The organism is Parabacteroides sp. CH2-D42-20, from assembly GCF_003670185.1.
GTDB lineage: Bacteria > Bacteroidota > Bacteroidia > Bacteroidales > Tannerellaceae > Parabacteroides > Parabacteroides distasonis.
This window is the reverse complement of sequence record NZ_RAYG01000034.1, coordinates 1-57,671: the sequence shown is the minus strand read 5'-3', so window position 1 is coordinate 57,671 and position 57,671 is coordinate 1. Positions and strand designations below refer to the sequence as shown.

44 protein-coding genes (1 of these 44 running past the window's edge) are annotated in these 57,671 nt (G+C 45.0%); 12 read left to right on the top strand and 32 right to left on the bottom strand.

What is annotated here, in order from left to right:
- Both D7V92_RS18445 and D7V92_RS18440 read right to left on the bottom strand, forming a co-directional pair.
- Positions 1-2,462, bottom strand: the 5' portion of a protein-coding gene (locus tag D7V92_RS18445) for a TonB-dependent receptor (protein ID WP_121773473.1). It extends 976 nt beyond the left edge of the window; only the first 2,462 of its 3,438 coding nucleotides appear in the window; its start codon is at positions 2,460-2,462; its stop codon lies off the left edge, out of view.
- 184 nt (positions 2,463-2,646) lie between these two features.
- Positions 2,647-3,705: a FecR family protein gene (locus tag D7V92_RS18440; protein ID WP_121773472.1), complete on the bottom strand. Its 1,059-nt coding sequence runs from the start codon at positions 3,703-3,705 to the stop codon at positions 2,647-2,649.
- A 323-nt stretch (positions 3,706-4,028) separates the two neighbouring features.
- Here D7V92_RS18440 and D7V92_RS18435 point away from each other — a divergent pair, with 323 nt between their 5' ends.
- The 4 genes from D7V92_RS18435 (at position 4,029) to D7V92_RS18420 (ending at position 10,088) form a co-directional block, all read left to right on the top strand.
- The gene (locus tag D7V92_RS18435) at positions 4,029-4,580 is read left to right on the top strand and encodes an RNA polymerase sigma-70 factor (protein ID WP_008773829.1); all 552 of its coding nucleotides are present in this window, start codon (positions 4,029-4,031) and stop codon (positions 4,578-4,580) included.
- A gap of 130 nt (positions 4,581-4,710) precedes the next feature.
- Positions 4,711-7,530, top strand: a complete 2,820-nt coding sequence (locus tag D7V92_RS18430) for a TonB-dependent receptor (protein ID WP_121773471.1) — start codon at positions 4,711-4,713, stop codon at positions 7,528-7,530.
- 264 nt (positions 7,531-7,794) lie between these two features.
- Positions 7,795-9,354 (top strand): sensor histidine kinase KdpD, encoded by a 1,560-nt coding sequence (locus D7V92_RS18425; protein WP_005861390.1) that lies wholly within the window; start codon positions 7,795-7,797, stop codon positions 9,352-9,354.
- Positions 9,355-9,356: 2 nt separating this feature from the next.
- Positions 9,357-10,088 carry a response regulator transcription factor gene (locus D7V92_RS18420; RefSeq protein ID WP_005861388.1) on the top strand — a complete coding sequence of 244 codons (732 nt, stop codon included), beginning with the start codon at positions 9,357-9,359 and terminating at the stop codon, positions 10,086-10,088.
- Between the two features lie 53 nt (positions 10,089-10,141).
- On the opposite strand, the gene D7V92_RS18415 is transcribed toward D7V92_RS18420, so the two are convergent.
- From D7V92_RS18415 to rsmH, 14 genes are all read right to left on the bottom strand, one after another.
- Positions 10,142-11,551 (bottom strand): carbon starvation protein A, encoded by a 1,410-nt coding sequence (locus D7V92_RS18415; RefSeq protein ID WP_008773831.1) that lies wholly within the window; start codon positions 11,549-11,551, stop codon positions 10,142-10,144.
- 115 nt (positions 11,552-11,666) lie between these two features.
- Positions 11,667-12,116, bottom strand: a complete 450-nt coding sequence (locus tag D7V92_RS18410) for a GatB/YqeY domain-containing protein (RefSeq protein WP_005861384.1) — start codon at positions 12,114-12,116, stop codon at positions 11,667-11,669.
- Between the two features lie 19 nt (positions 12,117-12,135).
- A complete protein-coding gene (ftsZ, locus tag D7V92_RS18405; protein WP_009276488.1) occupies positions 12,136-13,500 on the bottom strand; it encodes a cell division protein FtsZ in 1,365 nt (454 codons plus the stop codon).
- Between the two features lie 33 nt (positions 13,501-13,533).
- Positions 13,534-14,892 carry a cell division protein FtsA gene (gene ftsA / locus D7V92_RS18400; RefSeq protein WP_121773470.1) on the bottom strand — a complete coding sequence of 453 codons (1,359 nt, stop codon included), beginning with the start codon at positions 14,890-14,892 and terminating at the stop codon, positions 13,534-13,536.
- A gap of 5 nt (positions 14,893-14,897) precedes the next feature.
- Positions 14,898-15,626 (bottom strand): cell division protein FtsQ/DivIB, encoded by a 729-nt coding sequence (locus D7V92_RS18395; RefSeq protein WP_005861378.1) that lies wholly within the window; start codon positions 15,624-15,626, stop codon positions 14,898-14,900.
- Positions 15,623-17,011, bottom strand: coding sequence for a UDP-N-acetylmuramate--L-alanine ligase (gene murC / locus D7V92_RS18390; protein WP_005861375.1), 1,389 nt, complete (start codon positions 17,009-17,011; stop codon positions 15,623-15,625). The genes D7V92_RS18395 and murC overlap by 4 nt, the downstream gene beginning before the upstream one ends.
- Before the next feature lie 5 nt (positions 17,012-17,016).
- On the bottom strand, positions 17,017-18,123 hold the full coding sequence (murG, locus tag D7V92_RS18385; protein WP_008773833.1) for an undecaprenyldiphospho-muramoylpentapeptide beta-N-acetylglucosaminyltransferase: 1,107 nt from the start codon (positions 18,121-18,123) through the stop codon (positions 17,017-17,019).
- Positions 18,120-19,427: an FtsW/RodA/SpoVE family cell cycle protein gene (locus D7V92_RS18380; RefSeq protein ID WP_009276485.1), complete on the bottom strand. Its 1,308-nt coding sequence runs from the start codon at positions 19,425-19,427 to the stop codon at positions 18,120-18,122. The genes murG and D7V92_RS18380 overlap by 4 nt, the downstream gene beginning before the upstream one ends.
- An 11-nt stretch (positions 19,428-19,438) precedes the next feature.
- Positions 19,439-20,776, bottom strand: coding sequence for a UDP-N-acetylmuramoyl-L-alanine--D-glutamate ligase (murD, locus tag D7V92_RS18375; protein WP_121773469.1), 1,338 nt, complete (start codon positions 20,774-20,776; stop codon positions 19,439-19,441).
- A gap of 3 nt (positions 20,777-20,779) precedes the next feature.
- Complete coding sequence (gene mraY, locus D7V92_RS18370; RefSeq protein WP_005861367.1) at positions 20,780-22,039, bottom strand: phospho-N-acetylmuramoyl-pentapeptide-transferase; 1,260 nt, start codon at positions 22,037-22,039, stop codon at positions 20,780-20,782.
- 13 nt (positions 22,040-22,052) lie between these two features.
- Entirely contained in the window at positions 22,053-23,513 is a 1,461-nt protein-coding gene (locus tag D7V92_RS18365) for a UDP-N-acetylmuramoyl-L-alanyl-D-glutamate--2,6-diaminopimelate ligase (RefSeq protein ID WP_121773468.1), read from the bottom strand.
- Between the two features lie 2 nt (positions 23,514-23,515).
- Complete coding sequence (locus tag D7V92_RS18360) at positions 23,516-25,711, bottom strand: penicillin-binding protein (protein ID WP_121773467.1); 2,196 nt, start codon at positions 25,709-25,711, stop codon at positions 23,516-23,518.
- Positions 25,712-25,729: 18 nt separating this feature from the next.
- On the bottom strand, positions 25,730-26,083 hold the full coding sequence (locus D7V92_RS18355; RefSeq protein ID WP_005861360.1) for an FtsL-like putative cell division protein: 354 nt from the start codon (positions 26,081-26,083) through the stop codon (positions 25,730-25,732).
- Positions 26,084-26,095: 12 nt separating this feature from the next.
- Positions 26,096-27,013: a 16S rRNA (cytosine(1402)-N(4))-methyltransferase RsmH gene (rsmH, locus tag D7V92_RS18350; protein WP_005861358.1), complete on the bottom strand. Its 918-nt coding sequence runs from the start codon at positions 27,011-27,013 to the stop codon at positions 26,096-26,098.
- Positions 27,014-27,489: 476 nt separating this feature from the next.
- Here rsmH and D7V92_RS18345 point away from each other — a divergent pair, with 476 nt between their 5' ends.
- Entirely contained in the window at positions 27,490-28,314 is an 825-nt protein-coding gene (locus D7V92_RS18345) for a 1-acyl-sn-glycerol-3-phosphate acyltransferase (protein WP_005866963.1), read from the top strand.
- A 12-nt stretch (positions 28,315-28,326) separates the two neighbouring features.
- Positions 28,327-29,301, top strand: a complete 975-nt coding sequence (locus D7V92_RS18340; protein WP_005866962.1) for a GNAT family N-acetyltransferase — start codon at positions 28,327-28,329, stop codon at positions 29,299-29,301.
- Positions 29,302-29,405: 104 nt separating this feature from the next.
- Here the strand turns inward: D7V92_RS18340 and D7V92_RS18335 are convergent, their stop codons facing one another.
- From D7V92_RS18335 to D7V92_RS18325, 3 genes are all read right to left on the bottom strand, one after another.
- Positions 29,406-30,137 carry a YjbH domain-containing protein gene (locus D7V92_RS18335; RefSeq protein WP_121773466.1) on the bottom strand — a complete coding sequence of 244 codons (732 nt, stop codon included), beginning with the start codon at positions 30,135-30,137 and terminating at the stop codon, positions 29,406-29,408.
- A gap of 64 nt (positions 30,138-30,201) precedes the next feature.
- Positions 30,202-32,532 carry a carboxypeptidase-like regulatory domain-containing protein gene (locus D7V92_RS18330; protein WP_008773840.1) on the bottom strand — a complete coding sequence of 777 codons (2,331 nt, stop codon included), beginning with the start codon at positions 32,530-32,532 and terminating at the stop codon, positions 30,202-30,204.
- An 11-nt stretch (positions 32,533-32,543) separates the two neighbouring features.
- Positions 32,544-33,794, bottom strand: coding sequence for a hypothetical protein (locus D7V92_RS18325; protein ID WP_121773465.1), 1,251 nt, complete (start codon positions 33,792-33,794; stop codon positions 32,544-32,546).
- A 597-nt stretch (positions 33,795-34,391) separates the two neighbouring features.
- Between D7V92_RS18325 and cls the strand changes: the two genes are divergently transcribed.
- A complete protein-coding gene (gene cls / locus D7V92_RS18320; protein ID WP_121773464.1) occupies positions 34,392-35,828 on the top strand; it encodes a cardiolipin synthase in 1,437 nt (478 codons plus the stop codon).
- Here the strand turns inward: cls and D7V92_RS18315 are convergent.
- Genes D7V92_RS18315 through D7V92_RS18305 form a run of 3 tightly spaced genes read right to left on the bottom strand, consistent with a single transcriptional unit; the run spans position 35,800 to position 37,820 of the window.
- On the bottom strand, positions 35,800-36,357 hold the full coding sequence (locus D7V92_RS18315) for an RsmD family RNA methyltransferase (RefSeq protein WP_005861342.1): 558 nt from the start codon (positions 36,355-36,357) through the stop codon (positions 35,800-35,802). The two genes, cls and D7V92_RS18315, sit on opposite strands and share 29 nt — an antisense overlap.
- Entirely contained in the window at positions 36,348-37,172 is an 825-nt protein-coding gene (locus D7V92_RS18310) for a DUF3822 family protein (protein WP_009018318.1), read from the bottom strand. Before D7V92_RS18310 ends, D7V92_RS18315 begins: the two co-directional genes overlap by 10 nt.
- Before the next feature lie 12 nt (positions 37,173-37,184).
- Entirely contained in the window at positions 37,185-37,820 is a 636-nt protein-coding gene (locus tag D7V92_RS18305; protein ID WP_005861338.1) for a hypothetical protein, read from the bottom strand.
- 93 nt (positions 37,821-37,913) lie between these two features.
- Here D7V92_RS18305 and D7V92_RS18300 point away from each other — a divergent pair, with 93 nt between their 5' ends.
- The 5 genes from D7V92_RS18300 (at position 37,914) to D7V92_RS18280 (ending at position 42,432) form a co-directional block, all read left to right on the top strand.
- Positions 37,914-39,329 carry an ATP-dependent RecD-like DNA helicase gene (locus D7V92_RS18300; RefSeq protein WP_005861336.1) on the top strand — a complete coding sequence of 472 codons (1,416 nt, stop codon included), beginning with the start codon at positions 37,914-37,916 and terminating at the stop codon, positions 39,327-39,329.
- 109 nt (positions 39,330-39,438) lie between these two features.
- A complete protein-coding gene (locus tag D7V92_RS18295) occupies positions 39,439-40,134 on the top strand; it encodes a hypothetical protein (RefSeq protein WP_121773463.1) in 696 nt (231 codons plus the stop codon).
- Positions 40,135-40,143: 9 nt separating this feature from the next.
- Positions 40,144-40,848: a 16S rRNA (cytidine(1402)-2'-O)-methyltransferase gene (rsmI, locus tag D7V92_RS18290; RefSeq protein WP_121773462.1), complete on the top strand. Its 705-nt coding sequence runs from the start codon at positions 40,144-40,146 to the stop codon at positions 40,846-40,848.
- Between the two features lie 19 nt (positions 40,849-40,867).
- On the top strand, positions 40,868-41,740 hold the full coding sequence (locus D7V92_RS18285; protein WP_057328114.1) for a hypothetical protein: 873 nt from the start codon (positions 40,868-40,870) through the stop codon (positions 41,738-41,740).
- Positions 41,740-42,432 carry a YjjG family noncanonical pyrimidine nucleotidase gene (locus D7V92_RS18280; RefSeq protein WP_005866942.1) on the top strand — a complete coding sequence of 231 codons (693 nt, stop codon included), beginning with the start codon at positions 41,740-41,742 and terminating at the stop codon, positions 42,430-42,432. Before D7V92_RS18285 ends, D7V92_RS18280 begins: the two co-directional genes overlap by 1 nt.
- 131 nt (positions 42,433-42,563) lie before the next feature.
- Here the strand turns inward: D7V92_RS18280 and D7V92_RS18275 are convergent, their stop codons facing one another.
- From D7V92_RS18275 to D7V92_RS18230, 10 genes are all read right to left on the bottom strand, one after another.
- Positions 42,564-43,571, bottom strand: coding sequence for an FAD:protein FMN transferase (locus D7V92_RS18275; RefSeq protein ID WP_121773461.1), 1,008 nt, complete (start codon positions 43,569-43,571; stop codon positions 42,564-42,566).
- A 1-nt stretch (position 43,572) separates the two neighbouring features.
- On the bottom strand, positions 43,573-45,153 hold the full coding sequence (locus D7V92_RS18270; RefSeq protein WP_121773460.1) for a peptide chain release factor 3: 1,581 nt from the start codon (positions 45,151-45,153) through the stop codon (positions 43,573-43,575).
- A 29-nt stretch (positions 45,154-45,182) separates the two neighbouring features.
- Entirely contained in the window at positions 45,183-46,046 is an 864-nt protein-coding gene (rfbD, locus tag D7V92_RS18265; protein ID WP_121773459.1) for a dTDP-4-dehydrorhamnose reductase, read from the bottom strand.
- 14 nt (positions 46,047-46,060) lie between these two features.
- Complete coding sequence (locus D7V92_RS18260; protein WP_005861320.1) at positions 46,061-46,609, bottom strand: DUF4924 family protein; 549 nt, start codon at positions 46,607-46,609, stop codon at positions 46,061-46,063.
- Positions 46,606-47,532 (bottom strand): Mur ligase family protein, encoded by a 927-nt coding sequence (locus tag D7V92_RS18255; protein WP_005861318.1) that lies wholly within the window; start codon positions 47,530-47,532, stop codon positions 46,606-46,608. Before D7V92_RS18255 ends, D7V92_RS18260 begins: the two co-directional genes overlap by 4 nt.
- A 63-nt stretch (positions 47,533-47,595) precedes the next feature.
- The gene (locus D7V92_RS18250) at positions 47,596-49,065 is read right to left on the bottom strand and encodes a PD40 domain-containing protein (RefSeq protein WP_121773458.1); all 1,470 of its coding nucleotides are present in this window, start codon (positions 49,063-49,065) and stop codon (positions 47,596-47,598) included.
- On the bottom strand, positions 49,062-50,837 hold the full coding sequence (locus tag D7V92_RS18245; protein ID WP_121773457.1) for a DUF6057 family protein: 1,776 nt from the start codon (positions 50,835-50,837) through the stop codon (positions 49,062-49,064). The genes D7V92_RS18250 and D7V92_RS18245 overlap by 4 nt, the downstream gene beginning before the upstream one ends.
- A 15-nt stretch (positions 50,838-50,852) precedes the next feature.
- Positions 50,853-52,421, bottom strand: a complete 1,569-nt coding sequence (locus D7V92_RS18240; protein ID WP_008780705.1) for an ATP-binding protein — start codon at positions 52,419-52,421, stop codon at positions 50,853-50,855.
- A 351-nt stretch (positions 52,422-52,772) separates the two neighbouring features.
- Complete coding sequence (locus D7V92_RS18235) at positions 52,773-54,479, bottom strand: RagB/SusD family nutrient uptake outer membrane protein (protein ID WP_005866928.1); 1,707 nt, start codon at positions 54,477-54,479, stop codon at positions 52,773-52,775.
- Between the two features lie 16 nt (positions 54,480-54,495).
- Positions 54,496-57,558, bottom strand: coding sequence for a SusC/RagA family TonB-linked outer membrane protein (locus tag D7V92_RS18230; protein WP_121773456.1), 3,063 nt, complete (start codon positions 57,556-57,558; stop codon positions 54,496-54,498).
- Positions 57,559-57,671 lie beyond the last annotated feature (113 nt).

The following is a 57,671-nucleotide window of genomic DNA, read 5'->3' as shown; positions in this document are numbered from 1 at the left end:
TGTATACGGCTTTTCAAAATACCCCAATCCAATCCCACATTAAATTGTTGTGTTCTTTCCCATTTCAAATCAGGATTAGTTATATTAGAAGGATAATATGAGGTTGTCAAATTATTCCCAAAAGCGATCTTAGCCTGTTTCAATTTTGCGATCCAAACATAATCATCGAAATTATCATTTCCTGTCAATCCATAACTAGTACGTAACTTAAGCATATTAATCCAGTCTACTTTCTTCATAAAATCTTCCTCAGAAACTAACCAACCTAAAGAAACAGAGGGAAAATTACCCCATTTATTATTAGGGGCAAAACGGGATGATCCATCTCGCCGAAATGCTACAGAAAGCATATATCTGCCTTTATAGTTATAGTTTATTCTTGCGAAATAAGATATCAATGTATTCTTGGTAATTACATCACTAGATGACAATATTGTTTTTCCCGCACTTAACGCATGCAATAAATCATTATCATAATCTCTTCTTGCTTGACTTGTTTGATAATAATCATTCTTATTATATTCAAACCCCAACAAAAATGATAATTCATGATCCTTCCATGATTTATCATACGTCATCAAATTTTGAAATGTATAATTCCATTTTCTAGACTGATCAACCGTCATTTGACCGGGAGTATAATAAGCCTCTCCTAAATCATGATCCTTCGCCTCATAATTACTATAGTCAATTCTTTTCAAATAATAATTAAATGACGATTTAAACTTCAATCCTGGCAATATATTTAATGAAACATAGGCACTTCCTATCGTATTCAATGTATATCGATTTGCGTCATTATTCTGCATATACAAAGGATGTCCCATATTAGGTCTAAAAAGGATCGTATTATAATTCTCAAATCCAGGAAGATATGAATTACAGCCAAGAAAGCCATCTTTCGTATATACAGGGAATATTGAAGGATATTGAACTGCCCACTCTGCGGTTCGCCAGTAAACCTCTTTTTCATCGCCATAATTAAGGCTCATGCTACCGCCTACATCTAAATACTTATTTATATGAGTGTTTAGCTTCAAGCTCAAAGAATACTTCCTATAATCTGAATCCAACATAATTCCTGCTTGATTAACATAGCCCGCCGATATCAAGTAATCCGACTTCTCGGATTTTCCAGAAATATTCGCATCTAGCTTATGCATTGGAGCCGCATCAAACACTACATCCTGCCAATCTGTATCATACAATGTTTCAGGGTGCTCAAATGCTTCAGGCCATGTATATTTATATTCTTTACGTGCTTCTATAGTATTAGGAGCATTTGGATCTCCCCCTTTATCAACCCATCCATTCTGCGCCGCATCCATATAAGCTTGAGCGTATTCCGCACTGTTCATCACATCTATTTTTTTCATCAGCTTCTGAACACCAAATAAGTAATTAATATTAACTTTGGGCTTCTCCGTTTTTCCACTTTTAGTTGTGATCAAGACTACGCCATTTGCTCCACGAGATCCATAAATCGCAGAGGACGAAGCATCTTTTAATATCTCAATAGATTCTATATCCGCATTGTTTATCAAATTCATATCATAATCCGGTACAGCGACTCCATCTATCACCACCAGTGGCGAACTGCTAGCAGAGATCGAATTAATTCCTCTAATTTGTATGGAAGATGAACTTCCAGGTTGCCCAGAACCTCCTATTACCTGCACACCCGCAATTTTTCCATATAAGGACTGTCCAACTTCTACTGATGGACGCCCCACTACATCTTCATCCATTTTAATAGAACCCACAGAACCGGTTAAATGAGATTTCTTACTAACTCCATAACCTACGACCACAATCTCTTCCAAGGCTTGAGTATCTTCTTTCAATGTAATGGTCTGATTTAATTCATCTCCAACCAAAACATCTTGCGCATTAAAACCAATAAAAGAAACGACCAACACTGCATTTTCTCCCAAACTTATAGAAAACTTTCCATCTATATCGGTGATAGTCCCATTCGTAGTCCCTTTTTCCACAACATTCGCTCCAATAATCGGTAGGCCTTTTTCATCTACAACCGTACCAATGATCGTCTTTTTATCTTGTCCTGATTCTTGCCCTGTTCCCTTTACAGACAGGATAATATCCTTTCCTACAACCTTATATTTTATATTTGAATTCTTAAATATATGATCTAGCGTAGTAAAGACATCTTTTTCCTTTACATCAACAGAGATCAATTGATTGACATCAACTAATTTACCGTTGTAAAAGAAATGGAGATCTGTTCGACTTTCAATCTCTTCCAAGACTTCTTTTATTGATTGATCAAGCATTTTCAATGAAAGAGAAGCATTTTGAGCATTTGTTGTCATAGCAAATGACATACTAATTGATAAACATACAAGAAATAAGGTCAACTTCATAATTCTTGATATTTTAGATACCAACCTGACAAACGCTGATTTATCTCCATCAAGTTGGAAATATAAATTATTCATCATATTTTTGTAATTGATTTAAGATTAAAAAATAAATTTCTTAGTCGGTTTAAAGACCTTCTATCAAATTGTTTCATATGGGAAGATGCTGGTAACATTTTCCCGTATGTTTTTTAGATAGACCAAGTCTACTTTCTTGTTCTTTTATTCCATAGGCCCATATTATTTAATTGTTATACATTTTTCTTTATTTTCCTTTCCAAAGTATAACTCGAGTACGGTTAGTACCTTTGCTGTCATCTGTCTTCATATCTTCTATACGATAATCAATATTTGAAGATATTCTCAAATAGTCTAGTGTCTGAGATAGCAGCCTATTATCTAAAATACCGGTTAAACAATAGCTTTTAATCTCCGCATCCTGAATCACAAATTCAACATTATAGTAATATGACAATTTTTTCAAAGCCTCAGGTAAAGGCGTATCCTTGAACATCAGTTTGCCATCCATCCATGCGGTTTCATAGATCGTATTTATTTTCATCACAGAAATTTCTTCTTTATCCAAGTTGCAAATCGCTTTTTCGGATGGTAGTAACGTCCTATGACTCACATTCCCTGATTTATTCTTCACCTCGAGATTTACGGAGCCCGTCACTAAAGTAGTCGAAATTATATTCTCATCCCCATAAGCTTGTATATTAAACTCCGTGCCTAAAACTCTAACCCTATGCTGATCTCCTGAAGTACTGACAATAAAAGGTTGTTTTTCGTTGTGAGTGACTTTAAAATAGGCTTCTCCTGATAAACATACTTTTCTTTCTTTTTGGTCATAAGACATCGGATAGGATAAAACACTACCCGAATTTAGATAAACAACAGTACCATCCGGTAAATTAAAGCGTGTACGGACTCCCGCATTTGCCTGAAGTGTTATAATTTGAGGATCTCCAAATTCAGAATCAACCTTTCTATGGGAAAATAAGGTTGATAGCCCAATGATAGCAATTATACAAGCCGCAGCGGCAGAGAACCTCTTCAACCAATATAAACGGGTCCGTTTTGCTAATCGTTGTTCCAACTTTTCGTAGGCAATCAATGGATTTCGGCTAGCGATCCGTTCCATCGCATTATTCGCATAATATATACGGGCGGTCTGCAATAAGATCCTCTTATTATTTTCATCCGCTTCCAGCCAAGCTTCAATATAAGATTTTTCCTCATTGGAAGCTGTGTCCTTTATATACCGTAAAAGCATCATACCTTCCGGCTCTTGGAAATTAATATGTCTATTTTCAGTTTTCATTCTTACCTGTTTCTATAACTAAGACAATCCTGAAAGAACACACCCTTAACTAAAAAGCAATTTTTTTCAACTTTCTCATTTTTAGTCCAAGGTAACCGCATCAATTTTTTTTACGGAAGACCGTTAGACTTTTACTACTTACTTTCCCATAGGATATATACTTTATCAGTAAAGTAAGTAGTACTTCATCGGTAAAGTAAGTATATCTTGCGATAAGGATGTCCTAAAAGTGATATTTCGATGCGGTTACCCTAATTTTAATCTTGAATATCCAAGATAAAATATATCTTTGCTTACAGAAAAGAAAGGATGAAGAAGGTGCTATGGATGATTCTACTTTAATTGAACAAATACAATTAGGAAGTAAAGACGCTTTTAAACAGATGTTTATCAAATTTTATTCGCCGCTATGCGAATATGCTTCCCAATATGTTTCTGATGAGGATGCCGAAGAACTTATTCAGGAGCTAATGTTATTTATATGGGAAAACCGAAATTCCTTATTTGTAGAGATATCCCTAAAATCCTATCTTTTTATGGCTGTTAAGCATCGTTGCCTCAATGCGATCAAAAGGCAATTGTATCATGAGCGAGTACATAGCCTGATTTATGATAAGATTAAAGATCAATTTGAGAATCCTGATACCTATTTCGTTAACGAGCTTACAGAGAATATCACGAAAGCGATCGAAGAATTGCCTGAGAATTACCGGGAGACATTTAAACTTAGCCGATTCGGAGAGCAATCTAATCCCCAAATCGCAGAGGCCTTGGGGGTTTCTATAAAAACCGTGGAATACCGGATTACACAATCCTTGAAAATATTGCGGGTTAAGTTGAAGGACTATTTACCTTTTATAATGTTCTTGTTCTAAGAATACTCTCCATAAATCCAAAGGCCTGCACGATTGTTAATAATATCAAATCCATAAAAGTTATATTAAACTATTTTGAGTGAACCTTGTCTATCTTTTCGTAATTGTAAACAATGTAATCCATATAGTTATGAAATCGGGAAAGTGCCTTTTGATGTTGTTGATGATCCTTTTTTCACCGATGGCTTTCGCACAACAAAGCGGTGTTAATGTTACCGGATCTGTCGTTGAGCAAGGTAGTGATACCCCCATCGAGCAAGCAACGGTACGATTGCTGAACGTAAAAGACAGTGCCATGGTACGAGGTGTGGTGAGCGCCCGTAATGGTAGTTTTACCTTGAAAAACGTAAAGAAAGGAAGTTATTTACTACACATCACATTCATCGGATACGATCCATTGTACCAACCCTTGCAAATCACCGGAAAGAAAAACCCCGTAAACGTAGGTAAACTTGAATTAAGCGACGGAGCGATCGAGTTGGGAGAAGCCGTAGTTATAGGTAAGGCACCCGAGGTTACCGTTCGCAACGACACTGTGGAATACAATGCGGATTCTTATAAAGTAACCGAAGGCTCCGTTTTGGAGGATTTATTGAAAAAGATGCCCGGTGTGGAGGTAGATAGCGAAGGCAAGATCACCGTCAATGGAAAAGAGGTGAAAAAGGTAATGGTGGACGGAAAGGAGTTCTTCTCCGATGACCCGAAAGTGGCCTCCAAGAATCTTCCAGCCAAGATGATCGATAAATTACAGGTACTTGATAAGAAAAGCGATATGGCCCAAATGACCGGCTTCGACGATGGAGAGGAAGAGACCGTCATCAACCTAACCGTGAAACCCGGCATGAAGCAAGGTTGGTTTGGCAACGCATATGGTGGATACGGAAGTAAAGATCGGTATGAAGGCAACGCCATGGTCAATCGTTTCGTGAATAATGACCAGATCACGTTCATGGGGGGAGCGAATAACACGAATAATATGGGCTTTTCCGATCTAGCCTCAACAATGTTCTCCGGTATGGGAGGCGGTGGAGGCCGACGAGGAGGATTCGGAGCGGGTAGCGGTATCACCTCTTCCGGAAACGCAGGTTTGAACTTCAGCAAGGAATTCAAGCCGGATAAACTAACTCTTGGGGGAAATACTCGTTATTCCCATTCCGACAATGACGCTCGCAGCAAGAGTGATCGGCAGAATATCCTTCCCGGAGATAGTTCCTCCTATGATAATAGCGAGGCGATGAGCCGTACGAAGAGCGATAACTTTGGCGTAGACTTTCGCTTGGAATGGAAACCGGATACGATGACTCAACTTATCTTCCGCCCGAGTTTCAGCTTCAGCCACAGCATGAACGACAATTTCAGTGATGCTACCACCTTGGATAACGAACGGGATACGGTCAATACCAACAAATCCAGTAATTACTCGGAAAGTAACGGGTACAACCTAAATGCCAGCATCGATTTCAGCCGTAAGCTGAATAACAAAGGACGTGTGTTCAGCGCCACCCTTTCCGGAGGCAATAGCGATTCGTACAGTGACGGCATGAACCGTTCCGACATCGTTTATTTCAACCAGACTGATGCCTTGAAGAATAGCATTATCGACCAGCGCTCACGTTACGACAACAAAGGTTTCAATTACCGGGCCTACGTATCGTGGGTAGAACCGATCGGGCATAATAATTTCATCCAAGCCACTTATAGCATCAGCCAACGGAAACAAGAAGCCTTGAAGAATGTTTACAACCAAGACGCTAATGGTATATATAATGTATTAGATTCCGCCTACAGCCAAAGCTATCGCAATAACTTTATCAGCCAACGGGCCAGCTTGAGCTTCAAGTCTCAACGGGCAAAGTTCAACTACACGATCGGCTTGAATCTGGACCCATCCTATTCCAGCAGCGAGAATTTCGTTGGTGACACGACCTTATCCAAGATAACCCGTAAGGTGGTCAACCTCTCCCCGATGGCTCAATTCAACTATATGTTCGATAAGCGTACGAATCTTCGTATCATGTATAATGGCCGTACCAGCCAACCGAGCATGACTCAATTACAACCGGTAGCGGATATCTCGGACCCGACGAATATCACGATCGGTAACCCGGATTTGAATCCCCGCTATACGAACAACGTATTTATTCGTTTCCAACAGTTCACGCCGGAGAAACAACGGGCCTTCATGATCATGGCAAACGGTAGTTATATCATCAACGATATCGTAAGTTATACCTCTTATAACCAAGAGACAGGTGTAAAGACCACCACTTACAAAAACGTAAATGGCAACTATAGTGGCAACGTCCGTATGATGTTGAACACCCCCTTGAAGAATAAGAAATTCTCCATCAACTCCATGACAATGGCCTCGTTCGCTAATAGCAACGGATATATCAACGAGGAGAAGAATACGAACCGGAATCTCATATTGTCCGAACGTGGTGGTATCGACTTCCGCTCCTCTTATCTGGATCTGGGCGTAAACGGGAATATTCGTTACAATGCCACCAGCAACTCCCTGCAAAAGGAAAATAACCAAAACACCTTCAATTACGGAGCCGGCGGTTACACGACAATCTATCTGCCCCTCAATTTCAAGATAGAGAGTGACGTGAACTGGTCTACCAACTCTGGCTACGGGGACGGATTCAAACAGAACGAAGTCCTATGGAATGCCTCAGCCTCCAAGTCTTTCTTAAAGAATAACCAAGGGACGCTCCGTTTCAAGATCTACGATATCCTGCAACAACGAAGCAATATCTCCCGTTCCGTTACCGCTAGCTATATACAAGACTCAGAATATAACACGCTAGGCAGTTATTTCATGGTACACTTCATCTATCGGTTCAGCATCTTCAAAGGTGGAGCCAGTGCCAGCGACGTGAAAACGCCGGGTAGAAGCGGACGGGGAAGAGGTCCGATGGGTCCTCCTCCGGGACATCGATTTTAATCCCCTAAGTGGAGACTTTATAAAGTCCGGGCGCAACAAAGAACGCACCGGACTTGTTTTTACGTAGGATAATATATAAAAAACTTAGGATAAAATAACGCTAACTAGCGCATTAACAGCGGAGTTTCAATGCTTAGCTAGCATACATCCTCTATGCCCACAAAGCATTATTAACATTTCAAACGGATTATTTTTACCTTTTTTGTGTAAATATTAAACTAAAACATACGTTATTTGTTGCAATATTAAGAGAAAGATATTGATATGAGGAAGTCGACAATTTGGTTGCTTGCGGTAGTTATGGCTTTTGCCTTCGCCGGGTTATTATACCTACAGGTAAACTATGTGAGCATTATACTTAAGACACGCAGCGAACAGTTCAATGAGACTGTCAAAAGAAGCCTGCGCCAAGTATCTAAGAATCTGGAATTGGATGAGACCCGTAAATACCTCGAGGATGATATCAACCGGGATGAGACAAATTTCATGTATCAAAATGCCCCGGATGCCCAAAGCCTAGGACAAGTGATCAACCATGAGAAATACCAATTACAGATCAAGGATTCTAATGGAACCGTTCAACAAATAGAGATGCAAAGTTTTAGCGCCCATAAGTTCGAGCCGCTCTCTTCCTTGTCAAAACGGCAGTCTGCCAACAGCATCGTAAACACATCTAAAGATTTACAGAAGACACTAAAAAGACGTTACCAGTACCAAGGTGGACTGATAGAGGAGGTGATTTACAACATCTTATACACCGCGAATCTAAAGCCGATCGAGGAACGTATAGATTTTAAAAAGCTGAACAATTACTTAAAAACAGAATTTATTAACAACGGTTTGAACTTGCCGTTTGTGTTTTCTGTTATTAACAAAGATGGAAATGTAGTATACCAGAGCGGAGAATTCCAAAAGCAACCGATCGCCTCTGACGTGATCACCCAAGTGCTTTTCCCGAACGATCCCCCATCGAAACTAAACTACCTGAGAGTTTATTTTCCGACGAAAGGGGATTATATCTCAAGCTCTATTACTTTCATCGTTCCATCGGTTATATTCTCATTGATCCTGTTGATAACCTTCGTCTTCACGATTTACATCGTATTCCGTCAGAAGAAGTTATCCGAGATGAAAAACGACTTTATCAACAACATGACGCACGAGTTGAAGACACCGGTATCCACGATCTCGCTCGCCGCCCAGATGTTGAAGGATTCGGATATAACGAAGAGTCCGGACGTATTCAAGCATATATCCGGCGTAATCAACGACGAGACGAAGCGATTGAGCTTCTTGGTCGAGAAAGTGCTACAGATGTCTTTGTTCGAACGACAGAAAGCAGCGCTTAAATTGAAAGAAATTGACGCGAATGATTTGGTAGCGAACGTGGCTAACACCTTCGTTTTAAAGGTTGAGAAGTACGGAGGTACAATGGATATAGACCTGCAAGCTACAGAATCGGATATATATGTGGATGAAATGCATATCACCAATGTATTGTTCAACTTGATGGACAATGCGGTTAAATACCGCCGCCCGGAAGTTCCGCTTACATTGATGGCACGCACTTGGAACGAGAACGGAAAGCTGTTGATCTCCGTGGAAGATAATGGTATCGGTATCAAGAAAGAATATCTGAAAAAGGTATTCGACCGTTTCTTCCGCGTACCGACAGGCAACGTACATGACGTGAAAGGGTTCGGTCTCGGACTCGCTTACGTACGCAAAATTATTGAGGACCACAAAGGTACGATCCGTGCTGAAAGTGGTGCCGGAAACATTGGAACAAAATTTATTATTACTTTACCTCTTATAAAAAGTTAGTTATGGAAGAAAAACTAAAGATCTTCTTTTGTGAAGACGATGAGAATTTAGGAATGCTTTTAAGAGAATACTTACAAGCTAAAGGGTATGTAACGGACCTATTCTCTGACGGAGAAGCCGGATACAAAGGTTTTACCAAAGGTAAATACGATCTTTGTGTGTTGGATGTCATGATGCCAAAGAAAGATGGTTTCACCTTGGCACAAGAAATTCGCTCTATCAATCCTGATATCCCTATTATCTTCCTTACAGCCAAGACTATGAAGGAAGACATCTTGGAAGGATTCAAGATCGGTGCGGATGACTACTTGACAAAACCGTTTAGCATGGAAGAGCTATTGCTTCGTATCGAGGCTATCCTTCGCCGTGTGAAAGGTAAGAAGATGAAAGATATTCCTTTCTACAAGTTAGGAAACTTCTTGTTCGATACCCAAAAACAAACGTTGGCTATCGGCGACAAGGTTACGAAACTTACCACGAAGGAATGCGAATTATTAAGTTTGTTGTGCGCCCACGCAAATGAGATCCTTGAGCGTAACTACGCCTTGAAGACAATCTGGGTAGACGATAACTATTTCAACGCTCGTAGCATGGACGTTTATATCACGAAATTACGTAAATTGTTGAAAGACGATCCGGGTATCGAGATCATCAACATCCACGGCAAGGGTTATAAATTAATCACTCCTTCCGGGGAGGAACAAGCCCGTGAGGAAGGCATACAAGTGCTTTAATTCACTTGAACAATAACGACAGAAAAGGCTGGCTAAATGTAAGCCAGCCTTTTTTATACTTTCTTTCTTTTCCAGACTAAGAAGATCCCGAAAACGATCAATGTAACTAGTAGCCCCAAAAGTTGAGAAAAACCGGAGGAAAGACCAAACCCTTCCGGAGCTACAAAAATATAGGTAGAACATACCGCCGTCATGAATAAGGCGGGAATCAAGGTTATCACATATAATTTCTTTGCTTGTACCAAATATACGGTTAAGGCCCATAGGGTAAATACTGCCAACGTCTGGTTACTCCATGCGAAATAACGCCAGATCATATCGAAGCCATCCTTATCTTTTTGACTATATAATAAGATTCCTATCGCAACGATAAACATGGGAATACAGATCATCAGACGTTTGACCACCGTTTTTTGCTCCATATGCAGGAAGTCTGCGACAATCAGACGAGCCGAGCGGAAAGCCGTATCGCCAGAAGTAATCGGAGCTGCTATCACACCCAGTATCGCTAATACACCTCCGACAGCGCCCAGCCACTCTTTCGTGATACTGTCTACTACGACAGCGGCATTGTTCTCCTCCATTCCGTTATTATGGAAAAAATACGTAGCGGCGGCGGCCCAGATCAAGGCTACGATACCTTCGGTAATCATCGCTCCGTAAAATACGGGACGGGCGTATTTCTCACTTTTCATGCAACGGGCCATCAATGGACTTTGGGTAGCATGAAAGCCAGAGATAGCGCCACAAGCGATACTAACAAACATGATCGGAAAAATAGGCAAGCCTCCCGGATGCGTATTACTAAGTCCATCCGTAATCTCAGGTAACGGCGGCTGGTTAATAAATAACATAACCAAGATACCTACGGCCATAAATAGCAAAGCGATGGCGAATAATGGATAGATCTTTCCGATAATCTTATCAACAGGTAATAGAGTAGCCAGTATATAATAAATGAATACGACGATAATCCAGAACGTAGCATCTAGATATTCCGGAGTCAGTTTAGCCAGCAACCCCGCAGGCCCAGCTACGAAAACAGCACCCACCAAGATCATCAAGATAACCGTAAAGCCCCGCATAAATTGCTTAAAGTTGTTCCCCAGATACCGTCCGATCAATTCAGGAAGACTTTCTCCATCATGCCGCAACGAAAGCATTCCCGATAGGAAATCATGGGTAGCGCCCGCAAATATACTTCCCAATACGATCCAAAGGAAAGAAGCTACCCCAAATTTAGCCCCCATGATAGCGCCGAAAATAGGTCCCAGACCCGCTATATTCAAAAATTGGATCATGAAAATCTTCCAAGTAGGCAAGGGTATATAATCGACACCATCTTGTTTCGTGAAAGCGGGAGTAACCCGGGAGGGATCTACGCCAAACACCCGCTCGACAAATTTACCATACGTAAAATATCCAACGATAAGGGCTATCAGACAACATGTAAAAGTAATCATGGTTTTCTAAAGAATTAAATTGTCAAAGGAAAAGGTATATACGAGAAAACCGTACCAAGGGCATTCTAACGAGTAATTGTCAGAATGCCCTTAGTGCGGTCTTCGTATGAATCAATTAATTAAGTAAACGCTTAACCGTCTCGGAAATCATCCGTCCTTCGGCTCTTCCTGCCAATGCTTTTGAGGCTACACCCATTACCTTACCCATATCTTTCGGGCCAGCGGCACCGACTTGAGCGATAATAGCTTTCAATTCTTTCTCCAATTCCTCGGCAGACATTTGTTGAGGTAAATATTTCTCAATCACTTTTACTTGCTCCAACTCAACATCCGCTAGGTCTTGACGGCCCTGTTGCACATAAATCGTAGCGGAATCTTTCCCTTGTTTCACCAACTTCTGCATGATCTTCAAGGCATCCGCATCCGTCAGCGTATCATTGGCTCCCGGAGCGGTTTTCGCTTCCAAGAAAAATTTCTTTACATTTCTCAATGTCTCCAAGGCGACTTTATCTTTCGCCTTCATAGCGTTTTTAATGTCTTCACTGACTTGTTCAAATAAATCCATATCCTTATTATATTATTAACTATCGGAAACTGATCACTTGTTTACCCCCCCGCTGAGAATCTTGGCGAGATTGGTTAGCCGGTTGCTTCGCCGTTGTCGGAGCCGATACTTGAATATCCTCTCCCGCTACTTTGGAACGGGCACGGGCTACGATCTTCGGATCCCGGTTATAAGTCGGATTATCCTCTATCAAAGCGATCAAGGCATCATCGTCCAACTCTTCCTGAGTCAAAACTACCGCTTTCGCACGAGAGGTAAAACGACCCACCTTTTGTGCGGAAGCACCATAATATTTACCAATCAAATCACGCTCCTTACGCTCTTTCTCGATTCGCTCTTCTTCTAAGCGCAATTCTTCTTCCGTCATCTGAGCGGCTTCATTCCTGCGTTTATCAGCGATCAATGGAATATCATCCATCGTAAATCCAGTAGCGAGGATCGTCATTTTCACTTTATTACCTAATGTATTATCCACGGCAGTACCCCAGATAACCTCTATATCACGGTTGAACTCGGACATAAAGTTATGCACGTCGTTCATCTCCTCCATGCGCAACTCGGCTTCCTCGCTGAAATATACGTTGAACAGGATTTTCTTGGCGTTCTTTACGTCGTTGTTGCTTAATAGCGGAGAATTCAGAGCGTCTTCCACCGCTTGGCGAACACGTCCTTCTCCTTCACCAAAACCATTACTCATCAAAGCGACACCACCATCTTTCATCGTGGTGTTAACATCGGCGAAGTCGAGGTTGATAATACCCGGAAGCGTAATGATCTCCGCGATACTCTTGGCGGCGATCGTCAAGGTATCATCGGCCTTGCCGAAAGCGTTCATCACGGAAAGGTCCGAATAAATCTCACGCAAACGCTCGTTATTGATCACCAATAAGGCATCCACGTTCTTCGCGATCTCCTCCACACCATTCAAGGCCTGTATAATCTTACGCTCACCCTCGAACAAGAAAGGAATGGTTACGATACCTACCGTCAATATTCCCATATCCTTCGCGATACGAGCGATAACCGGAGCGGCACCCGTACCGGTACCACCACCCATACCGGCGGTAATAAATACCATCTTCGTACCGTCGTTCAACATACCTCGAAGATCGTCCAGACTCTCCTCGGCCGCCATCATCGCACGTTCCGGCTTATTTCCCGCGCCCAATCCCTGCGTGATCTCACGTCCCAGCAACAACTTGATAGGAACATCCGAACGGTTCAAGGCTTGATTATCCGTATTACATAACACGAATGTAACATCGTGTATGCCCTCCTTATACATATGAGTAACAGCGTTTCCGCCACCGCCTCCAACACCAATCACCTTAATGATTTTGGGAGTATCCGTAGGATAATTAAAATTTAATATTGTATCGTCCATTGTCTTCCGGTTTTATTACATTCGTAGATCACGTTATTTACTCTCGTTATCATCGTCATCGAAGAGGGTTTTACCAAAGGTATCGATTCCTTTTGTCAACCGCCCGAACAAGCCGGGACCTTTTTTCTTCTCTTTCTTCGGCTTCTCCTTGACGGGTTCCGGTTCCGGAGTCGGTTCCTCTGTCGGTTCAGGCTCAACCACCGGCTCAATCTTAGGCTCCGGTTTAGGAGGAATATATAACGCGCAATTCTTAGTTCCTTTCGCCAAGAGGCCGACGGCTACCGCATATTCGGGATTGCTGGCGACCACTAAATCACCACTAGCGACAACCCCCTTGCGAACCGCTGAATAGCGAACCTCCATCTTCAAGCGTTCGCTCATAACAGCCGGTAAATTCTTCAAAGCGGCGCCTCCACCCGTAATCACGATGCCAGCACCGAGAACGCTCATCAAGCCTGTAGCCTCCAGACGAGCATATACATTCTCTAAGATCTCATCCATACGGGCCTCGATCACACCGTTCAACTCGGCCAGCTTAATCTCACGCAAGCCCATTCCATCCGCTAAACTCACTTGGATGGTCATATCATTATCCCGGTCCGCTTTCGCGCTACCATAAGTGATCTTCAAGCGTTCCGCCTCAGACTCTACGACCCTGAGATTGGTTATATCTTTTGTTATCAAATTACCTCCAAAGGGAACAACGGAAAGGCTGGCCAACTTACCACCCTTATAGACAGATATCGTCGTCACGCCGGCACCGAAACCGATCAAGGCGCAACCCAAGTCCTTCTCATTGTCGCTCAAGACAACATCTCCCAACGCGAGGGGTGACACCAGAATACCGGCGATCTCGATTTTCGCTTGTTCCGAGATGCTATTGACAATATTTAATTTCAACGAAGGACGTCCAACAATCAACTTGTAACGAGCCTCGATACGGCTACAAGGCACACCCACCGGGTTGGACTCTGGTTTATCATCTAAAAAATAGGAAGGAGAAACCACGTCAAGAACGGTCAACATATCCGGACGATAATCCTTACACTCTTGATAAAGAGAGTCTATGATCTCCTCCGTAACCACTCCTTCCGTTCCCAACACCTTGCAAACCGTATGCTCGATAGAACGGAGTGACTGGCCACCCAGTCCCACATATACCTGCCCGATCTTGGTCCCCCCCAGTTTATTCTCCAACTTGAGGATCAAGCGTTTTATCTTACTCGCCGTCTCCTTCACGTTATATACACATCCTCTTCGTATGCAGGTGCCGGAGTTCTCAACTTCGTAGGCGATGATTGAAAGAGCGCCCGTCGCATTCTTAGTCCCCACCATTCCTACCATATGGGAGGTACCTAGGTCAATAGCTGCTATAAAGTCTGTGTATGCCATATCATCTATTTTTTAGTACAAACAATCTGATTCTTATATTTTAAATTAATCATACTGTACTTTTCCCAACCCACTTTAGGGATCGCTTGTTCATAGAAAAGCTTTAAATTCGCAAGCTTTTCTTCGAATTCATCCAAAGTACCCAACATGATCCGGTGGTTACCCACTCTTGGAATAAGTTCTATATCATTATCCGGATAGACATAGATTTGTTCAATCTGGTCATTCCAGAACTCATTCTCTTGCAAAAATAATGCAAATTTGTATAAGTCGGTCACCGCAAGCTCTTTTTCCACATATCCACTCACAATTGGCACATGCGCGGCATACCGACGACTGATCGGCATGGTGGTTCCCAGATTATCCACGTAATAACTACCTCTTACGCCCATAATCCGGAGGATAGGCATCTTTTGCATGACCTCTAGCTTGATAATACCCGAAGGAGTCTTATACGCCTCCACTTGGGCGATCATCTCATTCTTAAGCAATTCCGTCTCTATCCGATCCGTATTCACGTCGGCCATTGGCCGCTTGATCGGATCTAGCCCGGCTTTCTTCAGTATAGACACAAGGTCACTCTCGCTCACGAAGTGTTTATCCAGACTGTCTTTCACCACGACTTGCAGATCTTGGCAAATAGAGTCCTGACGTATTTCCCGAAAGAAAAACGACACAAACACGATGTAACAGAACAACAACGTGGCTACTACTATGGAAATTATTCGGATCACGGTTTCCTTATTTGTTTACATAAAATCTCTTTTACAGGCTCCACCAAACGGTCGATATTGCCGGCGCCTACCATTAATACTACCTCATATTTCCCGGCGGCAACCACGTCCAAAAGCTCTTCCTTCTTACACAGCGTCTTGGAAGGGATCGTCACCTTATCAAAAATGATCCGAGAGCTCACCCCCGGAATCGGTTCCTCACGAGCCGGATAGATATCCAGCAAGATCAACTCATCCAATAAAGAGAGACTCGCGGCGAAATCACCAGCGAAATCCCGGGTACGGGTATATAGATGCGGCTGGAAAATACCTGTCACCTTACGACCCGCATATAATTCCTTCACCGACAAGATACTCTGTCGCAATTCGGCCGGATGATGGGCATAATCATCGATCAATACCACTTGATCAGTCTTCAAATGGAAATCGAAACGGCGGCGAGGTCCGGCAAATGTAGCCATACCCTTTTTCAAATCCTCCGGTTTCACGCCGTTCAACCAAGCGATCGCCATAGCCGCTACCCCGTTCTCTATATTAACCTTTACGGGAACACCTAATTCCACATCAGGAATACGGATTTCCGGACCAACGAAGTCAAAGGTAATATTTCCGTCGCAAATACGAATATTTTCAGCGTAAAAGTCCGCTATTTCCGTAACGGAATAGGTATATTTCTTGACACCCTCCTGTAAACGGGGCGTTACGTTGATTCCCTTCTTGATCAGTAGACAACCATCAGGACGAATTAAGGAGGTAAATTTCTCGAAACTCTCCCGGTAAGCCTCCGCCGTACCGTAAATATCCAGATGATCTGGATCTGCGGAAGTAATCACTGCCATATAAGGAGTAAGCCAATGAAAAGAACGATCGAACTCATCCGCCTCGATCACGGTAAAGTCGCTCGTATCAGACAACATCAAATTACTCTCGTAGTTCTTTAGGATTCCTCCGAGGAAAGCATTGCAATCCACTGGCGATTGTTTCAGCAAATGAGCCAGCATAGAAGAGGTCGTTGTCTTGCCGTGCGTTCCCGCCACGCATAAACCCCGGCTGCTTTTCGTGATCTCTCCCAAGACACGTGCCCGCTTCATCACCTCAAAACCGTGCGCCCGGAAATAGGTCAATTCCGTATGCGACTCCGGGACCGCCGGCGTATAAACCACCAGCGTATCATCGGGCGACTTGAACGCTTCCCCGATCAAAGCTACATTATCCTCATAGTGAATATCGGCTCCCTCCTTTTTCAACTCCTCGGTTAAATCGGAAGGGGTCTTATCGTATCCGCCCACTCGTTTTCCCTTAGCGAGGAAATAACGGATCAAGGCACTCATTCCAATGCCCCCGGCACCTACGAAATACACCGCTGTCACTTTATTTATATCCATATTCCTTATTTCTTATCTATAATCTTAACAATCTCATCCACGATACGGTCTGCGCTATGGCGTTGCGCTAAGGTCTCGATATTACGGCTCAACGTACGCAAACGTTCATCGTCATGAACTATCTTCAAGGCGGTAGGCACCAAATCCTTTTCCGCATCTTTATCGGCGATCATAACGGCGGCATCCTTATGGACCAAGGCTAAGGCATTCTTGGTCTGATGATCTTCCGCCACATTCGGCGAAGGCACCAAGACCACCGGTTTTCCTAATAAGCAAAGTTCCGAGATAGAACTAGCCCCCGCACGGGATATCACCAAATCGGCCGCTGAATAAGCATAATCCATACGGGTAATAAAGTCTGAGCACCAAACCGGCATTCCCCGGTACGCCTTCAAATGCTTGGAAGCGTCGCTGTAATAATACCTACCGGTTTGCCAAATAACCTGTACATCCGAGGCGAAGAACTTATCCAGATCCCCTTGAATACTCCGGTTAATCGTCCGTGCGCCAAGGCTACCACCTACCACAAGGATCGTTTTTTTCTCCGGAGAAAGCCCGAAGAACGCCAACGCCTCCTCTTTCTTACTCAGCGCCTCTTCCAAATCCTGTCGCACCGGATTTCCCGTAATCACGATCTTATCCGCCGGAAAGAACTTCTCCATGCCCTCGTAAGCGACACAAATCTTGCTCGCTTTCTTCGCCAACAACTTATTGGTCACACCTGCATATGAGTTTTGTTCCTGTATCAACGCAGGAACACCTTGCGAAGCCGCCATCCATAAAGTCGGTCCACTGGCATAACCGCCCACGCCGACCGCTATATCTGGCTTGAACTCACGGATCGTCTTCCTCGCCAAGCGCAAGCTTTTCGCTAAACGAGCCATAACCTTCACGTTGTTCATCAAATGGGCACGATCAAACCCACTCACTGGTAAACCTACGATTTTATAACCGGCTGCCGGAACCTTATCCATTTCCATGCGGTCTTCCGCACCCACAAATAAGATTTCCGCATCCGGAAAACGTTTCTTGAAAGTATTAGCGATAGATATGGCCGGGAAGATATGGCCTCCCGTACCACCACCACTTATTATGATCCGGTACTTTCTCATACTTTTGACTCTACAGTTATCGTTTCGACAGCCGATAGCGGATTATCTTCTTTCTCTCCCTCGACCGCCTGATTTATTGTCTCTCCGGATGGCTCGTCGGAAGGATTCTCTGGATTCTCCGTATCCTCCTCTTCCTCATCCTCATTTCCGATATTGGCTCCAAAACGACTTACGCTCAATATGATCCCGAAATAGATACAAGATATAAGCGTAGACGTACCACCCCGGCTCACCAACGGCATCGGTTGCCCGGTAACGGGCACTAAATTCACGGCTACCGCCATATTCGCCAAGGCTTGGACTACCACCAGCAACCCACATCCCAACACTAGGAATTTCGGGAATGATTTATCACATTTCCGGGCGATCATCCCGACCCGCACTAGCAGCATTATATAAAGCAACAGTACAAAGATCCCCCCAACGATACCCAGTTCCTCTATGATAATCGCATAGATAAAATCAGAATACGCCTGTGGCAGGAAGTCACGCTGTTGGCCATGTCCGGGCATCTGTCCTAATACGCCTCCCCTAGCAATAGCTATCTTCGCATGGGTTACCTGATAATTATCATCGGTTATCTTATACGTACCACTCTCATCCAAATTATCCTTATGCCCGTCGAAGAAACGCTCCAAACGCCCCTGCCAAGTAACGAATCGATCCGGCAAATACTGGGTAATAGCGGCTGGCGTAAACTTAAGCAACGCCAAGAACAATACCAACGCCAACATCAAGATGCCCGCCAGCTTCGCCAACTTACCAAATGGCAACTGACCGATAAACATCATCAGGAAACAAACCCCGAATAGCATAAACGCCGTAGAGAAGTTCTCCGGCAGAATCAAGACACAGGTCAGTCCTACCCCAATCAGTATATACTTAAAAATCTGGTTCTCCGTTAATTTCCCCCGCTTACTGAGCAAGAAAGCGACAAACACGACACAAGCCAGCTTCCCGAACTCCGAAGGCTGGAACTGTATCCCCATGATTTCCAACCATCGATGTGCGTCATTAGCGTCCACGCCGATAAAGGGCGTCACGATCAACATCAACATCGAGACCGGCAATAATATAATAAACGCAGAGAAGAAACGACACGGTATATTATGTAACAGCAATACCATGACGAAACCTCCCAATAAAAAGGTGGCGTGCCGTACGATAGGCGCCCAGTGATTCGCGTTCTTATAAGCGATCGTACTGGTCGCGCTGAACACCTCCACCACCGATATAAGACACAGGAACATGAAGATGATCCATATCACCCGGTCGCCCTTAAACAGTTTACTCGCCAGATCCATTTTATCCTTTATTACAAATTACGTACGCAAGCCTTGAACTGATCGCCCCGATCCTCATAGCTCTTGAACAGGTCGAAGCTGGCGCAACAAGGAGAGAGCAATACCGTATCTCCCTTATGAGCCATCTTATAAGCTTTCGCCACAGCCTCCTCCATCGAGCGGGCATCTTCAATATTCGCCACTTTCCCGTCGAAGAACGCATGCAGTTTCGTATTATCCACACCCATGAAAATCAATGAATGTACCTTCTTATTCACTAATTCCTCGATCTCCGAGTAATCATTCCCTTTATCCGTGCCCCCTAAGATCAAAACGACCGGAGTCGTCATGCTCTGCAAGGCATACCAACAAGAGTTTACGTTCGTAGCTTTCGAGTCATTGATATAATCAACACCACGCACGCGAAGCACCTTTTCCAAACGGTGCTCAACACCCGTGAAATCACTGAGTGAGGCACGTATTTTCTCATCATGAATGTCCACGATCTTGGACGCTATCCCCGAAGCCAAAGAGTTATACAGGTTATGCGTACCAGTCAATGCCAATAGGTCTTGTTCCATCGTAAATGTTCCGTTTGCCGTTTCAATAACTACTTGATTATTTTCCGTATATCCCTTCACGCCGTTCTCATATGTCTCGGCGAATGGGTAAAGAGTAGCCTCAGGATGCCGTTTGGCGATCTCACGGGCTATGATCGGGTCATCGTTCCAGAAAATGAAGGCGTCGTCCTTCGTCTGATTTTGCAAGATGCGGAACTTAGCGTCTACATAATTCTGCATCTCATAGTTATAACGGTCCAGATGATCCGGTGTTATATTCAATATAATAGCGATATCCGCTTTAAAGTCGTACATATTATCCAGTTGGAAACTGCTCAACTCGATCACGTAGACCGCATGTGGATCTTCCGCAACCTGAAGCGCCAAGCTGTTTCCGACATTTCCGGCCAAGCCCACGTCCACGCCCGCTTCTTTCAGTATATGATACGTAAGCATCGTCGTTGTCGTCTTGCCGTTGCTACCCGTGATGCAAATCATCTTCGAGTCCGTATACCTTCCGGCAAACTCGATCTCGGAGATGATCGGCGTACCTTGCTTCTTCAATAACTGTATGATAGGAGCCTTGTCGGGAATACCCGGGCTCTTGACAATTTCGTCGGCATTCAAGATGTCGGCTTCGGTATGCTGTCCCTCTTCCCAACGAATCCCGTGGTTGTCCAGCATCTCCTTATACTTAGGTTTGATAGACGATTTATCGGACACGAACACGTCGAATCCTTTCGCCTTCGCCAAGACAGCGGCTCCCGCGCCACTCTCCCCGGCCCCTAATATAACCATTCTCTTACTCATCTTTTATCTCATCTTTAACGTAACTATCGTCATAACAGCCAAAATAATACCGATCAACCAGAAACGGACCACGATCTTCGATTCAGGCACGACATTGAACGGCTTTTGGATCAACGCCTGTATACCCGCGTTTCCCGGCTTCTGGAAATGATGGTGTAAAGGAGCCATCTTGAAGATACGGCGACCTTCCCCATACTTCTTCTTCGTATATTTAAAGTAGGCCACTTGCAACATGACCGATATATTCTCCACCAAGAAAATACCGCAAAGGATCGGAATCAACAACTCCTTACGGATGATGATCGCGAAAACAGCGATAATACCTCCCAAGGTCAAGCTCCCCGTATCTCCCATAAATACTTGGGCCGGATACGAGTTGTACCATAAGAAACCGACCGTGGCACCGATAAAGGCAGCGGCATAAACCACCAACTCCTCCGCGCCGGGTATAAACATGATATTCAAGAACGAGGCGAACTCAAAGTGGGATGACATATAGGCCAAAATACCGAGCGCCACCCCGATGATCGCCGATGTCCCGGCAGCCAAGCCGTCCAATCCATCCGTCATATTGGCTCCGTTCGACACGGCAGTCACCACAAAGATCACCATCAGCACGAACACCAGCCACGCGGCCTCCTCCTTATAATCGCCCGCCCAGTTCACCAAATTGGCGTAATCGAAATTATTGTTTTTCAAGAACGGGATGGTCGTCTTTGTCGACTTGGTCTCCACCGTATGATAACGCACCTCCTCGATCACGTTATCATGGCGCACCTCCATATTCTCCTTGATCACCACATCCGGACTCATGAACAATACCAAGCCAACGATCAGGCCCAGTCCTACCTGCCCGACGATCTTGAAACGTCCGTGCATGCCCTCCTTATTCTTCTTGAACACCTTGATATAATCATCCGCGAATCCCAAGGCACCCAGCCAGACCGTAGTCACCAACATCAATATCACATAGATATTATTCAGCTTGGCACACAGTAAAGTCGGGATCAATATAGCGATAATAATGATAATACCTCCCATCGTCGGCGTTCCCTTCTTGCTCATCTGGCCCTCCAGCCCAAGATTTCTCACCGTCTCGCCGATCTGCAACATTTGCAACTTATCGATGATACGCCGGCCGATCGCCGTAGAGATAAACAAGGACAAGATCAAGGCCAACCCCGAGCGGAAAGATACGTACTTAAACATACCCGCTCCCGGGAAATCCAACTGATCCAAATAATTAAAAAGATAATAAAGCATGTCGTCTTAAATATTATGATTGTTGTGTCGAAAAAATCTCGCGTAACTTCTCACGGTCGTCAAAGTGATATTTCACCCCCTTGATCTCCTGATAGTCTTCGTGGCCTTTTCCGGCAACAAGGATCACATCCCCTTTCTTCGCCAACATCGTAGCGGTCTTGATCGCTTGCGTACGGTCCGTGATACATAAGGCACGTTCCATATCCATTTTCGTCAATCCGGCTACCATATCGTTAATAATATCATCCGGTTCCTCAAAGCGCGGGTTATCGGAAGTCAGAATTACCTGATCGCTCAGCTTGACAGCCTCTTTCGCCATCAGCGGGCGTTTCCCCTTGTCCCGGTTTCCCCCGGCACCCACGACGGTAATGATACGTCCTTTCCCGTCCAATACCTCATGAATGCCATTCAGTACATTCATCAAGGCATCCGGCGTGTGAGCGTAATCCACGATCGCCGTATAACCGAGCGGAGACTGGATCGTCTCGAAGCGACCGGATACGGAGCGAAGCGTGCTCAGCACGATCAACACCTCCTCGGGATCTTTCCCCAAAGAAACCGCGGCTCCGTACACGGCCAGCAAGTTATAAGCGTTGAAACGTCCCACGAAATGCACCATAACCTCCCGACCGTTAATGATCAAGTCTGTACCATCGAAATGAGATTCCAATATCTTTCCCTTGAAATCGGCCAAGGTACGCAAGGAATAGGTCAGCTTTTTCGCCTTCGTATTCTGCAACATCACCAAGCCGGATTTATCATCGGCATTCGTCAAGGCAAAAGTCCCGGCAGGCAGGTCATCGAAGAATTTCTTCTTCGCTTTCAAGTAATTCTCCACGGTCTTATGATAGTCCAAATGATCACGGGTCAAGTTCGTGAAAATCCCCCCGTCGAAAGACAGGCCGCTGATGCGCCGCTGATCGATCGAATGAGAGCTAACCTCCATAAAAGCATACTCACATCCGGCCTCTACCATCCGGGCCATCAAGGAATGAAGCGTAAGCGGGTCCGGTGTCGTATGATCCGTCGGTACCGCCTCGCCATCTATATAATTACATACCGTGGAAAGCAATCCCACCTTATGTCCCATCTTCCGGAACATCTCATATAATAAAGTAGCGATCGTAGTCTTCCCGTTCGTACCCGTCACGCCTACCAACACCAATTTCCGGGAAGGATCACCATACCAGCGGGAAACCAAAAGACCCAACGCCTCCGCCGAATCCTTCACCACGATAAACGAGCATCTCCCCTCCAAATAGGACGGAGCCTCCTCGCATACGATAGCGACAGCCCCCTTCTCTATGGCGCTGTCCATATAGGCATGGCCATCCACGGCCGTACCTCTCACAGCGACAAACAAAGACCCTTTCGTCACCCGACGAGAGTCTGATTGAATATTCGTGATATCCACATTATCCGCCCCCATCAACATAGGAGCTTCCAACGCACCGATTAAATCCCTTAGTTCCATACCTATTTCAATGTTAATAATACGGTCTGCCCCTTAGACACTCGCTGTCCGGGTTGAATACTCTGCGAAACGACCCGTCCGACACCCGACAAAGAGACACGCAGACCGGCTTGCTCCAACAAGAAAACCGCATCTTTAGCCCCCATGCCGACTACCCGGGGTACCAGTCCCTCACGAATCGTCAGATCGCTTAATTTCACCTTATTCTCTTCTTGCTCGGCGGAGGCTACGACCCACTTTGTCTCCAAACTGTCCGTATCCGCCTTAATATCCAATTCATCTAATACGTCCTCTACCGCCCTCAGATCGCCACCTTTCACACGAGGTACCATCACGGCCATCGAATCCCGTTCCATATCCCGGACATCGAACGACATATGGCTGGCGTATATCTTCTCGGCGATCGCACGCACCACGCCTCCCGACATCGTACCGCCCGAAGGATAACCAATACGGGGACGGCGGATCACCACGATACAAGAATACTTCGGATGATCGGCCGGGAAATAGCCACAGAAAGAAACTTGGTGCCCGCTCGTACGGTAGACACCGCCCGTAGCGATCTGCGCCGTACCGGTCTTTCCGGCGATCCGGACAATATCCGAATGAACCGCCTTACCGGTCCCTTTCTCCACGACTCCCAGCAACATATCTTTTATCAACGCCAGTGTATGATCCGAGCAGATCGAAGAGTTGATCACCTCCGTGGAAAAACTCTGCACGGTCTTGCCGTTATGTAAGATCTCTTTCGTAAACATCGGGCGAACCATTTCCCCGTTGTTCGCAATCGCGTTAAAGAACGCCAACGTATTGATCGGCGGTACCTGCGTCTCGTAACCGAACGACATCCAAGGCAAAGTGGTCTTGGACCAATAACGGGTCGTATCATCCGGACGACGTATCTTGGCACGTCCCGCCCCCGGTATCTCCAAACGAAGATCCGCGTTCATACCGATACGGTACAGTCCCTCCACAAACTTCGTCGGGTTATCCGAATAACCTTTCAGGATCGTCTTGGCCACACCGATATTGGAGGAATACCAAATCGCCTGCTCCACCGAGATCCGGCCGTATCCACCTTTATTCATATTATGGTCCGTCATGCGGGCCCCCTTATACATATATATACCATTGCCGACATCGACCGTATCTCCCGGATTGCATAAACCATCCTCCAAGGCCACCATGATAGAGGCCACCTTGAAAGTAGAACCCGGCTCGATCTCGTCCGCTACGGCATGATTCTTCGTCTCGCCATATACGCCCTCACGGATACGCCCCATATTCGTGATCGCCTTGATCTCTCCGGTCTCGACCTCCATCACGACAGCCGTACCGGACTCGGCATCGATCGCCTTCAATTTATCGACCAACGATTTCTCGGTTATATCCTGTATATTAATATCGATCGTGGTACGGATATCCATGCCATCCACCGGGTCCACCTCAATCACGTTCGTCCAGCCTCCACCGACACGACGAACGGAACTCAACCCGGCCTGCCCCCGCAGGAGCGAATCGTATTGCAACTCCAATCCATTCTTCCCCTTCGTAGTACCACCCTCCTCGATCTCTCCGTAGATATCACCGATCGTACGAGACGCCAAGGTCCCGAAAGGTTTCTGGCGCTGTACCATCTCCTTCGTATAAAAACCGCTCTTATAACGTCCCAGACGAAGGAACGGGAACTTACGGATCTCCTTCAAGTCCGAATACGAGACCTTCCCCGCATAAATCGGGAACTGGCGACTCTTACCGCTCAGCCCTTTCAGCAGATAAGCCTTATAGCCCGCCGGCGTACGATCCTTCAATTTACGGGAAAGATAAAACGCCAACGAGTCCACCCCATCCTTCTTGGACGTCTTGAACGTATCCAGCCAATTATACTTGGCATCCTTAGCCGGAGCATACGCATCCGCCTTAAAGTCGATATACATATAATAACGAGGCACGCTGGTAGCCATCAACTTACCGTCCGACGAATAGATATTGCCACGTCCGGGCAGCACCAAACGGTTTGGTCGTTTCTGGCTCTCGGCTACCTTCATCCATTTATCCCTCTCCACGAAGGCTGTATCAAAGGCGCAGAACAGGATTCCTACGGCCACAAGCCCCAGCAACAGCACGACTACGAAGTAACAGAATAAAATCCGGCTACTTTTAGGCTCTATTTCTTTCGGTTCGTTTTCTTCAGACATACCTATTTACACCTTATCTCACTTATATAACTCATAAGGAGGGGTTTTCGCACCCTCCAGATCAATACCTTGCTCCTCGATCAGCAACTCGATTTGCGATTGGCGGCTATTGCCGGTCAACTCGGATGAGATCGACAACGCCTCGAAACGCACATCCCTCAATTGCTGTTGCAACCGGTCGATCTCACGCAGCTTTTGCATACAAGTATACCGGTTACCGATAAAGAAAAACGCCAACACGACAAGTAACACGATCATGCGCGTATGCCTCAAGATAAAATCCTCTTTCAGCACGCCGCCACCGAGTATATACCAGAACGAAAGACGCTTCTCCTTCTTCCTCGTTTTCTTATGTTGTCCGTTTTCTTCCATATCTATTTCTCCTTATACCTTCTCAGCGATTCTCAACTTGGCGCTCCGGGAACGGGGATTCCGCTCCACCTCCTCGTCGGTCGGGACGATTACCTTATTATTGACCAAGCGGAAAGGCGATCGTACGTTCCCGAAGAAATCCTGCTCGCATTTCCCCTCGAAGTTTCCGGTCTTCAAAAAGTTCTTTACCAGACGATCTTCCAAGGAGTGATACGTGATAACCACCAATCGTCCTCCCGGTCTCAACACCCGCAAGGTACTCCGCAGCATCTCTTTCAGCGCCCTCATCTCATCGTTCACCTCGATACGAAGCGCCTGAAAGACTTGCGCCAAGAATTTCTTCTCTTTGTCCTTTCCCGTAAACGGCTTGATCACCTCCAAGAAGTCTCCGATCGTCTCTATCTTCTTTGTCTCACGAGCTTTCACCAGCACAGAGGCTAATTTCCGTGACACCTTCAGCTCGCCATATAGATAAAACACATCGGCCAACGCCTCCGCCGTATAATTATTCACGATATCGGCGGCGGTCTGCCCCGCACGCGTATTCATCCGCATATCCAACGTCCCGTCGAAACGGAAAGAGAAACCGCGATCCTTATCGTCGAAATGATGGGAAGAGACACCTAAATCCGCCAACAGGCCGTCCACCTCCCCACTTTCTCCGTAGTAACGCATAAAATTATACAAATAACGGAAATTACTGCGCACGAAAGTGAATCGTGGGTCTGCCGGGACATTATGCTCGGCGTCCGCATCTTGGTCAAAGCCGTAAAGTTCGCCCTCGCTACCCAACCGTTTCAAGATCTCGCGGGAATGTCCTCCACCGCCAAACGTAACATCCACGTAAATCCCGTCTGGACGGATATCCAATCCCTCCAGACTTTCCCGCAGCATTACCGGTACATGATAGCAACTATCTTTTTCTTCCATTCGTCGTTCTTACGTTAAACTTCCTCTTAAAATCAAGCGCCGTACTCCTTTGATACGCACGCACATGCCTTATCGGTGGGTAAAAGTACACATTTCCAAAATTACCCGCCAACATTTATATAAGAAAAGTAGGAAAAAGTTATCAACAGGTCGTTAATCTTTCGTCTTTTCGTCCTTATCTCTTACGCTTTTCACCGGTATCCGTTAACCAATTCTTCCTTTCACCTTCATCTTCTAACGGCCGTTGGATGATCATGCAACAGTTGGTAGATGATCTTCTAACAGTTGGTGCATGATCGTCCAACAGCCGTTAGATAACCGATAGTCAAGCTCCCGGGGACTAACCTCCCTAATGGTAGCGGCTAAAAGATCAAGGGGAAAAGGCCAAGATAGCTGGCGAAAAAGCAAAAACTTCACTCAAACCTCTCTCGTTTTAATTATTAACTTTATCTTTGCCCCTTGACAAGCTTATATAGATGGCAAAACAAGGTGTGACAAAGATAGATATTAAGCAAGTATTGGCACAAAAGGCGCCCAAGGCGTCACGCAAGATTCCGGGATTTATCGTGGACTATTTGATTCGCACGGTTCATCAAGAGGAACTGAATGATATATTAACCCGTTACCACGATAAGGAAGGGGTAGATTTCATGCGTGAGCTTATCGGCTATTTTGACCTTACCCTCGATCTGGTACATGCGGAGAACATCCCGACCGAAGGCCGCTATATCTTCGCCTCCAACCATCCGCTCGGAGGATTGGACGGTATCTGTCTCTCCGCCGTTATCGGTTCCCGGTTCGAAGGCCGCATCAAGTATCCGGTCAATGATTTATTACTTTATCTCTCCAATCTAAAATCCATCTTTGTACCGATCAACAAACACGGCACCCAAGGAAAGGACAACGCACGGATGCTGGAGGAGGCTTTTGCCTCGGACGACCAGATCATCACTTTCCCCGCTGGATTATGCTCTCGCAAGATTGGTGGCAAGATACAAGACTTGGAGTGGAAGAAATCGTTCATCCAGAAGGCGGTGCAATACAAGCGGGATATCGTACCGGTCTATTTCGACGGGAAGAATTCCAATTTCTTCTACAACCTCGCCCGGATACGCAAGGCGCTGGGTATAAAGATGAATTATGAGATGATTTATTTACCGGACGAGATGTTCCGGAGCAAACATAAGACCTTCCGGATTCATTTCGGGAAGCCTATCCCTTGGCAGACATTCGACAATAGCAAGAAACCCGCCGAATGGGCCGAGTGGATAAAAAACAAGGTTTACAAACTCAAGGATTAACAGACGAAACATATGCAAGACATTATCAATCCCATAGACAGGGCACTACTGAAGGCTGAATTGACCAAAGAGAAGAGGTTGAGAAGTACCAATAAATCGAAGAATGAGATTTATATCGTCACGGCGCACGACTCACCCAATGTCATGCAAGAGATAGGGCGTCTGCGGGAGGTCGCTTTCCGTTATTACGGGGGTGGCACGGGATTCCCTGTGGATATCGATGAGTATGACACGATGGAAGACGCTTACCGCCAGTTGATTGTCTGGAGCCCGGAAGATGAGCAGATCTTGGGGGGATACCGTTTCCTTTGCGGTTCGGACGTTAAGTTCGACGAGAATGGTAAACCGATCTTGGCGACCTCGCACTTGTTTAATTTCTCAGAGAAATTTATCAAGGAGATCCTTCCTTATACGGTAGAGTTGGGACGCTCGTTCGTGGCTCTGGAGTATCAATCCACCCGTTCCGGGGCGAAAGGCTTGTTCGTGTTGGATAACCTGTGGGATGGATTGGGGGCTTTATCCGTGGTTGATCCGAGCTTGCGGTATTATTTCGGGAAGGTGACTATGTACAATACGTACAACCAAGAGGCCCGTAATATGATCTTATACTTCCTCGGATTGCATTTCCCGGACGCAGACCAACTGATCACTCCGGTATATCCTTTGGAGACTAATATGGATGTAGAGAAGATGAGATCTCTTTTCCCTCACGATAATTTCAAGGATAACTACAAGGTATTGAACCAAGAGGTTCGTAAATTCGGCATCAACGTGCCTCCTTTGGTAAATGCTTACATGAGCTTGTCGCCTAAGATGCGTGTATTCGGCACAGCGATCAACCATGAGTTTGGAGAGGTGGAGGAAACGGGTATCTTAATCGCTATTAACGAGATATTAGAGGATAAGAAGAAACGGCATATTGAGACGTATCTGGAAGAGGAATACAAATCTGCCGAGCTTATACGCAAGAATTTCATCGGGGAATAAAGCCGTAGATATGGCTAGCGCGACAGCGTAACAAGATATAAAAAGGTTCAGCCTAACCGTTCGCCTCCAAGCGGATTAAAAACGGACAAAGGCTGAACCTCTTTTTATCTCAAATAAATCTTATAGCATAGTCCACCGGAGAAATATTTCATTCGCTGCAATTCAAATTGAAAATGTATATGATTGAATAGTAGGTAAGTGGCTCCCATAGCGAAGTCTTTCGAATCGTATTCGGCTATGACGTTCAAATGTGGGGCGAATGAAGGATTGTAGGTGATACCTCCCGCTACACCGTTCAAGGGATAATCCTCACGGCGGTTATACAGATAGGATAAATGAACACCTAAGGTTTCCCTTCCCAGCTGAAAATGTTTGGTAGCGGCCAGATAATAACGGCAGAAATAGCCGTTTCCCGTAGCCGAAGCGAATTTATGCCCGGATGACGTAAAAGGGTCCGAAGTCCCCAGCACGACAGCGGGGATGTATTTGCTTTCTTTCAACACACGTAAGCGGGCGGAGAAATAACGATCTTGGTTCGTGAATCCGGAATAGCCATGCTTATCCAATCCAAGGCTCTCGGCCGTAAACAGCGTACAAGTATACGCTACTTCCAGGAACGGGAAGATCGTCACGTTCAAATAATAATTCCACGTATTAAAATTAAACTTGGGAGGCGTAAGCTCTTGATGCAAGAAGTTTCCGCCAAGCATCACGGTCTTGTCCTTTTGCATATCGGCGGACGGGGCATGCAATAGCCCTGTCGTGCCATAAGATAATTGAGCCGGAAGTATCGTCCAGCAACTTAAGAATATGATCAATAAGAGTAATTTCTTCATTTTTCTTTGTTTACTTATAAACTTCCGGCTCAACATTATTTAATCAAGCTTCAAATATCAAGCATTAATCCGGGATGATGATACCGCCACCGGCGTTATTGCCATCACCATGTCCGTGACCGTGGGATTGCTTGTAAACAGGAGTACCTTCTATCTTGATAAGTTTTTTAGCTACAACCTGAATCTCTTCCACCTTCTTACCCTTTGTCATAAACTTAAATACATACGTATTTGTAGTATATGTCTTCTTCAAGCTCATAGAAGCGACCGTACGATCAGCTTCCGTAGGAACGGATGTAGTCAATGATGTTTGGGTACCAATCTGATAACCATCAGCTTGCAAACGATTAGAGATTCGGTTATAAACCGCATTCTTAGCGACTTGACCATCTACGTTAGATTTTCCGACTAGATCCTGCAAGTTTTCTCCAACATAAGCATTTGTAGTTGTAACAACTACAGGAATGTTTCCTGCCTTACCATCAGAACAGTAGTCAACAACCTTTTCTACGATTGTAGTATCAGTACTGATATCTTCAGTTTCCGCTAATGCCAACTCAAAACCTGCGGCAAACTTAGAGAAGTGAGCGACAGACATTTCCGCACCAGTACCATTGATATAAACAGGGTCCGCCGTAGGATCAATCTTCATGATCTCCTTATTATCTATGCCTGTGGTCGCATATAACAATGCCATAGGCTGTGTAGAAGAAACCAAATCCTTCGGAGCGTCGAACGAGATCTTCAAAGCCGGAGAGAATACCGTACCGCTAGGCTCGCCTTTATATACACGGCTTACACTGGCTACCGCACCAGCATCAGAAGTCACATTATTGGATTGCAGAGCTTCCGCAGACATATCACGTTCGATCACCAATGTTTGATTACTACTTGCCGGCATAACGATAACGACAGGCTTACCACTTTCCGCGACCAAACTTACCTCATCTTTCTCTTTTATACCATCAGCGGTCGTACTTTCAATCACTCCTATCGATTCTGTCAATTTCTCAGCATCACTTTGATTCAAGACCTTAATAACTGGAGCTTGAACCTCATTATCCGCACCTTTATAGTTATCTAAGACATTAGCAGGAATGACAACGTCTACTTTTTGCTCAACATTATTCTCATCCACATAAGTGACACCAGACACCTTAACCTCTTCGGTTCCGCCTGCGTTAATCGCATTCTTAATCTCATCCGCTACTTTTTCCGCTTCTTTTTCCGGAACCTGAACACCATATTTAGAAAAATCAATCTCCGTATTTCCACCTGTACCTATAGGGTTCAATGTGATAGGAAATACATAGTTCATACTCTGACCGACCTTAAAGATGATCGTACGAGAGTAGCTCGTATAACCTGCGGCTTTAACACTCAAGATAAATTGAGCATCCTCCGTAACCTTTGATGATGCGATATTGAAAGAGAACTCACTCTCATTCTTAGAAATAAATAACTCTTCACTTCCTAACATCAATGTGACTTCCGCTGTTTTGATGTCTGCGCCCGTAGATAGGTCTGTTATTATACCAGATACGATATAAGTCGCTTTTGACGGATCTGTCGGTTTGGAAGGATCGGAAGGATCAGACGGGTCTGTTGGCTTGGAAGGATCAGACGGGTCAGAAGGATCTGTCGGCTTAGAAGGATCATCCGGGTCTACTGGAATAGAAGGAGCGACATTCATCACGATAATAGCTGGATACTCAACGTCGAATGTATCACCTTCGCCCTCTTTCTTTTCTTGATCCGGAACGGCTGAAACGACAACCTTAGCCACGGCTTTAGTATATCCGGAAGCTGTAGCTACTACGTCGTAGATACCGGGAGTCACATCAGAGACCTTAAAATTAGGTTTATTCTCTTTAGCGATCTCTTTATCCCCGTATTTTACGACAACAGAAAGGCTGGAAGTAGAGATAGCTTTTCCCACAACATCCTCGATCGATACGGAAAGATTGTACTTCGCCTTCTTATACTCTTTCGGAGTATCGGGAGTCGTGCCCTTTACCATGACGGCGTTTACTACATACTGTCCAACACCCGATTCGATCTTCTTCACATCCACATCATAGCTTCTGTCTGCATAGCCTTCCGACTTAAAGGCGATTTTGTAAGAGCCTGGTGTGCTTTTCAAGTCGAAAGAGTACGTTCCATCAGAACCCGTCGTAGCACTAAGAGATTGAGCTCCAGAAAGAGCTACGCTAACGCCAGCCATCGGGTTGTTGCTGGCATCCATGACCGTACCACTAATCGCATAGGTGGCAACAGTGCCACCACCATCCGGAGTAGGCACATCATCATCGTCATCCTTACAGCCCATGAAACATACCATGGCTGTCGTAAGGAACAAGACCAATAAGGTCTGTAACTTTGTAATTGTTCTCATAATAAAACTATTTAAAAATTGAGTAATTCCGACTTTATAAAGTACGGGTTGAATTGATTCTGTTGCATGATGTTATCATTCGGCGAGGCTTTATACCCCTTATAATAATAGCGTTCATTACCGGCGTTGTAAGACATACCCCAGTTGTCAGAAGGAAGCACCCGCACATTCTTACGTTTATATTTATAAGGAGGAAGAGCCACTTGAAACCGGAAACCGCCGTTTTTCAAAGCACCTTGCGCCTTCATCGCATAAAATCCTATCGAACAATAGCGAAAATGGCGGATCAAGTCAATCCGTCCTCCGATCTCACCCAGTAAGTATTGCTCGGCTTTCAAGGAGACTTGCGTATTGTATTTTGGCCAGTAGAAACTACCTCCCAGCGACCATGTCACCCGTTGGTGAGTTCCATAATGATATTCAAACTTTTGCCAAGATCCCGTACCCGTACAACCAATACGTCCTTCCAAAGAAAAACGTTCATCCTTCAAATGATGGGTTACCGCTAAATCCACGCCATAACGATCCGCATTGAACAAACCGATACTGGCTCTGGCGAACGTACGATAAGGTAAACGAAAAGATTGGGAAAGGGTAACCATGCCCGGGTGAATCTTACCCGCCCAAGGACCATATCCATCATTATATATAGGAAACACCATCTGCGCCGTCAGCTTCATCCCATTCCAGAAAGAGACCTCGATCGCAGGCGAGAGGTTGAATAACACTTGGTATATTTGCGTGATAATGAGGTTCTTCAGATACAACTCCGGATAAACCACCACGTCTACTTTAAATAAGGAGCTATTCATACGGTACTCTTTCTTCACCTTATCCCAGCTATCGCCCAGATCGTAAGTAGCATCCCAGGCGGAACGGGCCGCATAGGAGCCGGGAGCCGCCTTCAAGCTGTCCGGATTTGCCGTATAGATCAATGAGATCTGCGGTATGTTATTATCCAATACGACGATACGGCAGGATTTGCCCTTCTCCGGCAAGCCTGTTTTCTGGATGCGGTCTATGGCATGGGCCAGTCCCACACCCTGCAAACGCCAAGGGGTATTCTCCAAGACATACACTCTCTCCTTCTCGTCTTCCGACCAGACAACATTCTCAAAACCCATATCGACCAGCATATTCGCGGTGATATCCGCATATACCTTATTATATTGGGCCTTTGTAAACATAGGCAATAGTAGCAAAAAGAATAAAAGGCATTCCTTACGGAGTAAAATGGCTCGTATAGAAGACTTTCTATTCATATCTCTAGAGTTTGATTCCAAGTTATCATTGGTTTACTGTTTTTCTTATTCTTACCCTTCCACATAAAAAACGACTAGTGAAAACGATCGTTTAGATCTTGCATTTTTTTAGAAAGCAAAAAGATGATGCTCTTTTGTCATATTCGTGACACTTTGATTAATCTATCCTGTTGAGAAGAAGATATATAGCAGGATAAAATTTAATCGGAAAAGGTTGCCGGTCTCGGAGAAATGCCTACCTTTGCAAACGACTAATTGAAACGATCGTTTTTTACAGTCGTTTTCAATCTAAATATTTTTATTGTTATCATAGATACTTCTCATAATAGCCTGCGCCAAAATCAACAAATGACACTTCATATTTAGAAAACGACCTCATTATTTTAAAATGTACATAACCCCGCTTCCAAAGTCAGCTAGCTTCGCTGGCAAAGTAAGTTAACTTACTCGGGCATTTAAGTTAGCTTACTTTGCCATTTAAGTTAACTTACTTTTTGGTCCTTCTATACAGCCCAAAAAGAATACGGAAATTTGCTATTCTCGGAAAGCATTCTTATCTTAGCAAATTATAGCAGATTATAGCAAAGAGAGAGTTTCATGTTAGCAGCCATTCATATACAGTTAATCGTTGGTACGATATTTATCATATTGTATAGCGTCACTATATTAGGACTGGTATTAGTTATCATTACAGAGAATAGGAATCCGTTAAAGACAATTCCTTGGGTAATCGTCTTATTATTAGCACCCGGTATCGGACTGCTTTTCTATTTCTTCTTTGGACAAGATAACCGGAAACAACGGATCATATCGAGGCGTACCTATAAACGCATCATGAAAAGGCCGCAAGAGGGTAAATTACCTCAAGACGCCTGCGTAGTTCCGGACCCCTATAAACCTTTATCGACCTTGTTGACTAACACCAACCAATCCTCCCTCCTATACGGAACACAAATCACGATTTATACGAATGGTACCGATAAGTTCAAAGACTTGCTGGAAGAGATCCAGAAAGCGACCCACCATATCCATATACAATATTATATATTCTGTGATGACGAGATAGGAAAACAGGTGCAACAACTCCTTATCAAGAAAGTAAAAGAAGGTGTGAAGGTACGTGTACTTTATGATGATGTGGGTTGCTGGAATGTAAAAGACGGCTTCTTTAAGGAAATGAAGGAAGCGGGTATCGAGGTATATGCGTTCTTGAGGGTAGCGTTCCCCGTTTTCACCAGTAAGGTGAATTACCGGAACCACCGCAAGAGTATCGTGATAGACGGTAAAGTCGGGTTTATGGGAGGCATGAATATAGCCGACCGATACGATAAGGGAACCTCTTGGGGCACATGGAGGGATACGCATTTCAAATTCGTAGGGAAAGGAGTGCACGGGCTTCAATCCGTATTCCTCATCGATTGGTACGTGGTTAGTAAAAAACTCTTGAACGATCGGATTTACTATCCGGCCGCCCAAATCTATAGCGATAATATTATGCAAATCGCCACTAGCGGTCCGGTAGGTCAATGGAGAACTTTGTTGCAAGCGACCATTTTCATGATCGCCAACGCCAAGAAGTATATCTTTATACAAACCCCTTATTTCCTGCCTACCGAAGGATTGAACCAAGCGTTGCAAACCGCCGCCTTAGGGGGAGTGGATGTTCGTTTGATGCTGCCTAAGCGTTCCGATACACGTTCAGCGAATATGGCCAGTCATTCCTTTATCGACGAGATGGTAAAGGCCGGCGTAAAAGTATACCTCTACAAACCGGGCTTCTTGCATTCCAAGCTAGTCGTGTCCGACGACGCATTGACAAGCATCGGGTCCGCCAATATGGACTTCCGTAGCTTTGAGCATAACTTCGAGATTAACGCTTTCGTATATCAAAAGGAATTCGCCCTGCAAATGAAACGGATCTTTACACACGACATGCATCACTGTGAGCGCTTGATCCCTTCCCGCTGGTTAAAGCGCCCCCTCAAGCAACGCATGGCGGAATCATTTATGCGTCTGTTTTCTCCCCTTCTTTAAGGAAGATGCTAAAGTTCACGGAGCCATACACCCGGTGCTGATAAAAATAAGGCAAAGATGAGAAGTCATTGGTCTTAGGATGTTCCATGATGAATATCCCTCCATCCCTTAGTAAATCACGCTCGAAAACCAAGGCGGGTATTTCCGGCAACTCCGGCAAGGCATACGGGGGATCGGCAAAGATGAAATCGAAACTTTGCTTAGGGGCTGAATTCAAATAACGGAAAACATCCCCACGAATCAGAGCCAATGCATCCGTCTTCAGCTCTTTCGCTACCTTGGCTATAAAAGAGGCATGAGCGTTATTTTTCTCTATGGCGGTTACATTCCGGCATCCTCGTGAGATCAACTCAAAAGAGATACTTCCGGTTCCGGCAAAAAGATCCAACGCATCCATGCCTTCCAGATCCACCAAATTATTTACTACGTTAAAAATATTCTCTTTCGCAAAATCCGTCGTAGGACGTGCGCTAAACGAAGAGGGCACGTCAAAACGCCGACGACCGTATATACCGCTTATTATTCGCATATTAATAAAGATATTAAATCCATAGGGGCTTTCGTTACATCCGTTCCCAACAAATAGGCTTCCGAAGGGATCTCCACCGGCTTAACATGGCGTAAATAGGCTCGCAATCGCTCCAGAACCCGCATTCGCGAGGAAGATTCCCCCGCTAAAAGCAACTGGTCCTTTTCTTGGTTCAATCCCGCCTGTTTCCATACATATAATATATAGTATACTATATCGTCCGATTGGTCGATCGGGTAAGAGTTCACAAATAAGAGTTTCCCTTGAGCATAGCAGGCCACATCCATCCGCTTTCGTTCTATCACGACATACATTTGCCGGGGTAAGCTAGCACTACTTTCTTTTGTCCATAGCGTTAGCGGAGAAGTCATGTAGTGGGAGAAAAAAGGATGCAAAAGAGAACGGGAGCAAAATTCGTAAACCTCCTCGTCTACACCAAACACCAACTTAGCCTGTTGTTCCTTTAAAGTATCGGTTAAGCAATGCAATTCCAGTGTAGAAAAGCTGAAATCCAATAAACGCCCTTCCTTACCGTCCCCCCAATAATTATCAGGGACCAAGCTATATTCCGGAGATACACAGATCACGTTAATCCGTTTATAAGTCCACGTAAGAAACTCATGAGCGAAGAAAAACTCCTTAAGGGAAGAAATGAAAGAGACCGCCCGATCGAATTCCGTTTCCCGATAAAAGAAACTTCCTCCAGCCGAGGGATCATACCCGGAAAAAGAAAGTCCACCCGACCGAAGCCGGATGGACACTATATACTTTTCCGAATTATCAGTAGTTAACGTATCAGGAATGCTGATAGTCATATGAGCCGCTGATTATTCCCAGTTACCTGCGTTGTTATTAATTTCTTCCAAAGAACCTACACGCAATCCCGGGAACTTACCTTGTTTCTCTGCCTTGTCGATCAAGTTATAAGTCAACTGAGCATCCATGTCACGCAAATATTCTTTGTAAGGAACCTCACAAGCGAATACTTTGATCTCATAACCCGAACCAGATTTCAACGTAGCCGTATCCATCTTGAAAGTAATCTTTTCACCCGGAACGGCCGGAACATAACGCATAGCCGCTACATCATAGTTCTTACCCAGCAAAGTATCTTTCGCCAATACCCACATGGTATCACGTCTGATTAAACCTTTCTTAACAGCCTCTGCTTCTGTCATACCTTTCTCCAACTGCTCATCCGTCAATACACCTTCCTTGATCAAGAACGGCAACTTATCCGTATTCAAGAATTTCTCCAAATCGTCGAAACTTCCGGCATGAGTCTTATACATGTTCTTGTATTCGATCTGAGCCTTACGGATTTCAATCAAACGGGCGATGATCGCATTGTCACGAATAGTCTTCTGATCATCATACTCAATCGGACCAGTGACGCTCTTGTAGCACATGTAAACTAGCAGTACAACTGCGGCAGCTAATAAAATCTTTAATGTAACTTTCATGGTTTGTATTGTTTTTTGAATTTATTTCGTTCGGCAAATTTAAAAAAGAATATTTAATACACTACCTTTATCGCGAAAATTATTGCGATCAAAATGATAAATAGTTACATAAGCCAGCAAATCGAACGAAATTTCCCCTATAAACCGACGGATGATCAGTTTTTAGCGCTTCATACGCTTACCGAATTTCTCTTGTCTGAGGAACCGGACAGCCTTCTTCTGATGAAAGGCTACGCAGGAACCGGAAAAACCTCTCTGGTCGGGGCTTTGGTGAAAACGCTTAACGAACTAAAGCAAAAAACGTTTTTGTTGGCTCCAACCGGACGAGCAGCCAAAGTTTTCTCGGGCTACGCTGGCCAAAAAGCGTATACAATTCATAAAAAAATATATCGTCAACGGGCGTTTTCCAATGAGCCGACGGGCTTCATGCCGGCAGATAATTTACATAAAGATACACTTTTTATCGTCGACGAGGCTTCTATGATCGCCAACGAGGGGTTGGATTCATTTGTTTTTGGTTCCGGACGCCTGTTGGACGATTTAATCCAGTATGTCTATTCCGGGGAAAACTGCCGTCTTATCCTAATGGGAGATGTCGCACAGCTTCCTCCAGTAATGCAAACGGAGAGTCCCGCCTTGAATCCTGAGATATTACGGGGTTACAACCTACAGGTTTGGGAGATAGCGTTAACTCAAGTCGTACGCCAAAGCGAGGACTCGGGAATCCTGTTCAACGCTACCCGGCTACGAGACGCACTACGAAACCACACGGTCGAGATCTTTCCGAAATTACAATTAAAAGGCTTCTCCGATTTCACGAAAGTCAATGGAGATGAGCTAATTGAGGAAATATCTTCCGCCTATAGCCGCGACGGTATGGAAGAGACAATGATTATCTCCCGCTCGAATAAACGAGCCACGATTTATAATAACGGCATACGTAACCGTATCCTATACAGGGAAGAAGAGCTATCGTCCGGCGATCGTTTAATGGTAGCGAAGAACAATTATTATTGGACAGCGAATTGCAAGGAGATGGACTTTATAGCGAACGGAGAGATCATTCAAGTCATGCGGGTACGCCGTGTCACGGAGATGTATGGCTTCCGCTTTGCCGACATCACGGCTCGTTTTCAAGATTATGATCTGGAAATCGATTTGAAAATCCTATTGGATACTTTACAGACCGACTCCCCCGCCCTCCCTAAGGAGCTAAACGACAAGCTCTTTTACACCATATTGGAAGATTACGAGGACATTCCTACCAAGGCGGGAAAAATGAAAAAGATGAAGGTAGATCCTCATTACAACGTCGTCCAAGTAAAATACGCTTATGCGGTAACCTGCCATAAAGCCCAAGGCGGCCAATGGATGAACGTCTTTCTCGATATCGGTTACATCACGGAGGAAATGCTTGGTGAGGATTTCTATCGGTGGCTCTACACGGCTTTTACCCGGGCGACCCATCACCTATATCTGGTGAATTTACCGGACGAGTTCGTCGAATGATTTACAATATTTTAAGATCGAAACTGGCAACATTGACAAGAAATACTTATTTTTGTTGCAAAACATACGTATGTCCGGATGATTTATAGCATCTGAAAAACATATAGAAATGGCAAACAAGGAAAAAATAGATTATCTATTGATCGATATCAGGGAGCTGGAGAAGTTGGTAGCCGGAATGAGGGACGCGGAAATCTATCCCGCCTCTTTCTTCAACCAGACCTTCCAGTTGACCCACAAGGTATTGAAGGAGCTTCATACGCTGGAGGAGTTTCAGTTAGAGGCTTTGCGTAAACAAATGGAGGAACACCAACGACTTATCGATTCTATTCCCGTAAGTAAACCTTTACAGATGCCGGAGGTGCAACCGGCTCCGGAAGTATCCCCTACGATCGAGGTCGTACAGGTACAAGAACCGGTCGTTGAGGAACCTATCGTAATAGAACCAATTGTCGAAAAAGTGATCCCAGAAGAAAAGATCGTACAAGAGACAATCCCCTTGAAAGAGATAGAGATTCCACATAAAACTATATTAGCGGATAAATCCAGTATTTCACTGAATGATATATTGGAGAAAAAGAATCTTTCTGATTTCCGTAAGGCATTCAGTTTAAATGATCGTTTCCGCTTCAGAAGGGAATTATTCGGAGGAAATGAGGAGAAAATGAATAAGGCGATCTCAGACCTGAACGATCTTAGCTCGTACGAGGAATCGGTCACTTATCTGAACAAGGTGTTGAACTGGAATATAGAAGACGCTTCCGTAGCCGATTTCATCAAGCTATTGGAAAAACGCTTCTCATAAATATACGATATGGCAAAATTGACTGTAGTCCCAACCCCTGTTGGTAACTTGGAAGATATGACATTCCGGGCGATCCGTGTGCTAAAAGAAGCAGATCTTATTTTAGCGGAGGATACCCGTACGACCGGCATCTTGCTGAAACATTTCGAGATACAGAACAAGATGCAGTCCCACCACAAGTTCAATGAACATAAGACGGTGGAGCAAATCGCGGCCCGTATCAAGGGAGGCGAAAATATCGCCCTTGTTTCCGATGCCGGTACGCCGGCCATCTCCGATCCGGGATTCATGTTGGTGAGGGAATGTGTTCGCCAAGGGGTAAACGTAGAGTGCCTGCCCGGAGCTACGGCTTTCGTGCCCGCCTTGGTAGCATCCGGATTACCCAATGAGAAGTTCTGTTTCGAGGGGTTTCTCCCTCAAAAGAAAGGAAGGCAAACCCGGCTAAAAGAATTGGCTTTGGAATACCGGACTATTATTTTTTATGAATCACCTTTCCGTCTGCTCAAGACCTTGACGCAATTCGCCGAGTTTTTCGGTACGGACCGCCAAGTATCAGTATCCCGGGAAATCTCCAAATTACACGAGGAAACCGTACGAGGCTCCTTAGAAGAAGTAATTCAGCATTTTACCGTGAACGAACCAAGGGGTGAGATTGTTATTGTATTAGCAGGCTTAAAAGATAAAAAGGACAAAGAGACAGAAAAAGATGTTTAACTTAACAAGCAAAAAGAACATGAAGAAAGTATTATTAGTATGTGTCTGCACAGCCATGCTGGCCTCTTGTGGCCAAAATTCAGCGGATTACAAGAAACTAAAGGCTGAGAACGATTCTCTACGTATCGAGAATACGAAGAACACGGATGAGCTTAATGATATGCTCTCCACCCTAAATGATATTGAATCTGATTTTCAATCTATACGTGATGCCGAGAATTATTTGACAATCCAACAACAAACCGGCGGTGAGCTAAATCAGTCACGCAGAGATCAAATCAAGCAGAACATGCAATTGATCAGCGAGACCTTGAAGAAGAACAAGGAGCAAATCAGCCAGTTGGAGGAGAAATTGAAGAAAAGCGGTATACAATCCGCCGCATTACGTAAGACGATCGATCGTCTTTCCTCCGAGCTGGATCAAAAGGCAACGATGATTGTCGCTTTGCAAGAGGATTTGGCAAAGAAGAACGTGCGTATCCAAGAATTGGACGAGATGGTAAGTTCCTTGAATGAGGATGTGGAAAGTCTGGCTACTACCGCAGCCGCTCAATCCGAGAAATTGAACGCTCAAGATAAAGCCCTTCACACGGCTTACTACTGTTTCGGTACTTCCAAGGAATTGAAGGAACAGAAGATCTTATCCGGTGGTGGCCTGTTCTCTAAATCTAAAGTATTGCAGAGTGGTTTCAACAAGGATTATTTCATCTCTATCGATATCCGTGAGGTAAAAGAAATTCCTTTGTTCGCAAGCAAGGCTAAACTAAAATCCAATCATCCGGAAGGATCTTATGAGTTCGTAGAGGATGAAGACGGAAACTTGACCTTGAAAATAAATGACGAGAAGGCTTTCTGGAGCCTAGGCAAGTATTTAGTGATCGAAGTTGGATAATGATTTATAAAAGTATATTTATCGATTTGGACGATACCCTTTGGGATACGTACCATAACAATAAAGAATGCCTTGAAGAGCTATATACCGATTACCACTTTAATCGGTATTATGCCTCCTTCGAGGCTTTCTTCGATATTTATATGCCTCATAATCTAGACTTATGGGCCAAGTACCGTTCGGGGGAAATAGACCGGCAAACCTTAATCTTGGATCGATTTCTCTACGTACTTCGTCCGTTAGGAATAGAAGATAAGAAAACCGTCTTATCGGTAAATAATGATTTCTTGCAACGCACGACCACCAAAACCCGATTAGTGCCCGGAGCCATTGAATTACTGGAATATCTCCGCCCTTCCTATCGGTTATTTATTTTATCAAATGGATTCCGTGAGGTACAATTCAAGAAACTTAGCAACGCTGGCTTGGCTCCTTATTTCGAACGGATGATCCTGTCCGAGGACGCTAATATACAAAAACCCCATAAAGGTATTTTCGACTTCGCCTTAAAGAACACGAACTCACGCCGATCCGAGAGCTTAATGATCGGGGATAGCTGGGAAGCTGATATCATTGGGGCTTACCAATCCAAGATCGACCAGATATGGTTGAATCCGGAAGGATTACCTGCCGATGGATTCACCCCGACCCATACAGTCCGCTCTCTGGAAGAGATCAAATCCATCCTATAAACAGACCTTTCTTACAATGCCCATTATAGCATGCTTACGATGGGCATTATAAGCTCCTTAGAATGGGCATCATAAAGATCTTACAATGCCTATTCTAAGAACAACATCTTAACAGCTTATAAATAAATCAATTACTTATCGGCAGTCACCAGATATCGGCGAAAGCCCTCAGAGTATTCCGGATGATACCCGTCTCCTATCGAATCGGAACAAATAATAAAATAGTCAAGGCCGGGCACTTTAGCGCATAAGGATTTAGCCTCCTCCGAGCCTAAGACCATAAATGCGGTAGCATACGCATCAGCGGTCATGGCATCCGGAGCGACGATCGTAGCGCTAAGGATATCCCGCTGTACAGGGCAACCTTCACGAGGGTCGATCGTATGGGCGTATTTACGTCCATCCTTTATATAAAAATTACGGTAATTACCTGATGTAGCCATTCCTAACGGTTTAGGGAAGCTAACGATCTGCTCGAGTTCTTGATTCATGCCGGCAGCGTCATCCGTAGGCTTCGTGATCCCTAAGCGCCAATCCATGCCCGAGGGATTCACACCTTTCACACGCATCTCGCCACCAAACTCCACCAAATAATTACGGACCCCTTTCTTCTCCAGCATTTGGGCTATCATATCGCAAACCGTTCCATCCGCCAAAGAAGAAAAGTTCATCATCAAGCGAGGATCGTCCTTCACGATGCGATCCCCTTCTAAACGAACTTTCTGAAAACCGATAAACTGACGGACACTGTCGATATGAGCAGGGGTTACGCTATCCTTCCGGCTGAAGCCAAACCCCCAAAGGTTGATCAACGGGGCGCAAGTCACGTCGTAGGCCCCATTTGTCTCAGTAGACACTTCAAGCGCCTTCTTAAAGACTTTTTGGAAGAGCGTATCTACCCGTATGTCACGGTTCTGGTTTACCTGACTGATTACCGAAGTAGAATCAAAAGCATTAAACAGGTGGTAGAAATATTTCAACTGCTCGTCAATCTCCTTATCCAATGGTTTAGTATGCTCAAACTTAATATGATAAGGTGTATGAAGCCTTCCGGATACCTCATAGTATTGGGGAGCCTGTTCACAACTTATCAACAAGATATTAACAAGTAAACAAAGAATGGAGAATTGACTTTTCATATTAGAACTCTGATGTAAAATGGAACTTAATATCCGGAAAATCCTGTTGGGCCATCATCAATACATAGCTGGAATCCGCTAAATAAACATCACGGCCTTCCTTATCCAACGCCATATATTGCGCCTTACGTTTCTTGAAATTCTCCAATGCCTGTTGGTTATCACTCTCGATCCAGCAAGCCTTATATAGGCTGATCGGCTCCCATTTACATTGAGCGGCATACTCATGCAACAAGCGGTATTGAATAACCTCAAACTGCAATTGTCCCACGGTACCGATAATCTTCCGGCCATTGAATTGATTGGTAAACAACTGGGCTACACCCTCGTCCATCAATTGCTCGATACCTTTGTTCAATTGCTTTGCCTTCATCGGATCGGCGTTCTCTATATATTTGAACATCTCGGGAGAGAAGCTTGGCAATCCCTTGAAATGCAATTCCTCTCCGGAAGTCAACGTATCCCCTATCTTAAAGTTCCCGGTATCCGGCAAACCGATAATATCACCCGCAAACGCCTCATCCACCACTTCTTTCTTCTGAGCCATGAAAGCCGTCGGACTACTGAAACGCATCATCTTACCGAAGCGTACATGCTTATAGTTCGCGTTACGCTCAAAACGACCGGAACAAATCTTCACAAAAGCGATACAACTGCGATGGTTCGGGTCCATATTCGCATGGATCTTGAAAATGAAGCCGGTGAAATTATCCTCATTCGGGTCTACCACACGCTCTACCGCATGGATCGGACGTGGCGAGGGAGCGATACGAATAAAGCAATCCAATAGCTCTTTCACACCGAAGTTATTCAGAGCGGAGCCAAAGAATACCGGAGCGATATCCCCATCCAAATACGTATTCACATCAAATTCGGGATAAACCCCCTCTATCAACTCTATATCCTCACGAAGCTTCGCAGCTTGCGTAGGATCAATATAAGTCTCGAGATCCGGACTAGTGATATCCTTGAATTCCACATTCTCCGTCACATATTGCTTACTCGGGGTATATAGGTTCAGTTTCTGCTCAAAAATATTGTATACGCCCCGGAAACGTTGTCCCATATCGATCGGCCAGCTCAATGGGCGTACCTTTATCTGTAATTCTTCTTCTATCTCATCCAGCAAATCAAAAGGATCTTTACCATCACGGTCCATCTTGTTGACAAAAACGATCACCGGAGTCTTACGCATACGGCAAACCTCCATCAACTTACGAGTCTGCGCCTCTACTCCCTTGGCGATATCGATTACGATAATAACGCTATCCACCGCCGTCAAGGTACGGAACGTATCCTCGGCGAAATCTTGGTGGCCCGGTGTATCCAAGATATTAATCTTATGATCGGAATAATCAAAAGCCATTACGGAGGTAGCTACGGAGATACCGCGTTGCTTCTCAATCTCCATCCAGTCGGACGTGGCAGTCTTCTTGATTTTATTAGACTTCACCGCTCCCGCTACATGGATAGCGCCACCAAATAACAATAATTTCTCGGTAAGCGTAGTCTTACCGGCATCCGGGTGGCTGATTATGGCAAACGTTCTTCTTCTTTCAATCTCTTCTGAATACTGGCTCATTCTATTTTATATGTATATATTGTTATCAGTTACACTTTGTTATTCATGCAGTAGGCCAAGCTAGTCTCCCAATGGGGAATCGTCAGTCCGTACGAGCTTTTTATCTTACCTTTATTCAATACGCTATAATGCGGGCGGCTGGCCGGTGTCGGATAATCCTTGGTCTCTATGGGTATCACCCGGTTATTCATACCTGCTATTTGCAAGATCTTTACCGTAAAATCATACCAGCTACACACCCCCTCGTCCGAGAAATGATAGATACCCGGTATAAATTTACCCGCCTCGGCACGTTCCAGCACGGTAAGCATAGCGACCGCTAAATCTCCGGCATAAGTAGGCGTACCCACTTGGTCGAATATGAAACGCAACTCATCCCGCTCCTTTCCCAAACGCAATACCGTCTTCATAAAATTGTTTCCATACTCAGAATACAACCAAGCCGTACGGATAATCACGGAATCCGGACACACCTCCATCAAGGCCCGCTCTCCCGCCAGTTTCGTACGTCCATATACGGAAACAGGACAAGTCGCATCGCTTTCCAGATAAGGACGGCAACTCGTTCCATCGAACACATAATCGGTAGATACATGAATCACCTTCGCACCTACGGCATGAGCGGCCTCACCTAAGTTCCGTACCGCATCCCGGTTGATGCGCATACACAGATCCTCATGCTCCTCCGCTTTATCCACCGCCGTATAAGCGGCGCAATTCATGACATATTGAACATCATTTTCCAAGACATATTTCCGGACGGCCTCCTTGTCGCAAATATCCAACGTATCTATATCCGTAAAAAGAAAATTATAGCCGGGATACTGGCTGATACGAGCGTGGATAGAACTTCCCAATTGACCGTTCGCTCCGGTTACCAAAACTGTCTTCATGTCTATATCTATTATTAATCCTCTAGTTTAAGTTCCCCTTTCATATCTTCCCGATATTTCTCGGCGAGCAACGCCAAGAAGGAACTGATTTGTTTAATACCCTCTAACGTCTCCGCACTCACCTCTTTCCCTTGCATACGCAAAAGCAGATAGCCATATACGGCGGCGAAACAAGTTTCCAACTCCGGCAGATCCTCTCCACCCGATTTAGCCCGGAGCTGTACGATATAAGGAAGCGTCTTATAATAAGCCGCGCTATAAACCATCTCTTTCGGAGATTTCAAAAGACGGAGATGCAAATCGGTCAAAGTAATAATCACATTCTTGTTCAATTGGATATGACCTTTCTCCATCACCCCTTCGCTACGCATCATCTCGATCAATTCCTCGTACCATTGAGCGATCTCCTTCTTCACCTCCTCGGGCTGGTCGTAATGGGCGATCACCGTGCGGTTGATCGAATCCATATCGAACTTATTCGCCCGGATCAAGTCCTCAACCTGCCACATATAAAGCAGATATTCAGCGATATTCTCTTTTCTTTTTTGTCTAGCTATTATCATATCGGCAAAGATAAACTATATTCCGATAACGCTTGATAAAAATCCGCGTCTTTAACGCCTAACTGCCGGCAAGCCAAACGTGCCGCATTCAGATTGATCAAGAAATAGCGATTGGGAATCCGTACCGGATAGTCTCCGTAGCGAGTATGCAGAAAAGTCTGCCCGTCTTTCTCCACGACCGGATGTTCCTCAAAAGGGATAGCGGTGATATCGCTCCGGACGTCCCCTGCCAACTGACTGACAGTATCATCACCTCCAAAATAAATCAATTTCCCTTCCCGCTCAATAGAAACGGAGAAAGATTGATAAGTGGATAAATAGGCCTCCGGAGTCGCATGATCCGTCTCGGTAGACCAAGATAAATTCGTCAGGATGGCGATATGCGGACGATAGAATTCCAATTGGAAACGCTTGTCCAAGGCAGAGGTGATATGCTCATCTCCTTCGATCAAAGCGATACGTGCCTCATAACTCAAATGTACCCGATTCGGAAGCGAGTCCACCTTGCTAGTCAACGCATAGTCGAACGCCAACTTTTGCCGACGCAACGCACAGACCATCATGGAAATAATTGTCTTCTTTCCACGACTACCCGCCACAACAACCCGAGTTTTCGACCGAGTCCGTTGAAATATAAATTCCGGAATGGATTGGATTAACATCCCCAATTCCTTCGCACGCAATAATTCCGGGTTATCTTGCTTTACTTTAGCACCCAAAACCACCGAGTGAATATCTTTTATTAATTTCTCCGGAAACCACCCATCTCCATAACAGGTACAGCCCGCGTTATGAAGTCTTCCTATCATCTCTTCAGTCAGACCACAACCGGAAGCGCTTACCTCATATCCTTTTTCTCGAAGTGCTAGGGCTAGATCTAAAACCAAAGGTTCGGTTACGGAGATCAAATGAACTTTTCGCATCGTTTTGATTTTAGCGCAAAAGTACGACTTTTATAAATACCTTCGGCACAAAGAAGTGAAAAATTAGATGCCCTCGATATGTTTAATGGTCGTAGTGTCTTCTTTTCGTGAAGCCTCGACCAACCTTTCCTTCGAGATTATAACCGGAGTATGTATAAATTCCGGAACATTAAACGAGAACAGGGAGCATTCATAATAATCCGGAGATGCTTGCGGTAACAAGAAAGGTTTACCGCACTGCCCCCGCTCATTCACATGTACCAAATACGGGCGTGTGAAAAGCCCATCGTCCCGGCGGCTGGAAAAGACAAACCAACGACTATTGCCGCTCCAAGAATGATAGCTCTCTACATCCGGGCTATTCACTTCCGGCAAAGAATCGATTGCCCCGGTAGACAGATCCAGCATATACAAATCCGCATCCTTATGCCAAATAGAGAAATTGCCATAATCGGACACCGTATAAAGTAGCCGCTTCCCATCCGGGGAGACTCTCGGGAACTTAACACTCCGGCCCGCTTCCCTCGCATTATATAAGGTATCCACTTGGGTTCCAATCGAACCGTCTTCCGGATCAAAAGCGACTCGTAGCAGGTTATACCGGACATCCCGATAATTTTCCGGCATACAGACAGAATCCGCCGAACAGAACAGCAGATAGTTACCATCCGGAGTAAAAGTGGGAAAAGTCTCATAACACGCCATGGAAGCCAATAATGGCGAACTGAATACCCTCTCCTTCTCCGTGTCATAGATCAGCACGTCCGATTCCACGTCATATACCTCAATCCGATTCTCATCGGAAAGATGGAAGTCTTGGTGGGTCTCATTGGTAGAAAAAGCGACATACCGGCCGGATGGATGCCAATACGGATAAACGAACGAAGCCGGCTTACCGTCCCGTTCCAACGCAATCGTCTTTACCTGCCGATGATCAATCAAGTAAGTCCCATTATGAGAACCCCGCTGATGAAAAAGCATTTGTTCCCCTTGTCGCTCACAAAAGGCATGGCAGTTCATACAACTATTATTTGTCGATTGGTTATCAAGAATAGACTTTTCAACATAGTTTTCAACACATCGTTGATAAATCCCCATCTCGTTCCACATCCGATATCCGGGAAAAATACGGCGATACACCAAATAAGCGTCAACGGAATCTCTTGACACATAGATAGGGAAACTCATTTGTTTCCAATCACTTTGAGGTTCTCGAAAATAAACCGTCACATCTATTTGTTTTCCTTGTGCGTCCTGCGATAAGACCTTCCAATCCGTTTCCGGCAGGTTGAAAACACCATGATCGGCTGCGATTATCAACTCCCTATTCATAGTTTTCAACCGAGTTATCCCCTGTAGCTGTTGATCAACCAACTTGAAATTGGGAGGGGCCATATTGACCGGTACAGTAACTTCCCTGTAATCCGGAAACACGTCAGTTTCTCCTTGTTCCGCTTGCGCAGGAACTTCCGGTCTACAAGCCACAAGTCCCAAAAGACAACCTATAATCCAACAGATAGATAATCGCTTCATTGTTCTTCTCCTTTAAAGATCTTGAAATAGTAATAATACCAATAGGTATCTCCAAATTGTCGATACATCGAGGACACATCCACTTGGTTGGCAGATCGTCCCAAAACCTGCTTGAATTCCCGGTATCGATCTACGATCTCCGGCTGTATGGAATAGGAGGAAAGCGATATACTGTCTTTGTCCGCCAACAACAATCCGGCTTCTTGGAAATGCCGGGGTATCGGTTCCCCCTTCATGAAAGGTGTCTCTTCCAAGAACCGGCCAAATGCATCCAGCTTCTTACCCAACAAATAATAACATCCCCGGTATTCCCAACCGATCCGATGATCCGGAAGATTGTATCCACTCCATAAGGAATCGACAGGTACGGACAAACTCAGTCGATCTCTTTTCTCAACAGGCATATATTTGTCACTCAACTCCGGATCTTTATCCTTTAATTCCGGATGTACCAGATAGGTAGCATAACGGCAAGCCCAATCTTTATAGAATGGCATAGCGGCAAGCAAGTCCAAATATTTCTTGGCCAGCGCCACCTCACCCCTAATCAGACAAACTTGCACGAAACGTTGCATCATGCGGGCACTCCCTTTACGTTTGGCTTGCGTAAATCCGTCCATCGCAAAGCTTTCAGACAAAGAGACATCGCCAACAAGAAAATGAACATCGCTCAATAAACGATCCATGTAAAAGGTCTGATTCCAATCGGCACATAAGCTTTTCGTTCCTTTCTGATCGAAAGTAAACATCCGGTCGGCCAATTCTCCCTTATGGGCCAACGACATATTCAAATAGTTTAAGCTAACATAATTATAGATCTGCTTTCCCCGGTACTTATCAATAATGGCGTCCCATTGCCTCTCCCGGGCTAAGAAAGAGAGCTCGTCAAGCATCATGCGTTGCGCATGCCAAGGTTCCGGCAGGCAAAACCGTATGGATACCAGCGCCGTGATCAGACAAACAACAAGGGCTACCCGATCCATCCATTTACTCTTCTCGCCAATCACCGGAACAAAGCGAGCGAATAAAGCAACACCGACAATCGAAAGGGTAAAGAAAGTCCATACACGATACATATAATAATGAGGTAATCGCTGTATCTCCAGATAGGCTTCCGGCATCCATCCATCAGACAAAGGTACAGGAATCCCTAACCATCCGCTAAACAAATAGATAAAAAGCGCTGGGATCAAGCAGGCAGCGGCGGCCAATCTTTGCCGCGACGTTTTGTAGCGGAGTAAGGCTAACAGCGTATATAAGAAAGCGTAACAGACAGATAGAAGCCCGGTCAGCCCACATAAAAAAAGTGTAGAGGCAATTCCGTATCCGGCAATAGAACCCGCCCTCCGCACCTTTAGCGAGACCGACAAAGCTAAAAGCATCAAAACCACGCCAACCGTCCCGTCCACCAAATACTCCCCATGAATACTCATCTTAACCAGATACAGGACCGGCAATAAAGAAAGGAACAGCAGGTAGGTCTTGTCAGAAAAACAACGCAAGATCCTATAGACCATAAACCCGCAACCAACGAGTAAAACCGTATGGAGAACCACCGCCGACATAGGCTGCCGGTAGTATTGAATGATCCATTGCCCGGCGACAGCGCAAAATCCTCCCGGCTGAAAAAGGAACTCCCGGATATACCACCACTCAGGTATAAACAATTGCATCTCCTCCTGACCGACAAACACAAACACGCCAAAAAGCAGGAAATAATAAAAAATAGCAGCTGTCGAAAAAGACCAGAAAAGCGTTTGTTTCCAGTTCATATACTTAATAGATTATTATTCCACCAACCATCGCTCGATGTTACGGGTCACAGAGGAGAAGTTCACGCCGATCTTAAAAACTTGCCGTGGATCACTCGCAAAGGGAAGCGCATACTGTCTCTCCTCTATCTGGCGCAACGCCTCCTCGGCGGTGCCGTTCAGCTTGAATTCCATCACGTAGATATAGCGATCGGTCTTCAGAACGAGATCAATACGCCCTTGTGAGGTATGATATTCCACCTGCGTATAAAGTCCAACCAACTTAAATACGATAAAAAGCACGTTCCGGTAATGCAACTCCGTATCACGCTCCGGCTTCTGGCCGGCGATCACCTCATAGGGTGTATCAGCGAAGAAGCTTTGTAAACGGCGGAAGAACGCATCGTAATCACCGGAGCGTATCTCTCGTACGAATTGCCCGATCTCGAAAGGGGTCTTGGGCGCACTAACACTCGTGTAAAATGGAAGGAGATATTTCACGAAACCTTCTTCCACTTCCCGGTTCGGGAAACCTAGCCGGTAGATACCAAATTCAGGATCGTAATCCTTGATCGTCAAGTAACCACTCTGGTAGATTACGGGAACGGGATTTTTCGAGGCAGCATCGATACTGTTCAACACATCCGCATCAGTCTCCGTGTTCGCCATCTCGTAAAGGTCGTAATGGGTATGCTTGAGTAATTCAACGAGGTAAGAGGGCGTACCGGTCTCGAACCAATAATCTCCGAACTCCATCTTGGCGAAGGTATTCAATAGGCTAAAGGGATTGTATATTCCCGCAGACTTGGCGGTAAAATGGTATCCGTCATAGCGCTCCTTGAGTTTCTGGCTGGTTTCCTCATAATCCAGTTCCTGTGTCTCAGCCAGCTCCTTCAACTCCTCTTCTAGGTAGGCATGTATCTCTTTCTCCGTGATGCCACATATCTCGACGTAGCGATTGTCCATCGAGATATCCATAAGGTTATTCAAATCGCTGAACACGCTTACCTTACCAAACTTCGTCACCCCTGTCAACAAAGCGAAACGAATGGCTCTATCCATCGTCTTTAACACGCCGTAGAAAGGCTTCAACATATTCCGCAATTGCGTTTGCGTCTTTTCATCGTGCAGGTTTTGCAGCAAAGGCTTGTCGTACTCGTCAATCAATATCACCACGCGATGCCCGGTCTGGCGGTAAGCCTGTTCTATCACATAACTGAAACGTTCCTCCAAGGCACGATCCTGTTTCTCCGTTCCATATAAAGCCTCCCATTTCTCCAAGAACTCATTCAAGATACTAGTCAGAGCGGCAGTATCTTTATAATGACGAGCATTCAAGTCCAAATGCAAGATCGGATATACCTCCCAGTCTTTCTCCAACCGTTCCATCGCCAACCCCTCGAACAGCTCCCTCTTCCCTTGGAAATAGGCCTCCAACGTAGATAGCAAGAGACTCTTGCCGAAACGCCGCGGACGACTCAAGAAATAGTAACTTCCGGTCTTAGCCAACTGATAAATCAAAGCTGTCTTATCAATATAGAGATAACCGTCTTTACGGATCTTCTCAAAGTTCTGTATGCCGATAGGATAAATTGTCTGGTTCATAGCGATGATCGTTTAGATATACTTACCATGAACAAAGATAGACATTCCTTTTTATCAGAACAAGATAAGAACATATGATCTCAAAAACTTTCCTTGACAATACGCTTGACTGGCAGGAAAAAACGCTCGATCAAACGCAATTCCTCCCATTTTGAATAAGAACTAATAGCAGATCAAAATTATATGCCAGAAAACGCAGTAGTACTTACTTCGTCTACAAATATATACTTACTTGCCCGATGAAGTATATATTCTCCGGTTAAGTAAGTACTACTGCGTTTTCCACACCATATCAAAAAAAGGAGGTATGCCCAACTGACATACCTCCTTTTTTATATTAAGTTTAACTTATTAATATCCCGGGTTCTGTTCCAACAACGGGTTCGCACCCAATGACAATTGATGCAATGGATAACGATTGTATTTCTCATCGTTCGTAGCCTTATGATCCCACCAATCCTCTGTCACATATGCGTCCCAACGGATTAAGTCCGTGCGACGACGGGCCTCGCGCAAGAACTCTTGCATCCATTCCTTCAGCATACGGTATTTATCCAAATTGGCAGCGGTAACAGGATCCGGGTCGTTTCCACCCTCGAAGTTACGCTTACGGATGGAGTTGATGATATCGGCCGCACCATTCTTATCGCCCAAACGCATCTTACATTCCGCCAAAGTATAATAGATCTCTGTCAGACGAATTACAGGACAATCTGGGTTGAAACGTTCCTTGAACTCATCTTGATTAGGCAGAGGACTAAATTTAAGAACACGCACGCCTGAGTTCTCCTCTGCATCGGCAATCGTAGAAGTCAGATCCTTAAGACTGGCTACCGTATTGCCCACCTGGCTGATATGAGCGATCTGGTCTACGACATTCAAGACCTTGCCGGCATACTCGCGGGCACCCAAGCATTTGTACTCGGGGAAATCCGGGTTTTGCAACTCACCAACGATAAACATACCACGGTATTTGCGACCACCCTCATATACATACTGCTGCTTACGGATATCCTTGTCGTTGAATGTCTCGTATGGATTACCTACGTTAAACTTATACAAGTTACCCTCCGGATCGCGACTAGGGCATAGGCAAAGCCCATTATTACCACTAGCATCCTGCAAGCCCCCTAAGAAATCCTTGAAATTATAGGGAAGAGTGAAGGCAGTCAAACCACCATCCGTCTCACCTTTGGCATTCTCGGAAGGTACTGTCCAGATAATCTCCGGGCAAGTCTCATTACCCCAACCAAAGATCTCGGTGAAATGGTTGGCCAATTTATACTGACCATACTTTCCATCGATAATATCCTGACAAATCTTAGCGGCCTCCTCATACATCGGTTTATTGATATACGATTCAGCGTTGAAATACAAACGAACCTTCAAAGCCGCAGCCACAGCACGATGGATAACGTTCGTCTCGGGTGCTCCCAAGGTCTCCTTCAACGGAAGATTCGGCATAGATACATCCAACAAGGAGTCGATAAAATGGAAAGTCTCCACATCTGTAGCACGAGCCTTCACATCCTCCTTCGTAGATGTGTAAAGAGGCATACCACCAAACATGTCCAAACCATCCAAATAAAAAGAGGCAGCCAATACGTTCAACTGATTAATCATTGATACACGATCCTCCTCAGTCAAGCCCACCGATACGAAATCGATATTCTCCAAATCCTCCAAGGCACTCCACGACTGAGCCACACCCATCGTCGTCAAGTCCCATCCATCCTTCATCGGGCTCATATCATCCATAAAATGATGATGATGCATGTTCTGATAAACGGCGCCATCAAACCAGTCATTACCACGAGTAGGCACACACATAGCATCAGTTCCCACTTCCATCAAGCGCACACGAGCGTCGTTATGAGCTACCCACCAACGCCAATGCGTAAAAGGACGATTAAAACGCGACCAAATCGCGTCTGCATTCGTATAATACGTGTCGGGAACAACCTGCGAATAGAAGGTAGGATCCACATCACATGAGGTACCCAGCAGCAAGCAAGCAGCCCCGGCTACCATCCAATTTGTTATCTTGCTAATTTTCATTTTCTTCTTACCTTTTTTAGAATGTTACTTGAATACCTAAAGTGTATGTGCGGACAATCGGGTCACAGTTCCAAACCTTATCGGTACCACCTGTCCAGCCTGTGATATCTACCTCTGGATTATGTCCGCTATATCCTGTAATAGTCGCTACATTGCCGACAGTTCCATATACGCGCAGACGCTCTGCCCATTTTGTATACTTATTCAACGCCAATGTATAACCTAACGTAATCGCATCTATCTTCAAGAACGAGCCATCCTCCAAGAAGTAATCGCAAAGCTGCTTCACGCCGCGAATGTCCTTAAACTTCGGATCGTCAAGCGCCGGTTTCCAAAGATTCCACTGGCCGGCACCACTCTGTCCCTGGATACCCAAGTACATCGGATAAGTATTCAAGACATCGAAACCTATCCAACTACGCATATTAATACCCAAGTCAAAATTCTTATAAGTAAAGGTATTGTTCCATCCCATCATCACCTTGGGCAGATAATTACCGATATATTGTTTGTCGTCTACACTCTTCTGGGAAGCAGGTATAACCTCACCATCCTTATTGTACAAAAGGAAGTCTCCTTTATCGTCGAATCCAGCGAATTTCCACATATGGAACGCACCGATCTCTGCCCCCTCTTCAATACGAGCGGCATCGCCCGGCCATCCCGGTTCATCCATAGCGTTACCATCCATACGTGAATTGTTGCCATACATCGTAAGGATCTTACCCGAGTTATGGCTCATATTCAAGCTGGAAGTCCAAGTGAAGTCCTTATTCTGGATGATGTCACCACCAACCTCGAACTCCCATCCTTTACTCTCCATCTCGCCAATATTCTGCCATTGCTTGCCATTTGGATACGGTGGCTGTGGAACATTCACCTCGTAGATCATACCATCGATCTTACGACGATAGTAATCGAACTTACCATACATACGGTTGCCAAAGAATGAGTAGTCCACACCGATATTCCACTCCTTCTTCTCCTCCCATCCCAAATAAGGATTCACGTTAGAGCTCGGACCATAGACATAAGCCCAGCTTCCGCTAGGAAGCATCCAGTATTGGTCGCGGCTCAACGTATTAGCCATATAGGAAGCATCGAAGTCGTTATTACCTGTAACACCATAACCAAAACGAACCTTCAAGTCGCTCACCCAGTCAAACTCCTTCATGAACTCCTCGGCAGATACACGCCAACCTCCGGACAACGCCCAGAAGTTACCCCAACGGTTCTCGGCGGCAAACTTTGATGATCCCTCATGACGGATTGTGGCAGAAACCATATATTTGTCATTGTAAGAGTAGTTGGCACGAGCATACAATGCAAACAGGCGCTCTGTGATATTCTTACCTGATCCCATGGCAGCCTTACCATCTGTCAGATATGAACCCGCACCTAAGTCCCAATATTTCAGTCCCTCAACACCGAAGTCATAGTTCTCAGCATTGAAATTCTCTCCATTCTTCTCGAAATAAGAGTAACCAGCAACGGCATTCAAGCTATGGCCACCCTTGAACTCCTTCAGATATGTGAAGTAACCCTCAGATGTAAGGTGCTCAGTCTTTGAGAACTCAAGTTTAGCCCAACCGCCACGGTTGTTTGTCACCTCATCGCGGTGGTAACGAGAGCGGAACTGGTGGAGCTCCCACTGACGGTTCTCGTAACCCAATGTCTGAGAATAGCTCAATCCCTCAATGGGCTTGATGTTCAACTTCATTGTAACCTCAGGCTTGAACCACTTGTCCAATCCCTCATAGTCGGTCAACATACGGTCGGCTACGATATTATAGTCCAATGTCTCGCCAGTCCACACATTATAGCCTGTCGGGCTTTCCGGGTCAAATGGCGAACGAGTCGGGTTATTATACAACGCCTGCTTGAAGTTTGCCTTCTTATCCTCATCCGATCCATCGGAAGTACGAGCAGTCTGACGATAATCCACGATCGGACGGATCTCTAACCAACCATCGAACAGCTTAAAGTTTGCATTCAAGCGTCCACTATAGTCCTTACGGTTATCCTTAATCGTGATGCCTTCGTTGGTCTCATAGAAGAAAGAGGTGTACACTTGTGCGTTCTCGGTACCTAGCTCCAAAGAGAGGTGATGTTTTTGCGAGAAGTTATCCTTCTGCAAAAGAGCGTCCCACCAATCAGCGTTCTGCCCGTAATCAGTGATATTCACGTCCGTACGATTGCGATATTCATCGGCGGTCATCATATCCGGACGGCCATAGTTTTGTTTCTTCGAAAGCTCAGTACTATAATTCAATTTTACTTTACCATTCGTGTTAGAACCACTCTTCGTTGTGATCAAGATCACACCCGAAGCAGCACGTGTACCATAGATCGCACCAGCGGAAGCATCTTTCAGCACATCGATAGATTTGATATCGTCTTGGTTCAAGGCACGAATATCACCTCCCGGGAAACCATCGACAACGATCAATGGAGCCTTACCAGAGTTGATAGAGGTCAAACCACGCAACTGGATCGTGGTCGTACCATTGGCACTACCATTATTTTGCAAGATCAAACCGCTGATCTTACCTTGCAAAGAGCTGGTGATATCGGCACCACCCACACCTTTCATCATATCGCCGGCAGACAATGAGGTAACGGAGCTGGTCACTTGCTTCTTCTCCATCGTACCGTAACCTACGACCACGACCTCTTCAAGAGCCTGGGAATCTTCCGACAACGTAACATTTATAACACTTTGACTGCCAACCGGGACTTCCTTGGTCGTGTAACCGATATAAGAGATTTCCAAAACAGCGTTTGCGGGCACATCTTGCAACGTAACCGAGCCGTTCATGTCGGTTACGTTACCGATAGTAGTTCCCTTGACCAACACGTTCGCGCCGATCAACTCACCCATTGAATCTGAAACCTTAACCGTAATAGTCTTACCATTTTGCATGACCGATTCAACATTCGGTCCGTAGTTGTGCGAGGGTTCCACAGCCGCCAATCCTTGAAAGGAGGCCATACATAGGAATCCCGTGGTAAGCATCATAACACTTGGTTTGAACAAGCTTAAACACAATTGCTTGCTCTTCTTACTACATTTTTCCATCTTTATTATTAAATGGTTATAATTAATTGAGATTAACAATATTCAAACACCAAAAACCTACTTTCTGCTATCTCTGAGCGCAGTCCCTAATAAAAATGACTAGCTAAAACGTT

Bases quoted from the DNA above. Each gene is read 5' to 3' on its own strand.
- D7V92_RS18325 (WP_121773465.1), bottom strand. From the start codon at position 33,794: ATGAATAGAAAGTCTTCTATACGAGCCATTTTACTCCGTAAGGAATGC.
- D7V92_RS18425 (WP_005861390.1), top strand. From the start codon at position 7,795: ATGAGGAAGTCGACAATTTGGTTGCTTGCGGTAGTTATGGCTTTTGCC.
- D7V92_RS18250 (WP_121773458.1), bottom strand. From the start codon at position 49,065: ATGAAGCGATTATCTATCTGTTGGATTATAGGTTGTCTTTTGGGACTT.
- D7V92_RS18245 (WP_121773457.1), bottom strand. From the start codon at position 50,837: ATGAACTGGAAACAAACGCTTTTCTGGTCTTTTTCGACAGCTGCTATT.
- D7V92_RS18440 (WP_121773472.1), bottom strand. From the start codon at position 3,705: ATGAAAACTGAAAATAGACATATTAATTTCCAAGAGCCGGAAGGTATG.
- ftsZ (WP_009276488.1), bottom strand. From the start codon at position 13,500: ATGGACGATACAATATTAAATTTTAATTATCCTACGGATACTCCCAAA.
- D7V92_RS18355 (WP_005861360.1), bottom strand. From the start codon at position 26,083: ATGGAAGAAAACGGACAACATAAGAAAACGAGGAAGAAGGAGAAGCGT.
- D7V92_RS18330 (WP_008773840.1), bottom strand. From the start codon at position 32,532: ATGAGAACAATTACAAAGTTACAGACCTTATTGGTCTTGTTCCTTACG.
- murC (WP_005861375.1), bottom strand. From the start codon at position 17,011: ATGGATATAAATAAAGTGACAGCGGTGTATTTCGTAGGTGCCGGGGGC.
- murG (WP_008773833.1), bottom strand. From the start codon at position 18,123: ATGAGAAAGTACCGGATCATAATAAGTGGTGGTGGTACGGGAGGCCAT.
- D7V92_RS18310 (WP_009018318.1), bottom strand. From the start codon at position 37,172: ATGACTATCAGCATTCCTGATACGTTAACTACTGATAATTCGGAAAAG.
- D7V92_RS18335 (WP_121773466.1), bottom strand. From the start codon at position 30,137: ATGAAGAAATTACTCTTATTGATCATATTCTTAAGTTGCTGGACGATA.
- ftsA (WP_121773470.1), bottom strand. From the start codon at position 14,892: ATGGCATACACAGACTTTATAGCAGCTATTGACCTAGGTACCTCCCAT.
- mraY (WP_005861367.1), bottom strand. From the start codon at position 22,039: ATGCTTTATTATCTTTTTAATTATTTGGATCAGTTGGATTTCCCGGGA.
- D7V92_RS18285 (WP_057328114.1), top strand. From the start codon at position 40,868: ATGAAGAAAGTATTATTAGTATGTGTCTGCACAGCCATGCTGGCCTCT.
- D7V92_RS18340 (WP_005866962.1), top strand. From the start codon at position 28,327: ATGCAAGACATTATCAATCCCATAGACAGGGCACTACTGAAGGCTGAA.
- D7V92_RS18295 (WP_121773463.1), top strand. From the start codon at position 39,439: ATGGCAAACAAGGAAAAAATAGATTATCTATTGATCGATATCAGGGAG.
- D7V92_RS18380 (WP_009276485.1), bottom strand. From the start codon at position 19,427: ATGGATCTGGCGAGTAAACTGTTTAAGGGCGACCGGGTGATATGGATC.
- cls (WP_121773464.1), top strand. From the start codon at position 34,392: ATGTTAGCAGCCATTCATATACAGTTAATCGTTGGTACGATATTTATC.
- D7V92_RS18430 (WP_121773471.1), top strand. From the start codon at position 4,711: ATGAAATCGGGAAAGTGCCTTTTGATGTTGTTGATGATCCTTTTTTCA.
- D7V92_RS18275 (WP_121773461.1), bottom strand. From the start codon at position 43,571: ATGAAAAGTCAATTCTCCATTCTTTGTTTACTTGTTAATATCTTGTTG.
- rsmI (WP_121773462.1), top strand. From the start codon at position 40,144: ATGGCAAAATTGACTGTAGTCCCAACCCCTGTTGGTAACTTGGAAGAT.
- D7V92_RS18255 (WP_005861318.1), bottom strand. From the start codon at position 47,532: ATGCGAAAAGTTCATTTGATCTCCGTAACCGAACCTTTGGTTTTAGAT.
- D7V92_RS18410 (WP_005861384.1), bottom strand. From the start codon at position 12,116: ATGGATTTATTTGAACAAGTCAGTGAAGACATTAAAAACGCTATGAAG.
- D7V92_RS18280 (WP_005866942.1), top strand. From the start codon at position 41,740: ATGATTTATAAAAGTATATTTATCGATTTGGACGATACCCTTTGGGAT.
- D7V92_RS18315 (WP_005861342.1), bottom strand. From the start codon at position 36,357: ATGCGAATAATAAGCGGTATATACGGTCGTCGGCGTTTTGACGTGCCC.
- D7V92_RS18270 (WP_121773460.1), bottom strand. From the start codon at position 45,153: ATGAGCCAGTATTCAGAAGAGATTGAAAGAAGAAGAACGTTTGCCATA.
- D7V92_RS18345 (WP_005866963.1), top strand. From the start codon at position 27,490: ATGGCAAAACAAGGTGTGACAAAGATAGATATTAAGCAAGTATTGGCA.
- D7V92_RS18415 (WP_008773831.1), bottom strand. From the start codon at position 11,551: ATGATTACTTTTACATGTTGTCTGATAGCCCTTATCGTTGGATATTTT.
- D7V92_RS18365 (WP_121773468.1), bottom strand. From the start codon at position 23,513: ATGGAACTAAGGGATTTAATCGGTGCGTTGGAAGCTCCTATGTTGATG.
- D7V92_RS18260 (WP_005861320.1), bottom strand. From the start codon at position 46,609: ATGATAATAGCTAGACAAAAAAGAAAAGAGAATATCGCTGAATATCTG.
- D7V92_RS18420 (WP_005861388.1), top strand. From the start codon at position 9,357: ATGGAAGAAAAACTAAAGATCTTCTTTTGTGAAGACGATGAGAATTTA.
- D7V92_RS18360 (WP_121773467.1), bottom strand. From the start codon at position 25,711: ATGTCTGAAGAAAACGAACCGAAAGAAATAGAGCCTAAAAGTAGCCGG.
- rsmH (WP_005861358.1), bottom strand. From the start codon at position 27,013: ATGGAAGAAAAAGATAGTTGCTATCATGTACCGGTAATGCTGCGGGAA.
- D7V92_RS18305 (WP_005861338.1), bottom strand. From the start codon at position 37,820: ATGAAAGTTACATTAAAGATTTTATTAGCTGCCGCAGTTGTACTGCTA.
- rfbD (WP_121773459.1), bottom strand. From the start codon at position 46,046: ATGAAGACAGTTTTGGTAACCGGAGCGAACGGTCAATTGGGAAGTTCT.
- D7V92_RS18240 (WP_008780705.1), bottom strand. From the start codon at position 52,421: ATGAACCAGACAATTTATCCTATCGGCATACAGAACTTTGAGAAGATC.
- D7V92_RS18230 (WP_121773456.1), bottom strand. From the start codon at position 57,558: ATGGAAAAATGTAGTAAGAAGAGCAAGCAATTGTGTTTAAGCTTGTTC.
- D7V92_RS18235 (WP_005866928.1), bottom strand. From the start codon at position 54,479: ATGAAAATTAGCAAGATAACAAATTGGATGGTAGCCGGGGCTGCTTGC.
- D7V92_RS18435 (WP_008773829.1), top strand. From the start codon at position 4,029: ATGGATGATTCTACTTTAATTGAACAAATACAATTAGGAAGTAAAGAC.
- murD (WP_121773469.1), bottom strand. From the start codon at position 20,776: ATGAGTAAGAGAATGGTTATATTAGGGGCCGGGGAGAGTGGCGCGGGA.
- D7V92_RS18300 (WP_005861336.1), top strand. From the start codon at position 37,914: ATGATAAATAGTTACATAAGCCAGCAAATCGAACGAAATTTCCCCTAT.